The following is a 57,671-nucleotide window of genomic DNA, read 5'->3' on the forward strand; positions in this document are numbered from 1 at the left end:
CACTGCACGACGAACTGGCGGCAGACGCTACGGATGCCCTTCGGATTGTCCTTACGGAAGTAGGCGATGGTATTGAAGTCGGGCGTCAGACGCCCGACGAGCCACATCAGCTCCAGGTTGCGCTGCGCTCGGCACCGAGCGTTGTTGACCAGCAGCAACGGTTTGGGCGGCGTCCTTCCCCGCTGCCGAAATCTGCCAACCAACGTCAAAAACCCTTTACTTCACAGGTCTTTCGCAAGAGCCAAGATCACCGGCAGCAACCGACGAGCAGGCAGCGTACCCGGAGACAGCGAGCCCACTGCCTCCTCGTCGGCCGGAGCGGCCATTCCGCTACCAAGCAGCGTATGGCAGGTTTACATTTTCAAGCTGACGATCTTGCCTGAATACGAAAAGCGGGGACGATTCAGTTTTTTTGATGTCCGCGTGATTAACGTTCCGTCTCCCACAGAAAGTCGGACTTGTCCAACAGGCCACCAAAGCCGGCCTCTGTTAGACTGATGACGATTTTGAACGACTTTCAGGCTACAAGCTGAGCGCCATCACCATGAATTCCGAACCGTGGGTCACTGCCATCGATGTCGCCCGCCATCTGGGCGTCGTGAAAGACACCGTCTACCGCTGGCGCGAGCGCAAAGGCCTGCCCGCGCACAAGATCGGCCGGCTGTGGAAATTCCAGCTGTCCGAGGTCGATGAATGGGTGCGTACGGGTGGCGCGGATGAAGATTCAAGCAACCCCGTGCAGCAAGAACAATAAGGGAGATCAGCTGAGATGATTTTCAGCGAAGACGCACGGGTCAAAATTCCGTGCATCCTGCATCTGGTCCGGCTTGGCTACAGTTACCACTCGCTCAAGAATGCCGTTTGGGACGAAGAAACCAATATCTTCCCCACGCTTTTCAATGAAGCCATTGCCCGCATCAACCCTGATTTGAATGCGGAAGACGTCACCCGATTGCTGGCCGACGTCCAACTACTGCTGGACAACGAAGACCTCGGCAACGCCTTCTATGACCGGCTTACCGAGCGTTCCGGCGTCCGCCTGATCGACTTCGAGAATTTCGACAACAACAGCTTTCACGTCGTTACCGAACTGACCTGCAAGAACGGTGACGATGAGTTCCGGCCCGACATCACCTTGCTCATCAACGGCATGCCGCTGGCCTTTATCGAGGTCAAGAAGCCCAACAATCGCGAAGGCGTGCTGGCCGAGCGCAACCGCATCATCACGCGCAGCCGCAATCCAAAATTCCGGCGCTTCATCAACATCGCGCAGTTGATGGTCTTCTCCAACAACATGGAGTACGACGACGGCTCGCCGCAGCCCATCGAAGGCGCGTTTTATGCCAGCCCATCCTATGACTCGCCCGTCTTCAACTATTTCCGCGAAGAAGAAACGCTGGACCTCAGTCAGCTTTTGGCGGAGGAAGATGACACCCTCGAAAACGAAGTGCTGCGCGATAACAACCTCAACGTCATCAAGCACAGCCCCGAGTTTCTGAGTAACAAATCGCCAGATACGCCAACCAACCGCATCTGCACCTCCCTGTTCAGTCGTGAGCGGCTGTCCTTCCTGCTGCGCTTTGCGCTCGTCTATGTGAACGAGAGCGACGGCCTGCACAAACATGTGATGCGCTACCCCCAACTCTTTGCCACCAAGGCCATCAAGAAGAAACTCGATGCCGGGGTGAACAAGGGCATCATCTGGCATACCCAGGGCAGCGGCAAGACCGCACTGGCGTATTACAACACCCGATTCCTCACTGATTACTTCCAGCGCCAGGAGGTGATTCCGAAGTTTTACTTCATCGTCGACCGGCTTGATCTGGCTACGCAGGCGCAGCGTGAATTTTCCTGTCGCGGTCTGGTGGTACATACCATCGACAGCCGCGAAGCCTTTGCCCGCGACATTAAAACCACGCAGGTGCTGCACAACCACAGCGGCAAGCCGGAAATCACCGTAGTTAATATCCAGAAATTTCAGGACGACCCGGATGTGGTGCGCACCGAGGATTACGACTTCAGCATCCAGCGCGTCTACTTTCTTGATGAAGTGCACCGCAGCTACAACCCGCAGGGCAGCTTTCTGGCCAACCTCAGCCAGTCCGACCGCAACGCCATCAAGATCGGTCTCACCGGCACGCCGCTGCTGGGTGACGATTACAACTCGCGCGCCCTGTTTGGCGACTACATCCACAAGTATTACTACAACGCCTCCATTGCCGATGGTTACACCCTGCGCCTGATCCGCGAGGAGATCGCCACCAACTACAAAATCTCGCTGCAAGAGGCGCTCGCCGCCGTCCAGTTGCAGCAAGGCGATATCGACCGCAAGCTGATCTACTCGCACCCGCAATTTGTCGAGCCCATGCTCGATTACATCGTGAGTGATTTCGAGAAAAGCCGCAGCGCGCTGGGCGATGCCAGCATCGGCGGCATGGTAATCTGCGACAGCGCCGATCAAGCCAAACAGATGTTCGACATCTTCAATACGGTCTATGCCGCCCGGCCATCACCCGCATATGCCGCTCAGGACTCCGCGCAAACCGTGATCGCCGCGGCGCAGCCTGACAGCTACGCCGCCCGCACCCTGCTGAAAAACCGCGTCAGGAACGCCGCGCTGATCCTGCACGACATCGGCAGCAAGGACGAGCGCAAGCAATGGGTAGAAGACTTCAAGGCCGGCAAGATCGATCTCCTGTTTGTCTACAACATGCTGCTCACCGGCTTTGACGCCAAGCGCCTGAAAAAACTCTACCTGGGCCGTGTCATCAAAGCGCATAACCTGCTGCAGGCACTCACCCGCGTCAACCGCACCTACAAGGATTTCCGCTACGGCTACGTGGTGGACTTTGCCGACATCCGCAAGGAATTCGACAAGACCAATAGAGACTACTTTGACGAATTGCAATCCGAGCTGGGCGACGAGATCGAGCACTACTCCAACCTGTTCAAATCGGCCGAAGAAATCAAGCAAGAAATCGAAGCCATCAAGGACATCCTGTTCCGCTTCAATATCGAAAACGCCGAAGAGTTTTCAAAACAACTCAGCCAGATTCAAGATCGTGCCACCGTGCTGGCACTCAAAAAAGCGCTCGCCGATGCCCGCAATCTCTACAACCTGATCCGCCTGCAAGGCGACTACGAGCAACTGCAGCAGCTCGATTTCCACAAGCTGGGTCAGCTCTACCGCGAAACCTGCAACCACCTCGATCTGCTCAACCTGAAAGAAACCATCGAATCGGCCACCGACACCAGCAATCTGCTCAATGTCGCCCTGGAAGAGGTGATCTTCAAATTTGCCAAGATCAGGGAAGAAGAGCTGGTCCTGGCCGACCAGCTAAAAAACACCCTGCGCCAGACGCGCGAAGCCCTGGCGGACAATTTCGACCAGCAAGACCCCAAATTCGTCACCCTGCGCGAAGAGCTGAAACGGCTGTTCAAGAAAAAGAAACTCAGCGAAGTCAGCCAGGAAGAGATGACCGCCAACATCGGCGCGCTCAATGCGATTCACGACAAAGTCAAAGAGCTGAACCGCCAGAACAACCTGCTGCGCGCCAAATACCAGGGCGATGCCAAATACACGCGCATTCACAAGCGCCTGCATGAGCGCGGCGCGTTCTCGGAAATCGAGCGCCGCCTGTTTGAAGCCCTCAATGGCGTCAAGCAGCAGGCCGACGAACAGGTGCTGCAAAACACCCAACTGCTCAATAACGAAAGCTATTTCGAGCGGATGATGCAGCCCATCGTCATCGGCGAGTTCTCCACCCGCCAGCACATCAAACTCACCCCCGACGCCAGCCGCAGCATCAACCAGCTGGTGGTGGCCGAATACATGCATGAATTTTCCGCAGGCGCCCGCTTGGGCGGCAGTCGTAACACTGGAGCACACCCTTGGTAAGCCAGCAATTTGAACAACGCACCCGCGAGCTGATCGACAGCCTCAAGGCCATCTGTGCCGCTTATGGCCTGGGCAACGATGGCAACGAATTCAAGATCATCACCCAGGTTTTCCTCTACAAGTTTCTCAACGACAAGTTCGCCTTTGAGGCCAAGAAGATCCAGCCGGCACTCGCCAAGGCTGCGAGTTGGGAGGCAGCCATCGCGGCCATGAGTGCCGACGACATGGAAATGCTGCAAATGCAGATGGGGCCGGATACCGCCCGCCTGAAGCCCGAGCATTTCATCGCCCACCTGTGGAGCCGCCAAACCGCGCCCGAATTCGCCAAACTGTTTGACGACACCCTGCGCGACATTGCCATCACCAACAACGACATCTTCGCCGTCAAAACCGACGGCGGCGCCAAGATCACGCTGTTTGACCGGGTCAGCGAATTCATCACCGACCCGTCAAAGCGCGATGCCTTTTGCCGCGCCATTATCAACAAGCTGGGCGACTTCAGCTTTGAGCGCATCTTTAACGAAAAATACGATTTCTACGCCGCGCTGTTTGAATACCTGATCAAGGACTACAACAAGGACAGCGGCGGCAAATACGCCGAGTACTACACCCCGCACGCCGTCGCCAAGATCATGGCCGCCATCCTCGTGCCGGAAGTTGTGCGCGGCAAAATCAGCAATGTGAGCTGCTATGACCCCTCGGCCGGTTCCGGCACATTGCTGATGAACATCGCCCACGCCATCGGCGAGCAGCGCTGCAGCATCTACTCGCAGGACATCTCGCAAAAATCTTCCAGCCTGCTGCGCCTGAACCTGATCCTGAACAACCTGGTGCATTCCATCCCCAACATCATCCAGGGCAACACCATGCTCCACCCCTATCACCGGGAGGCACAGGGACAGGGACAAAAAAACGCGCTCAAGAAGTTCGACTACATCGTCAGCAATCCGCCGTTCAAGATGGACTTCAGCGATTTCCGCAATGAGCTGGACAGCAAAGAGCACCGCGAACGCTTCTTTGCCGGGGTGCCCAATATCCCGAAGCAGGCCGTGGACAAAATGGCCATCTACCAGCTCTTCCTGCAGCACATCATCTATTCGCTCAAGCCCGGCGGCAAAGCGGCCGTGGTCGTACCGACCGGCTTCATCACCGCGCAAAGCGGCATCGACAAAGGCATCCGCCAGCATCTGGTGGACAACAAAATGCTCGCTGGCGTCGTCTCCATGCCCAGCAACATCTTCGCCACCACCGGCACAAATGTCTCCATTTTGTTCGTCGACCGCAGCAATCAGCAGAACGTGGTGCTAATCGATGCCTCCAGCCTCGGCACCAAGGTCAAGGACGGCAAGAACCAGAAAACCCTGCTCTCCGAAGCCGAAGAAGACCGCATCATCGCTACCTTCAATGCAAAAGAGGCCGTAGAGGATTTCTCGGTGGTGGTCAGTTACGCTGACATCGCCGCCAAGAATTACAGCCTGAGCGCCGGGCAGTATTTTGACGTAAAGATCGAATACAGCGACCTGACCCCGGCGCAGTTTGCCGAAAAGATGCAGGGCTTTACCTATAGGCTGGATGGGCTGTTTAGGGAATCGGCGGGACTGGAGCGGGAGATCAAGAAGCAGTTGGCGGGATTGCGGTATGAGTAATGCCGCATCCAAACGCCTTGGTGATCTGATAAATCTCAAGCGTGGCTACGATCTTCCAGAAAATCAGCGCCGACCAGGCCCCTATCCAGTGATTAGCTCAGCTGGAATAACTGGCTATCACGACGAATACATGGTTGAGGGCACGGGTGTCGTAACAGGGCGATACGGCACGCTCGGGGAAATGTATTACGTTGATGGCAAATACTGGCCACACAATACTGCGCTTTATGTCACCACCTTCAAGGGTAATGACCCCAAGTACATCTACTACCTTCTGACCTGTCTTGGTCGAATTCGTACTTCGGACAAAAGCGCCGTTCCCGGCGTCAATCGGAACGAGTTGCATGAAATGGCGATACCGGTCGTTACCGACAAAAATCAGCAGCAAAGAATCGCCGCCGTCCTCTCAGCCCTCGACGCCAAGATCGACTCCAATAACCGCATCAACGCCGAGCTGGAGGCGATGGCAAAGACGCTGTACGACTACTGGTTCGTGCAGTTCGACTTCCCCGACGCCAACGGCAAGCCCTATAAATCCTCCGGCGGCAAGATGGTCTACAACGCCACGCTGAAACGGGAGATTCCGGCGGGGTGGCGTGCCGGCTTGGCGTCCGATTTATTTGACTTTAATCCGTCCCTGTCACTGCCATTGGGCACTGAAGCGAGTTATATCGATATGGCCGCATTGCCAGTAACCGGCTTCATGACTGAAGCACCTGAGTGCAAGGCATTTGCCGGTGGTATGAAATTTCAGAATGGAGACGTTGTAGTTGCACGAATAACGCCCTGTTTGGAAAATGGGAAAACAGCGCTGATTTCTCTGCTGAAGGACAATGAAGTTGGTTTTGGTTCGACAGAATTCATTGTGATACGAGGCAAGAGCAAAACGCTTAGCGCATTTGCTGCCCAGTTGAGCAGATCGACATCTTTCAGGCAGTTTGCCATTTCCAACATGACAGGAACCTCTGGAAGAAAGCGCATCGACGCAAACACGCTAGAAACTTTCTCCATGCCGTTGCCACAAGAAGAGATTTTGTTGAAGTACGAGCAAATGGTTAGCGCTTGCTTTAAAAGGATGACGATCAATGCCAAAGAAAACCAACAACTCGCCCAACTCCGCGACTGGCTTCTCCCCCTGCTGATGAACGGCCAGGTCACGGTAGCGTGAAGGAGACCCGCATGAGCGATCAACCCAGCCTCCCGCAAACCCTGCTCGCCGCGCTGCGCGAGCTGATCGCACAGGGCCGCCAACGTGCCTTGCGGGCTGTGGACATGGTGCAGGTGCAGACCTGCTGGGAAATCGGCCGGCACATCGTCGAATTCGAACAGGGCGGCGAGCATCGTGCTGCCTACGGCAAAAAGCTGCTGTCCGGTCTGGCGGAAAACCTGACCCGCGAATTTGGCAAAGGCTTTGATGCCTCGAATTTGCGTTACATGCGGCTGTTTTATCAGGCCTTCCCGATGTGTGACGCACTGCGTCACGAATTGAGCTGGACTCACTACCGCACGCTATTGCGCGTCGAGAGCGCCGACGCCCGGCTGTGGTACATGAACGAAGCCGCCGCGCAAAACTGGAGTTCCCGCGCCTTGGAACGCCAGATCGGCACCTTGTATTACGAACGCCTGCTGCTGAGCGAAGACAAGCCGGCGCTGGCTGCCGAAGCCGATGCCAAGCTGCAAGCCCTGAAACAAGCACCGCGCGAATTCATCCGTGACCCGGTGATGCTGGAATTCCTCGGCTTCCCGGGTAGCGGCAAGCTGCTGGAGTCGACGCTGGAACAGGCCTTGATGGATAAATTGCAGGCTTTCCTGCTGGAACTGGGCAAGGGCTTTGCCTTTGTCGCCCGTCAGCAACGCATCAGCACCGAAAGCAAGGATTTCTACATTGATCTGGTGTTCTACAACTACCTGCTCAAGTGTTTTGTGCTGATCGACCTGAAAACCCATGAGCTGACGCATCAGGACATCGGGCAGATGGATATGTATGTCCGCATGTACGACGAGCTCAAACGCGGCCCGGATGACAACCCGACCGTCGGCATCCTGCTCTGCGAGTACAAGGATCACTCCGTGGTGCGCTACTCGGTGCTACACGAGAGCGAGCAGTTGTTCGCCAGCAAATATCGCCTGATCCTGCCCAGTGAAGAAGAGCTGCGCTGCGAGATCGAACGCGAGCGGGCGATCCTGGACGAAGCCCAAGACACTGCACAGAACATTCCGGGAAAAGGGCTGGCATGAGCAAGAGCGCACCGCCAAGGGTTTCCAGGCGCAGTGCGGTTTCGAGCATCCGCTCCTCGGCAGCCGAAGGAGTTGGGGCAATACCGGGACGAGATCATGCAGCGCGCGCGAAGTCTTGCTCGAGATGTACGTTACTTGAGGCTCCGAGAGTATTCACGGAGGCGAGGGATCCGAGGTGAATTTGGCAGATACCGATAGCGATTCAATGGCACGTAAGCGGTACATTGCCGTCGAAGTCTAGCCAGATCCCCAAGGTCAACTCCGACTTGCACGCGTCGACTGTCCGGAAGGTTTTCGAGCGAAGCAAGCGCTCCAATGGCAGCGCTGCCGAAACGTCCGCGGCAGCAGGTGGTCCGCGGCGGTCTCTGCACAGCCGTCCACTGACGTCCGCGGCAGTTCCTAGTCAGCGCCTCACGCCAACGCGGGAGAAGCCGTCCCGTCGAGGGTACCAACGGTTGCAAGATGCGAGAGCGAGGTGAAACCAGGACGAGGGCTTCCGCCCGCGCCCTGGTTTCCTCAGACCGCCAGCCTCTTGGCCAGCGCCACCTCGATGCTGTCGCCGGTCTGATTGAGGACGTCGAGGCCCGTCTCCGGCATGTCGCCCGACGTCGATTGCGCCACCGCGATCTTCTGCGCCATCAATGTGAGACAGTCCATTTGCGCCGATTCCGCGTATCCGAAGAAGTGCACGGCCACGTCGTTCCGCTGCCCGATGCGCCATGAACGGCGCGAGGCCTGCTGCAGGGTATAGCAGTTGTAGCCCGACTGCATGTAGGCGATGGTAGGAAAGTCGAGCAGATCCAGCCCGGTTTTCACGAGTTCCGGGTTCGAGATGAGCACGTCGATGCCGCGTTCGACCTGGTCGGCCACCCAGTCCTCGCGGCGGGCCGCTTCGACGCTTGCGCGCAGCACGGCCACCTTGAAGCCGGCACGTTCGAGCTGGGCCCGGAGGCGACTCGTGGTGTCTCGGGTCCCGGTGTAGATGGAGTACGCGAGCACCTTGCGGCCCCTGCCCTTCTCATGACGGCAAAGTTCGATCAGCGCCGCTTCCTTCGGGCTCACGTCCCCGTCGCCGAAGACTGCGGTCTGATACGCAAGCTGGGCGCCAGTTCGAGGATGCCTGACGAGTTCGTCGCGGAAGCAGCAGTCGGGCCACGCCAGCAGCACCTGGAGCACCACACCGAGCAGCGTCGCGTCACCGCAACGCAGCGCCTGGCGCAACTCGGCCGTGAGGACCGTCGCGAGCTTCGTGTAGCCCTCGCGCTGGTCCTCCGTCATTGCCACCGATTCGAACACCTCGCGATACGGGGGCAGCACGTCGCCGCCGATGTCCTTAAGCTTCAGGAAGACCGTGCAGGGCAGCACGTACCGCATGATGCCCTTCGGGCCGAAGCCGGGGGCTTTGGCCGTTCGATGGCTGATCGTCTTGCCCTTCGCAGTCCGATGGGAGCGGCTTTCGGCCTCCCGGTAGATGTCCTTCACGACACCGTGGTCGCGCATGAAGGCCATTCCTGCCGGGCCCAGGCTGCGACGCACGTTCGGGCGATAGCCGTCGTCGATCATCGCCCTCGGATTGAGACGCCAGAGGAGATAGAACAGATCCTCGGCGTAGCCGCCCATCAGCGTGCCGGTCAGCAGCAGCGTCTTGCTGCACTTGGCGGCCAGGACGCCCATAGCTTGTCCCTGTGCGCTTCCGGCGTTCTTGTACTCATGCCCCTCGTCGACCACCAGCAGCCCGAAGTAGCCTTGGGGCAAGTACCGTTTGACGAATTCCGTCGCCTGGTAGTCGCCCTGGCCGAAGCCGATCTCCATGGCGGCCATGGCGCGCTCCATGCGTGCGGCCTGGCGGTCGGAGAAGACGAGCTCCCCCTCCTCGTCCATCAGGTTGATGAACTCGTGCACGTTGTCCGCCAGCATGGCGCCGAGCATCTCCTCGCCAAATCGTCGGACCAGGTTGTCAGCGGTCTTCACGCCGATGGTCGGCAGCTGCTGCAAAGCGTCCATGACGAGCTCGCGATGCGAGCGCTGCGGCTTGCCCTTGCGGGTCAATGTCCACAGGCGCCCGCTGCAATGAGGGCAAGCGCTTCGATTCTCGTCGAGCACGACCTTCGCCCGCGCCGCCGACATTGGCAGCTCGGAGTCGTTGGTCCTGTCCGTCAGCCATTGCCCGCAGTCTGGACACGCGGCGTAGGCGGCAACGTGGCGCGCGCCGAGCTCGTCCCGACAAACCGTCCTACGTACGTTGAACGCGGGCCGCCAATGAAAGCCCATGCGCATCCGCACGCGCCCAAGCACGAAAAACTCCGGCACTGCGGGCACCGTGCGCATCGCGCGCAGTGTGAGCAGCTTCTGCAAGGTATCCGGCCCGTTGAGTATCCAGACTCGAGCATCCGGCACGGTCAGCATGATTTCCCTGCGCCACTTGTACACCAAGTGAGGCGGAGACAGTACAAGGGTGCGGCGGAAGCCCGCCTCGTGCATCACGACGGCCGCGGCGATCGCCATCATGGTCTTGCCAGTTCCCATCTCGGCATTGAGGATCGCCGCCGGGTCGCCGGTGTCGAGCAGCAAGCGAGTCAAGGCTTGGACGGCATCGCGCTGCGCCGGAAAGGGCTTCCGGCGCAGCCGATCCATCAACTCATCGCGCCGCGGATCGGCTGCGCCGTCGTAGACGGGAGGATTCTGGCGTCGAACGGCGTCCAGCAGGCTGGCGCCGAAGTCGTCGACGAACTCCGCCAGCGACAGCTGGGCAGCTTCCGGAAGGACGAGCGCCGACGCGAAGTCGGCATGTGCGAGTTGCATGGAGGTCTCCTCGAGAAGGCGGAGACCGAACCCATGCGGGTACGTGTCCCCGCATGGGTTTGATGTGGAAGAACGGGGCGATAGCCGAAGGCGGACGTATTCGCCCCGAACGCTTTTGCCTCAGTACTCTTCGGGCAGCAGCAAGGTCGTGACGCTGCGGTCCGCTTCAGTGATGACCCACAACGTATTGGTGCCGTAGCCTGCGCTCGGCCGCGCCGGGTCGATCGGATACGCGGCGAATATGCGGCTGTCGCCCAACCGCACGGCCTCGTCGTTCTGCTCGGGTTCGGAGCTCACACCCCAATCGCCTCGTAGGTAGGCGCCGAGGCAGCGGTCGACGAGATCCGGATAGCGCTCAAGGAGCCGCTCGACCCCTGCCGTCATCACCACGCGACCGAGCTTGAACAAGGGCTTGGACAGTGCCCGCGCGGGCGGCAATGCTTCGGCGATCGCCTGGATTTGTCCCGCGGCGTCAGCAGGCAGGTCGTCCGCCTCGAGCGTCAACACACCCTGCTTGACGGCCATCGAAACGATGTCCTGGAACCGCTCCTCCAGCGTGACGCGAATGCCGCCGACCTTGCCGAGCGGTGGATACCTGAAGCGGCTCAGTGGCATGCAGAGCCGATCGCCCAGACCGTCGAGCAGCGGATCGCGCCAGTGATCGAGGAGCGGCAGCGGGCTGAGGTCCCGGATCAGGGCCCACAGTTGGGAGCGCGGCACCTCGCGCTCATCACTCACCAGCCAGGCGGCTCCCCCCGGCCGGTCGAGTTGCACCAGAACCGGGTCGTAGAGCCACGTGTGTGTCAGTGGTCCGAATAGGTTCCGGTCAGGGAAACGACCTGTGAACTTCTGGAGCCGCTCCGGCTCCGGGACGAAGACCGTGTGTCGCGCTCCCTCATCGGCCAGGGTGAAGGTGGCCTCCCCCGCCTGGAGCAGGCCGCCCTGATCGCAAGGCACGGAGAAGGCGGACATGAACTGCAGCACGGAGGTGTCGCGTCCGTACAAGGACAGCAGCAACAGTTCGCCATTTTCACCGCGGACGCAGGCATCCGCGTACAGATCGGAGAAACCCTCGATCGACAACATGATGGGTGCCTCCCTTCATTGGACGCCAATCGCCCATGGCGATCGGTTTTCGGGTAGGGAGGCGAACCGGACGCGGGACAAGCGCCTGGCGTCCACGCCCGCGAGCGTGGCTTCGAGGTTGGTGAAATCGATGTTTTCCATGGCAAAGCTCCTCATGAAATGGGGAGATGCCGCGCCCCAGCGGGGAAGCGGATCTTCCCGATGGGGGTGGATGAAGGACGAATGCCCCGGGCCCCGAAGGGCCGTCGCTGTTTCAGGGGCTGACAGCGCGCGGCGTCGACGCGATGGCGTCGCCGGAAAACTACGTCTGGCAAACTGGCTGAGGCACTGCCCCGCGAGCGGGTAGCCACACCCGTCCGTTGTAACTCACGCAGGCGACCTGCTGGCCGCAACCGTCGAGGACTTGTCCGCCCACCCAATTACCGCCGCCGACTTGGTGCTCGACGATGAAGCGGCGGACAACACGGCTCGCGTCTCCAAGGGATGCCACCGGCGCCAGGCGATTCCGGACGCCGAGAAGTGTTTGCGCGGGGTCCTGACCGAGGTCCGGGTTACCCGCCGTCATTAAGGCGACGCGAAGTGGCTGACGTTGCGCAAGCTCGTACTCGTCCGCCACACGGTCGAAGTTTCGCAATGTGTGCATGATGCGCTCCTGAATGTCCCGTCGGTCGCCGCACCCACCGGGCGTGCAACCCGACGGGTGATGAGAGAGGACAATGGAATCGCGGCAGCACGGCCGCCCGAGGAGAAACTACGAATCGCTGATGCGCCGGACCGGAAGCAAGAGCAACTCGCCCTGCGCCAGCGCCGACATCAGCACCTTGTCGCTCGGCACACGCACCGACCGCGCGATCGCATCGAAGAACGGCGACTGATCGGTGAGATGGTCTGACAGAAGGCGCGCCAGGTCGGTCAGCACGTGGAGGACGGCCTCGCCGGAAGTGTCGAAGTCATGCGTGTCCTGCAGTCGCTCCGCAACGTGCGTGAGGAGCGCGGCGCCCATCGGAAACAGGGCCTCCGGCCAATCGATTCCGCCATCGGTCCCGATCTGGATCTCCATCTGGTCGGCACCCGCTTCGGGAAGCAGTACGCACAAGCGATTCAGGGTACTTGCGAGCGCGTGGTTGAAGTTGGCCCGAAGCACTCGGAGGGTCGACCAGAACGTCTCCACCTCGGCGGGCGCCCGGCACAACAGCGGCCAGACGACCTCCGTCCGCGCGAGCGGACCCGGGTGGCACAGCAGCGTGGTCTGAAGATACTCAAGGCAGCCCGCCCGCCACTCGCGATCCGTCGTCGAGCCGTTGCGGCCCGCGCGCGACAGTGCGGACACGTCACGGTGTCGCACGAGCACCCACATATCGATTTCCTGCCGCATCTCGTTCTCCCAAAGAATGATAGATGCCTGGAAGACAACACAAAGGCGAGCTCGCCCCCGAAGAGGGAGCCCGTTCGGGTTGCAGTGGTGGTGGTCAAAGCGCCGGCGCCGAGGCCAGCAATGCGAGGCGGAGCGGCGCTCCGCAAGACCCACATGCAGTGCGTTTGCCCTGCCCTATTGGATCGTGACGATGGACCCGAACCCGGGCCCTGGGGTGAAGTCGATCCCGCGTATCACGGGCACGAACCGATCGGTAAGAATGACGGTTTCACTGACGGTCCCATCCGGGCCCTCCGAAAGCTCGACGGAGCGGACCTTATCCTTGTACGTGTCGCCCTTGATCAACAGGGTGCGACCGTTGCCGGCGGTCACGATTCCGTGAGCATGACCGGCCGCCAGCGCCAAAGCCAGGTGCCACCGCCCCATTGCAGTCAAGGGCGGACGGTGGGCGCCTTTCGTAACACCGAAGTGAGTCCGGAACAGCGGCCAGAGACTATGCGCATGCAGTCGCGCCACCTCGGCCGCGAGTTGGGCGGCGTCGATGCGGACCGCGTGAAAGCGGCCCTCCCCACCTGCAATCTCCGGAACGGCGTACGGCTCGTCGGTCCAGCACTCGGGCAATACCTGATCGAATGCTTCGCCCTTACCGGCAGCGATGAGCGCCGACACGGTGCGCGATTCCGGCCGATCCGAACGGCGTCGAACGCCGAACACCACGCACTGCTTGAACTGCTGCTCCGGGGCCATGTGGAAGCGAATGCGCTCGAAGTTGCGCGCGAGAAGGCCTGCGAACTCCGCGTCGAGCACGTAGTAGGGCACGATGAGAACGAGGACGCCTCCGAACGCAAGGGTTTGAAAGGTCCGCCGGAAGAAGATCTTCTCGAGTCGGTCCGGCCCTTTGTCGCCGGTCTGCGCCCGGTCCGCCACCGCGTCGCCATAGGGCGGATTCAGAAACAAGAGACCAATGGACCCGGGTGTTACGACGACGTCCTGGATGTCGGCATGAATCGCAAGGTCCAGGACGGATTTCGCATGCCAGGCGCGCTCGGCATCGAACTCGACGCCGAATGCCTGAACGGCGGCACCGCATCCAGTCAGCGCTTCCCTGACTTGGTGGAGCGCAGCGCCTTCGCCGCAGCACGGATCCAGGATCCGTAGCGCATTGCCTGCTACATCGAGGGCGGCGACAATCCGCTCGAGCGTCGCTTGGTCGGTCGGGTAGTAGCCGTTCTTCACGAAATTGCGCGCCAGGCGCGGGAATATCAGGGCCATGGAACCTCCTCGGAGTCGGCGGGACGCATTGACCCTCGACGGGCCGATCGCGACCCGCTGGTTGTGGATGATGTCCCGGAGCGAGATGCTCGGTCCTGTTGCAGGGACTGACAGGCTGATGAATCTGGCAACACGCGCCACCGGCCGATAGCCGGACGGCCGCAAACGGATTTCCATCGTCGGTCTGCCTGCAGCAGGCCGACGATGGGAACCCGCTGGTTCCGCTTGGATGGGATTTGAACGATACCTTCGTCACACCCGCGGGCCTCAAGACGCGTTGCCCTGAGACCCCGTGGCTCGGATGCGAGGCACCCCAGTGGAAGGCGTGGGCGCCGATGAAAGGGCGCGCGGGGAAACCGCCGACGCAAATGCCGCAACACATCGGGCGTGTTGCTGCCCAGTTGTCGATGGAGCCCTAGCAGGCTTTCCGAATCACGCGCGTAGCCTGACGCACTGACCCGATTCGGAAAGCCCGCGCGCGGGCTGGCGGCCGGAGTCGGCCGCGGGGATTGTTCTACGATGCGTCCGCCTTCGCGGCCAGGTAGGCCCGATACCGATCGGATTCCTCCGGATACCAGACCTGCTCTTCCGGCACAAAGCCGTATTGGAGTCCGGACTTCAGCCGATTGCGCTGCTCCCGGAAGCGCCGGCGGTCATCGATCGTCGGATCGAGCTTCACCGGTTGGCGCGCCGCGACCAGCCCGTGGAGCTCGTCGCCGAAGAGCGCGAGATCGGGCGATTCGTCCGGATCCGTGGTGGGCAATGCCGGCGGAGCCGCGCCCTCCTGTCCTCGTTCGGGCGCACCGCTTCCCTCCAACTCGCCATTCCCAGCACCCGGACGCGCAGTCTGCGCCAAGACCTCGTCAGCGGGATCGGGTTCCATCGGGGCCTCGGGCAAACTCCTTTCCGTGCCGCTTTGAACGTGCAGATCGGCGAGTCGGGCGCGGATCTCCAACACGAGCCGACCGTTGCTGGCATAGGACCAGGGGAAGATGCGCTGAATGATATAGCGCCCCGTGTAGCTCCCTTCCTCGAACTGATCGAGGATCGGGTCCTTGACACGAAACTCGCCGATATCGGTCAGCAGATCGCCGACACAGAACGGACCATTGGCCCCCTTGATGCGCTTGATGTTCAGCGTGCCTTCGACAGTGATGCTCACGATCTCGATCTCCGAATGCGGTATCGGAGGCCCGCCCACCGAGGGGGACGAACGCCCCCGATGGGTGGTTGAAAATCGGACACCGAACGGGTCGAACCATCGGTGCGTGCGGTACAGGAGGGCCACCAACATGGTTGGTGGCCCCGGCTTTGAAAGAGGCACCGGTATTCCGGACCGGTACGGGATCGAAGCGGACAGGCAAGGCCCGACCGAGGACCCCAGGCCTGACGGCCGTCCCAGTTACAGGGGCTGACTGGGCGCACCACGCACGTTTTTTGCCGAAACGTGCAAAACGGGTGGAAACCCACGAAAGGCTCCGAGCTTGGAACGGCTGATTGGGTGATCACCCGCTGGTGCCGGTGCGCTCCAGGTGAGCGCTTTCGGCCGCTGGCTGAACATCCGTTGTCTTCGGGCGTTCGTAGACCGTTTGGCCGTCCACCTTGACGTGCGTCAGCAGTAGCAGCCGGCCCTTGATGATGACTCGCGGTTCCTTGCCGGGCGCACCGGTTTCGGAATCCTTGACGTCGGCATAGTAGAGATGTGGGTAGATGTCACCCACGCGGAATGACACAAAGACCTTGCGGTCGTTCTGGACATCCTGCTTGAAGCGTTCAACGAGCTCGGCACACTCGGCACCGACCACTCTGAGGTCAAAGTACGTGTACGCCGGTTCCGTGACGGACCCGTGAACAGCGTTGATTGCGCATGCGAGAAAGGGCTCGGCTCGACGGCCACCACCGCGCGGCTTCACCCACCGGACCCGGCCCAAATAGCCGCATCCCTTGGTATGCAGGTCGAAATGCTCCTTCTCGGGAGCGGTCTTGGAAGCAACTTGCGTGGATTCGGACATGACAGTCTCCAGACGAAAAAAATCGGGAGACCACACATCCCATGATCGGGAAGTGAATCTTCCCGATCGGGTGGGTGATACAAACGAAACCCCGGACCTGACGGTCGTTCCGGTTACAGGGGCTGACCGGACACAGTACAACGGCCGCATGGCCGAATACTCGTGACGATTCTACGCCAAGTGCCCGCGCCGTCAACGGGGCAACGCCATCGAGCCAATGGCAGCATGCCACCGCCTCAGGAACAAGCACCAGCCGAGTTGCGCCCGGACAGTGACGCGACGACTCGAGCGCACCTTCAGCCTGACCAAACCGCCTTGCATTTCTTCGCTTGATCAGCGACATTCCCGCGAGGGGACGGATCTCATCCGCCCGACAGCAACCCTTCGCATACGATCGCGACCAGCCTGCTCGGCTGCACGACCTCTCGCATCTGCAACAGCACGCTAATGCGCCGGATTTGATGCCGCCCGCGCGTGTTTGATGCCCCAGACAGGGGGCTGGTGCCTACGGCGGTCCCATGCTGTGGCGCCCCCAACGTCTGGAAGGCCCGCCGCGCCAGTTGTTCTCCCCGATAGTGCTCCTCCGCTTGCCGCGCTTCACACGACTTGGCGCCATCCACACTGCAATCACATGACATTCCCCTGGGCATGGAGGTAAGGGTTATGAACGTCGTGCACATCAACACCCATCCGGCCCGTCTGCGACCGGGCGAGATGGCGATCCACCGCGAGCACGGATGGGTCGAGATCCTCGAACGCGCCGGAACACTGCTACGAATACGATGGATCGACCACTCATTAGTAGCCCCCGACGCCCTCGAACCCGACGAGATCGACGGCGAACTCCTGACCGTCTGGGAGGACTGGGTCGGGTGCGACAGCTTGAAGCCGATGCCAAGACCGTCAATCCGCGGCGAATCGGTGGCTCGAATGCCCGTTGACCTTGCGGCCCGACGAGCTCCAAGGGGGGCGCCAGCGACATGAGAAGTCTGCGAAACCGGACTCGCCAGGGCCACAAGCAGCGCCCCACCCCACCGCTGACCGGGCTCACCTCGATCGGGGTCATGGGCGCTTGATTCATACCGTACCGTAACCTATCGTACGTAACGTATCGTACTGGAGACGCGATATGCCTCGGGAAGCCAGCATCACGTACGCGCAGGTGGCGGCCATCGCCGATGGGATCAAGGCCGCCGGCGGGAAGCCCACCCCACGCCAAATCCGCGAGCGTCACGGCAGCGGCAGCCTCGGCACCATCCATAAGCTGTTCCAACGATGGGAAGGCAACCAGCCGCCATCCATCGAAGCAGGTTCAGCCCTCCCCCCTGCGCTGCAACGGACGATTCTCGACTTCGTGACGCAGGAACGGGCAACGGCTCGGGCCGACCTCGACGCCAAACTGTCCGACATGCAAGCGGCCGCCGACGAGCTCGCCGCCGAGAACGAGCGCCAGAGCGGCCACATCGAGACGCTGGAAAGCGCCCTGCAGACGTCTCAGGAAGAGAAGGCAGCGCTCGCCGGAAAAATCGAGCAGATGGAGACCGATCTCTCCGCCGCAAGAGACGAAGCCGCCCGTGAGCGCCACGCAGCCGAGGCCACCCGCACCGAGTTAGCCAAGGCACATGTCCGACTCGACACTATCCCCGTCCTCGAAAAGGACAACGAGCGGCTACGAAGTGCGGTAGACGCCGAGCGCGACGCTCGCACCAATGCCGAACGTCTGGCCGCGATCGCAGAGGCGAAGGCCGCAGGCCTCAGCGAGCGTCTGGCGGATAGCCAAGCCCGCCACACGCGTGAAGTGGCGAACCTCGACAGCCAGCTACAGGACCAAAAGCAGCGAAACACGAACCTCGAGGCTGATCTGTCGGAGATGCGCAAGGAGTCCCGCGACCTGGCCGCTCGCCTCGCTCAGGCGACAGGCGAGCTGGAAGCGCTGCGCACTCAGAACGCCGGCCATCTGGATGTCATCAAGGGCTTCACCGCGCAAGGCACCGTAACGGGCGCGTCGTAAAGGTCCAAGCGGCCGACGCTGACGTTGTCGTGCGCACGGGGGCCACTCCTTTGCCGGCAACCGTCGACGGAGAACCTGACCTGGCAATCGACACATTGTGAAGCGGCCCCTTGACGAGCCGGCGTATGGCGCCTACGAATATATTCAGCGTCCGGTCAGCCCCTGTAACCGGAACGACCTTCGGGTCCGGGGTCAGCCTCAAGATTCATGTCCATCTCGGTGGGATACGCCTCTCCGTAATTTTTCGAAGAGAGACCGATGTTCTCGTACTACCCCCCGCCTTCCGGCTCCCTCCCCGAGCGCCTCTCCTGCGGCCCTCCCTATCCTGAGGCCCTTCAGGTACCCACTTACATCAAGGATCGCGCCACGAAGGTGGGCGACACCGCGGCAGCATCCCGTCTTGGGTAATTCCGGGACTTGCCAAACGACGATCGTGTCGGTATTTTTCTCTCGTCTCAAAAGCGCTGCGCACGCCTTGAGACGTGGCGGGGACGCCTCGCTCTCTCGCTTCGCGCGACTCAATCGCTCATTTCCTTGCTCGTCAAGCGGCGCTTTTCGCCGCTCTGACTTCGTCTCGTCCTGATTCCCCGCCTTGCGACCGCTGCAATCGCCGTCGGCCGGCCTTGGCATGCATCGACTATTCGGACAACGAACGCCAGCAAGGAGAAACAGATGAAACATGAATCCCAGGCGGCGCACGCCATGCGCCGAACCGGCGGCCCGATCGGTGCCGATCAGAACCTTGGAGGAGACACAGTACCGGGCCAAGTAAACATCGAGGACATCGCCCACGTCCTCGCGAGCACGTGCTGCTTCGCGGGCCGTGCGCACACCTTCTATTCGGTCGCGCAGCACGACTATCTAGCGAGCACCATCGTGCCGCCCGATGACGCCCTGGCGGCGCTTCTCCTCCACGCCGGAGATGCGCTCAGGAAACTGCTCGCCGCCTGCCTCAATGCAGAGAGCCAGACGACCGCGGACATTCTGGCCGACCTCGGCGCCCCGCCCTACCTGCCGCCATCGGTCAAGTACGCGGACCTCGTACTCCGCGCCACCGAACGACGCGATCTCGATCCGCCCTATGAAGACGCATGGACCGGTACGACACAGTCCTCACCGCTGGCCCGGCCGATTCAGGCGCTAGCACCTATCGTGGCGAAGCACCTATTCATCGATCGCTACTACGAGCTCCGACCACAGGAGGACCGAAGAGCGTTCCCTACTGCGGACAGTGCCTCATGAAACAGCATGCCTTCGGTGTCGTTCCGGACACTGTGAGTGAGACTTGCCCCTTCCTGACGCTAGGCGGTCTTACGGGCGCAGCCGACGGCTTCGCCATGACCGCTCTGTGTATCACCGGCCTGCTCGGGAAGATTGCCTATGTCGGCCGAGTCGATGCCTGCCGGTCTTCTCGTCAAGACTTCCAGCGCGAAAACAACACCGGAGGTAGCCGGATCAAGGACGACCCATACTCCGTCGCAGACGCCGCCAAGCGGTAAGACTGCGCTGGAGGACGCGACCGAGGCGAAGCTACTGCCTGCGTCAAAAGAGGCATGACATGTTCCTGACCAAGGACGAACTCCGCAACCTCACCGGCTACCAGAAGCCGTCACTGCAAAAGCGTTGGCTCACGGATCGTGGCTGGCCATACGAGGAGAACGCAGCTGGCGATCCAAAAGTCCTGCGCTCAATCGTCGAGAAGCGCATGGGCGGTTCAACTGCATCTACCCATCGCAGACAAGGCCCCGATCTCGGAGCTATTCTGTAATGATGGGACGCCCGCGCAAAATTGATCTCAACCTGCCGCCCCGCATGTATCTCAAAGGGCGGTCGTATTGGTACGCCGCTAAGGGCGGCTGGATCAATCTCGGCCGCGACCTGTCGATCGCGCGCACGAAGTGGGCGGAGCTGGAGAACACGAACGCCCCCAAGGAAACGATGTCGGGCGTCATCGGTCGATACCTGCGCGAAGTCGTCCCGCAGAAGGCCGCGAGCACGCAGGCGGGGAATAAACTGGAAGCCTCCACTCTGACGAAGGTGTTCGGACAGATGAAGCCCGCCGACATCACCCCAGCCGACGTGTGGGACTTCATGCAGGTGCGCGGCCAGAAGTCGAAGGTGCGAGCCAATCGCGAACGCTCCCTTCTGCAGGACGTCATGCGGCACGCCATCATGTGGGGCCATTGCCGCGACAATCCAGTGCGCGAGGTGAAGCCGTTCAAGGAAATGCCGCGCACGCGCTACGTCACCGACGTGGAATTCGACGCCGTGAAGAAGGTTGCGCCTCCCCTCGTCGCGGCAATGATGGATCTCGCGCGCCTCACCGGACAGCGCCGCGGCGATCTCCTTGCTCTACGCCGCGATGCGATTACCGCAGAGGGCCTCCTGATCACGCAAGGCAAGACCGCACGGAGTCGCCCGGTGCAAATCTGCATCGGCTGGACGCCTGCACTACGTGCTGCGGTCGATGCGCTGAAGGACCTCGAACGCCCCATTGCGAGCACGCGGCTCGTGACGAGCCGCGACGGATCGCCGATGACGGTCGAAGGCTGGAAGACGGCGTGGCAGCGAACGATGGACAAGGCCACCGCGCCTGGACCGAACGGCGAGCCGCCGATCCTTGCCGAGCGGTTCCACTTCCACGACCTGCGCGCGAAGACGGTAACAGAATTGAAGGAAGCGGGCCGGGATGCGCGCACCCTTTCCGGCCATGCGTCCGATGCAATGATCGAAAAGGTCTATGACCGGCGCAGGGTAAAGAAAGCGACTCCGCTGGAATAAATCAGCGGGGAGTTTTGAAAAAACGCGGGAGTATTGAAAACGGCACCCCGAAGGGTGCCGTATCTCTTTGATTTTGGGGCGACATACCGGGATCGAACCGGTGACAACTGGAGCCACAATCCAGTGCTCTACCAACTGAGCTAATGCCGCCACTTTCAGACTGCAGAAATTCTACAGTCAAAAACCTTTACTGGCCTGCCCGACAGGAATCGAACCTGTAACCCCCGGCTTAGAAGGCCGGTGCTCTATCCAGTTGAGCTACGGGCAGATCCCGCGGGCATCGGGGTTAGCTGGTCGGGGTGGAGGGATTCGAACCCCCGACATCTTGCTCCCAAAGCAAGCGCGCTACCGGACTGCGCTACACCCCGAGAGCCGCGAATAATACACACTCATTCCCGATGCGTCAAACGTAAGATCGAAAAAATTCAATCCCCGCCAAAAACCATCGAATAAGGCGGAGAGCTGCGTCTTTTCTTGCCCGCTCGATCGGTTTCTGATATTAGTTCGCTTCTTTCAATTACCAACCGGAAGTCGAAGTCATGCCGGACGATACACTGCAGAAACAGTTCCCGCCGTACGTCCCCGAAAAGGGCGAGGAATACATGAGCGAGAAGCAGATGGCCCACTTCCGCGACATGCTGGAATCGGTAAAACGGGAGCTGGCTGGCGATATCGAGCGCACCGTTCATACAATGCAGGACGAGGCCACCGCATTCGCCGACCCCAATGATCGTGCCAGCCAGGAGTCGGACATTGCGCTTGAATTGCGCAACCGCGACCGCGAGCGCAAGCTGATCAAGAAGATCGACGAGGCCATTGGCCGCATCAATGCCGGCGAATATGGCTATTGCGACAGCTGTGGCGTGGAGATCGGCCTCAAGCGGCTGGAAGCGCGCCCCACGGCGACGCTGTGCATCGACTGCAAGACCCTGGAGGAAATGCGCGAGCGCCAGGTCGCAAAATAATAGTGCCACCTCCGGCGCGCCTTTCGAGCAGCCAGACGCAGGATAAAAAAAGGGACGCCGTGGCGTCCCTTTTCATTTGGTCCGGCCGGATTATTCGGCCGGCTGATCCAACAGCGCCTTCATGCTCAGGCGGATCTTGCCACGCTCGTCAGTCTCGAGGACTTTGACGCGCACGGCCTGACCTTCCTTGACGTAGTCGGCGACGTTGTTGACGCGCTCGTTCGCGATCTGCGACACGTGCAGCAGTCCGTCGCGACCCGGCATGATGTTCACGATCGCGCCGAAATCGAGCAGGCGGATAACGGTACCGTTGTACACCTTGCCAACCTCGACCTCGGCCGTGATGGCGTCGATCTTTTCCTTCGCGAGCTGAGCACCTTCGGCGCTGACCGACGAGATGGTCAAGCTGCCGTCGTCCTCGATCTCGATCACCGTGCCGGTCTCCTCCTGCAGCGCACGGATCACCGCACCGCCCTTGCCGATCACGTCGCGGATCTTCTCCGGGTTAATCTTCATCGTGATCATGCGCGGAGCGAACTCCGACACTTCACCGCGATGCGAGGCGAGCGACTGCTTCATGATGCCGAGGATGTGCATGCGGCCCTCGCCCGCCTGCGCGAGCGCAACCTGCATGATTTCCTTCGTGATGCCCTGGATCTTGATATCCATCTGCAGCGCCGTGACGCCCCTCTCGGTGCCCGCGACCTTGAAGTCCATGTCGCCAAGATGGTCCTCGTCGCCGAGGATGTCGGTCAGGACGGCGAAACGGTTGCCTTCCTTGATCAGGCCCATCGCAATGCCGGCCACGTGTTCCTTCATCGGCACGCCGGCGTCCATCAGCGCGAGCGAGCCGCCGCACACCGAAGCCATCGAGCTCGAGCCATTGGACTCGGTGATTTCCGACACGACGCGGACCGTGTAGCTGAAGTCTTGGGGTGCCGGCAGCGCCGCGATCAGCGCGCGCTTCGCCAGACGGCCGTGACCGACTTCGCGACGCTTCGTCACGCCCATGCGGCCGGTTTCGCCGGTCGAGAACGGCGGGAAGTTATAGTGCAGCATGAAGCTCTCGCGGTATTCGCCCGCAATCGCGTCGATGATCTGTTCGTCGCGCCCGGTACCCAGCGTCGCGACAACGAGAGCCTGGGTTTCGCCACGAGTGAACAGCGCCGAACCGTGCGTGCGGGGCAGCACGCCAACGCGGATCTCGATCGGGCGAACGGTGCGGGTGTCGCGGCCGTCGATACGCGGCTCGCCAGCCAGGATGCGGCTGCGCACGATGCCTGCCTCGAGCTCATGGAAGATGTCCTTGAGCTCGTTACCGGTCGGCGCTGCTTCCAACTCCGCGGTGATCGTAGCGATCGTATTCTTGCGGATCTCGTTCACGCGCTCGGTACGGGCCTGCTTGCTGGTGATGCGGAACGCATCCTCGAGCTGGGCGCCCGCGAGTTCCTTGACGCGGTTGATGAGCGCCTCGTTCTTGGCGGGGGGCTGCCAGTTCCACTCGGGCTTGCCAGCGACCTCGACGAGTTCGTTGATCGCGCGGATCGCCGCCTGCATCTGCTGGTGGCCGAACACCACCGAACCGAGCATCACTTCTTCCGAGAGTTCCTGCGCCTCGGATTCGACCATCAGAACCGCCGCCTCGGTACCGGCAACGACGAGGTTCAGCTGGCTGGTCTTGAGCTGCTCGACAGTCGGGTTGAGGATGTACTCGCCGTTGGCATAACCGACGCGGCAGGCCCCGATCGGGCCGTTGAACGGCACGCCCGAGATTGCCAGCGCGGCGGATGCGCCGATCATCGCCGGAATGTCGGAATCGATTTCCGGGTTGAGCGACAGCACCGTGACGATAACCTGGACTTCATTGTAGAAGCCGTCCGGGAACAGCGGGCGGATCGGGCGATCGATCAGGCGGCTGGTCAGCGTTTCCTTCTCGGTCGGACGCCCTTCACGCTTGAAGAAACCGCCCGGAATGCGGCCGGCCGCGTAGAACTTCTCGACGTAGTCGACGGTGAGGGGGAAGAAGTCCTGCCCGGTTTTGGCTTCCTTGGCGGCAACGACGGTGGCGAGGACCACGGTGTCGTCCATGTCCACGATGACGGCACCACCTGCCTGACGAGCAATCTCGCCGGTCTCGATGGTGACGGTATGCGCGCCGTATGCGAATGTTTTTTTAATGGCGGTAGGCAAGTTGGATATCCTTTAGGTGAATGTAAGCAGCAGACTACAACTGCGAAGCTGTCTCGGTCACGCAACCCTAACAGCAAAAACAAAGCCGGTGCGACCCCGCGGGATCTGCACCGGCTTGTTCGCTTACCTTGTCTTTTGCGACGTTGTCAGACGCGACACGGTCAGCGATTTACTTGCGCAGGCCCAGACGCTCGATCAGGCTGCGATAGCTGTCGGCATTCGTGCCCTTCAGGTAGTCGAGCAGCTTGCGACGCTGACTAACCATCTTGAGCAGGCCGCGACGCGAGTGATGATCCTTCGCGTTGGCCTTGAAGTGGCCGGTAAGCCCGTTGATGCGGGCGGTGAGCAGAGCGACCTGCACTTCCGGCGAACCGGTGTCGCCTTGTGCGCGCTGGAAGTCCGTGACGATCTGCGCCTTGGATGCGGTATCGAGAGCCATGTGGGTGTTTACTCTTTTCGTTTTCTGCCAATCAGAAGCGTGGGATTATACCCAACGCACCATGAAAAACTCAATGATTATCAAGACTGCGGTGCTGCCGTACCCGTTGCAACGAGGCGTTTGGGCAACAGGCGGCCGTCATCGCCCAGTTCCCCCAGGCCCAGAAAGCGCCCTTCGCCGTAAACTCTGACAAGACCCCGCTCGCGGCCCTCGTAAACCAACGCACGCCCCTGCAGCAAACCGCCCGCCTGCAAGGTGGAGAGCATGACCTCGGGAAGGTGCGACACCAGCGCATCGGCGGGTGCGAGCAAGCGTTCCCGGTCGTCAGCCGGCACGGCTTCGAGTTCTGCGAGCGTCACCGTGCCCGACCCGGCTGCGAACGGGCCGATGCGCGTGCGTCGCAGCGCCGAGAGATGCGCCCCGCAACCGAGAATCCGACCGAGATCGATCGCAATCGTCCGGATGTAGGTGCCCTTGCTGCATGCAACCCGGATACGAAAGGTTTCCCCACCGAATTCCAGCAACTCAAGCGCGTGAATCGTGACGCGGCGCGGCATCAGCTCGACTTCGATGCCGGCGCGCGCATATTCGTACAGGGGCTTGCCGTCGCGCTTGAGTGCCGAGTACATCGGCGGGATCTGCTCGATCTCGCCGGTTAGGCGCTCCAGCGCGGTACGGACGCCGTTTTCCGCGACCGACACCGGCGCTTCGGCGATCGGACGCCCTTCGGCATCACCGGTATCCGTCTCGATGCCCAGATGAACCGTCGCCTCGTATTCCTTGTCGGCGTCGAGGAGCATCTGCGAGAACTTCGTCGCCTCCCCGAAGGTCAGCGGCAACAGCCCCGTCGCCATCGGATCGAGCGTACCGGTGTGCCCGGCCTTGGCCGCGTTGAGCAGGCGGCGCGCCGTCTGCAGCGCCGCGTTTGACGTGATGCCCTGCGGCTTGTCGAGCAGCAGGACGCCGTCCAGCACGCGGCGCTGGTGCCTGAATTGTTTCTGCGCTTTCAAGACTGCTCAGCTTTCCGGCTCGTCCTTGTGGCGCGCATCATCCTCGCGCACCACCTGGTCGATCAGTTGCGACATGCGGCTGCCGCGCTCGACGGACGGGTCGTAATGGAAATGCAGTTCGGGCAGCGTGTGGATGCGCACACGCTTTCCGAGCTCCCGGCGCAGGAAGCCGCTCGCGCGGCGCAGTCCGGTGAGAATTTCGTCGAGCCCCTCCTCGCCGCGCATCGAGGTGAAGAACACCTTGGCGTGCGCGTAATCGGGGGTGATCTCAACATCGGTCAACGTGATGAACCCCACACGGGGATCCTTCACTTCCAGCCGGATCAGCTCGGCCAGTTCGCGGCGGACCTGCTCCGCCACGCGCTGGCTGCGGGAATACTCCTTGGGCATCTCTTAAAGCGTCCGGGCGATTTCCTGGATTTCGAACACTTCGAGCTGATCGCCTTCCTGGACATCGTTGTAATTCTTCACCGACAAGCCGCATTCGAAGCCGAACTTGACCTCCTTGACGTCGTCCTTGAAGCGCTTGAGCGATTCCAACTCGCCCGTGTGGACGACGACGTTGCCACGCAGCACGCGGATCTGCGCACCACGCTTGACGTTGCCCTCGAGCACGTAGCAGCCCGCGACAGTGCCGATCTTGGGAACGCGGAACACTTGGCGGACTTCGACGAGGCCCAGCTGATTCTCGCGCCTTTCCGGCGACAGCAGACCCGACAGCGCGGCCCTGACGTCATCCACGGCATCGTAGATGATGTTGTAGTAGCGGATGTCCACGCCGAACGTTTCGGCCAACTTGCGTGCACCGGCATCGGCACGCGTATTGAAGCCGATGATGACCGCGCCCGAAGCCTGCGCCAGGTTGACGTCGGACTCGGAGATCGCGCCGACCGCGGAGTGGATCGCATTGACGCGGACCTCGTCCGTGGACAGCTTGTTGAGCGACTGCACGAGGGCTTCCTGCGAACCTTGCACGTCGGCCTTGATGATGAGCGGCAGGGACTTGACCTCGCCCTCGGCCATCTGTTCGAACATGCTCTCGAGCTTGGCCGCCTGCTGCTTGGCCAGCTTCACCTCACGGAACTTGCCTTGGCGGAACAATGCGATTTCGCGCGCCTTCTTCTCGTCGGCGAGGACGATCGCCTCGTCGCCGGCAGCCGGCACATCCGAAAGACCGAGGATCTCGACCGGAATGGACGGGCCCGCCTCGTCGATCGCCTTGCCGTTCTCGTCCAGCATCGCGCGGATGCGGCCAAAAGTGGCGCCCACCAGCATGACGTCGCCTTTGCGCAGGGTGCCGGACTGGACCAGCAGCGACGCGACCGGGCCACGCCCCTTGTCAAGGCGCGCCTCGATGATGAGGCCCTTGGCCGGCGTATCGACGGGCGCCGTCAGCTCGAGCACCTCGGCCTGCAGCAGAATGGATTCGAGCAGGTTGTCGATCCCCACGCCGGTCTTCGCCGAGACGTTGATGAACATGACCTCGCCGCCGTATTCCTCGGGCACAACCCCCTCGACGATCAGTTCCTGCTTGACGCGATCCGGGTTGGCTTCGTGCTTGTCGATCTTGTTCACCGCAACGACGATCGGCACCCCCGCGGCCTTCGCGTGATGGATCGCCTCCCGCGTCTGGGGCATCACGCCGTCGTCGGCAGCGACCACCAGGATGACGATATCGGTCGCCTTCGCGCCTCGGGCACGCATGGCGGTAAATGCCTCGTGACCCGGGGTATCGAGGAAGGTGAGCATGCCGCGCGGCGTCTCGACGTGATATGCGCCGATGTGCTGCGTAATGCCTCCGGCTTCACCCGAGGCGACCTTCGCGCGCCGGATGTAGTCGAGCAGCGAGGTCTTGCCGTGGTCGACGTGGCCCATGACGGTCACGACCGGCGCACGCGATTCCACCGTGGCATCGGCCTGGGTGGCAGTATCCTCAAGGAAGGCATCCGGGTCGTCGAGCTTTGCGGCGAACGCCTTATGGCCCATCTCCTCGACCAGGATCATCGCGGTTTCCTGATCCAGCACCTGGTTGATGGTGACCATCGAGCCCATCTTCATCAGGGCCTTGATCACTTCGGCAGCCTTCACCGCCATCTTGTGGGCGAGATCGGCCACGGTGATGGTTTCGGGCACGTGGATTTCGCGCACCACCGGCTCGGTCGGCATCTGGAAGGCCTTGTGATCATCCTGCTGCCCCCGGCCCCGGCCGCCGCCGCGAGCGCCGCGCCACGAACCGGTCGTGGCACCGACTTCACCGCGGGTCTTCAGGCCGCGACGTTTTGCGCTGTCGCCTGCGCCAGCTTCCGCAACGCCACCCCGCGCACCACGCTTGGCGTCCTTGCCGACCGACTTGTCCTCGCTCTTGGCCGGACGGTGCAGCGTACCGGAGGGCGCCTTGGCGGCCTCACGGATTTCGGGCTTGGCTGCTTCCGCGCGCTTCTCGGCTTCCGCCCGGACGCGCGCTTCTTCTTCAGCGCGGCGGGACTCGGCGGCCGCTCGCGCCGCGGCTTCGCGCTCCTGCTTGGCCTTCAGATCGGCCATCTGGCGCGAGCGCAATTCCTCGTGCCTGCGGGCTTCGCGTTCGCGGGAGGCACGCTCTTCGTCGCTGAGAATGGAGACCCGCTGACGCTGCGCGGACGCCGGCGCCGAGGGTGCATCTTCGACCGCTTCGGCGGCGGGCTCCTCGGCGGCGGCTTCGATGACCGGTTCGGGTTCGGGCTCGGGCTCAGGCTGGGGTTCTGGCTCCGGAATGGATTCGACGACCGGCTCCGGCTCTACCTCGACGACGGCCGGGATCTCTACCGCGGGAGCCTCGGGAACGGCTTCAGCCACGGGCTCGACGACCGCTTCGATTGCGGCAGCCAGCGTTTCCTCGACTGAGGGCATCTCGCCGGCACCGGACTCTCCACCGATCTCGTCGCGCTTGACGAACACACGCTTCTTGCGCACCTCGACCTGAACGGTACGGGCGCGACCGGACGAGTCGGTTGCGCGGATCTCGGACGTCTCCTTGCGGGTCAGCGTGATCTTGCCCTTGGGCTGGCTGTCACCGTGCGAACGACGCAGATACTCGAGCAACCGCGCCTTGTCATGCTCGGTCAGCAACTGGTCGGGGCTGGTCTTCTCAACACCGGCTTTCTGCAACTGCTCGAGCAGTACCGCTGCCGGCATTCTTAGTTCGCCGGCGAACTGGTTTACGCTCATTTGTTCCATCAGTCAGTGTCCCCCCTCATTCTTCGAACCAATGCGCGCGCGCGATCGAAATCAGCGTGCTGGCACGTTCTTGTTCGATTCCGGCGATTTCGACCAGCTCATCGACTGCGAGATCGGCCAGATCGTCGCGGGTGCGTACGCCATGCTCGGCCAGCTTGGCAGCGAGCGGCTTGTCCATCCCGTCGAGATTGATCAGATCGTCGGAAACATTTTCCAGCTGCTCCTCGGTCACGATGGCCTCGGTAAGCAGGACGTTGCGCGCACGGTTGCGCAGCTCATTGACCGTCTCTTCATCGAAGGCTTCGATTTCGAGCATTTCGGCGAGCGGCACGTACGCAATTTCCTCAAGCGACGAAAAACCTTCGTCGATCAGGATGTCGGCGAGTTCCTCGTCGACATCGAGCTTGTCCATGAAGAGCTGGCGCAGGCTCTGGCGCTCCTGCCCGGACTTCTGCGCAGACTCCTCTTCGCTCATCAGGTTGATCGTCCAGCCCGTGAGCTCGGACGCGAGCTTGACGTTCTGGCCGTTGCGACCGATCGCGATCGCGAGATTATTGTCGTCGACGACGACGTCCATGCTGTGGCTGTCCTCATCCACGACGATGGACACGACCTCCGCCGGCTGCAGCGCGGAGATCACGAACTGGGCGGGATCCTGCGACCACACGATGATGTCGATCTGCTCGCCTGCAATCTCGTTGCGCACCGCGGTGACGCGCGAGCCGCGCAGACCGACGCAGGTGCCGATCGGATCGATGCGCGCGTCGTTCGACTGCACGGCGATTTTCGCACGCAGGCCGGGGTCACGGGCACAAGCCTTGATTGCAAGGAGGCCATCCTCGATTTCCGGCACTTCGAGTTCGAACAGCTTGCCGAGAAATTCCGCAGCCGTGCGCGACAGGATCAACTGGGGGCCACGAGCTCCACGGTCGATGCGCAGCAGGAAAGCCTTGACGCGGTCGCCGACGCGCAGGTTCTCGCGCGGGATCATCTGATCACGCGGAATCATGGCTTCGAGGCGACCCACTTCGATGATCGCGTTGCCGCGCTCCATGCGCTTGATAGTGCCTGAAACGAGATGTTCCTTGCGATCGAGGAAGTCGTTGAGCACCTGCTCGCGCTCGGCGTCGCGAATGCGCTGCAGGATCACCTGCTTGGCCGCCTGGGCACCGATACGACCGAAATCGATCGCCTCGAGCGGCTCCTCGATGTATTCGCCGACCTGGATGCCGGACTCGACTTCGCGGGCATCGATGATGCCCATCTCGGCCTCGTCGTTGACGACCTCTTCGTCCGGCAGCACGACCCAGCGGCGAAAGGATTCGTAATCACCGGTCTCGCGGTCGATCGTCACGCGCACATCGGCTTCGTCATTGATGCGTTTTTTCGTCGCGGAGGCGAGCGCCGTTTCCAGGGCACCGAACACGATGTCCTTGGCTACATTCTTTTCGCGCGCCAGCGCATCGACAAGCAGCAAAATCTCGCGGCTCATTAATCAAAATCTCCAACTCGAATTCAAAATCTGGGCACGAGACGCGCCTTCTCGACTTCTTCGAAGGGAAGGGCGACTTCGCCCTTCTCGGTGCTCAGATGCACCACACCTTCGGCAAAGCCCGTGAGCACGCCGGCGAAATTCCGTTGATTGCCGATCGGCATGCGCAGGCGAACCTGCACGTCGCTACCGACGAAGCGCTCGAAGTCGGCTACCTTCTTGAGCGGCCGGTCGAGGCCGGGCGAGGAAACCTCGAGGCGGTCGTAGTCCACGTTCTCGACTTCGAAAACGCGCGTCAACTGGTTGCTGACCGTTGCGCAGTCATCGACATCCACACCGCGCTCGATATCGATGAACACGCGCATCAACCGCCCCTTTGGGGAAGTCTCGAAATCCACCAGTTCGAAACCGAGGCCGGTGACCACCTGCTCGACCAGACGTTCGACGTCCATTTCCACGCCCACAAATAAAAAATGGGCATAACGCCCATCTTTGTTGATTCCAACCCACAAAACGATGCCGGCACGAAGCCGGTATCAAAGCTTTGCAATTATAACAGCCCCATTGAAAACAGGCAATTGCGAAGCAGGCCACGCGACCCGCCTCTCAGTCAGGCACGCCCGCGTGGCGTGGTGCGGTGCAGCCGCACCTGGCGCTCCTTCTCGGCGGTTCGTGCCGAAACCTGGCGCTGCGGCTGCGGGACTCCGGTGAGCTTGTACACTTCTTCCTCGGGCATTTCCATCCACATGCCGCGCTTGAGCCGGGGCGACAGCGTCACCGGCCCGTAGCGCACGCGCATCAGGCGGCTGACCGTCAGTCCGACTGCCTCGAACATGCGCCGCACCTCGCGATTGCGCCCTTCGGACAGTGTGACCTTGTACCAGTGGTTGGCGCCCTCTCCGCCCTGGTTGGTCAGTTCCGTGAAGCGGGCAAGCCCGTCCTCGAGCTGTATGCCGGCCTTGAGCGACTCGATCTGCTCGTCGGTGAGTTCGCCGAGCAGGCGTACCGCATATTCGCGCTCCAATTCGTAACGCGGATGCATGAGACGGTTGGCGAGTGAGCCATCGTTGGTGAACAGCAGCAGGCCGGAGGTGTTGAAATCGAGCCGGCCGACGGCGATCCAGCGCCCCTTGCGCAGCAGCGGCAGGCGTTCGAAGACAGTCGGCCGCCCGTCCGGATCTTCGCGCGAAACGATCTCGCCTTCGGGCTTGTGGTAGATCAGCACGCGCGGCGCACGCGTGGTGAACCTCACGGAAACGAGTCTGCCATTGACCTTGACGCGGTCCCCGGGACCGATCTTCTGGCCCAGTTCCGCAGGTTCGCCATTGACGGTGATGCGCCCGGCGACGACCCATTCCTCGATCTCGCGCCGCGAGCCGACCCCCAGCCGGGCGAGGACTTTCTGCAGCCGTTCCGGTTCGTGCTCTTCCCGCGGCGCTCCACGCCCCGCAGCCTGCCCCCGCCGGGGCGGATGTTCGCGCTGCTGCTCCGCGGGCATTCCGACAGCGTCGGGCAGACGGGCGCCGCGCGCGCGGGCGGACTGCGGCCCGCCGGCGGGCTCAGCCTTCTTCTTCGTTGGCGGCCGGAGCGGCCGATTGGATTTCTTTGGTGTCGACAAGGTCCATGATCCTTTCAATTTCGGTTAGCGCGGGCAACTCGGTAAGGCTTCGCAGGCCGAGGTCGTCGAGAAACCGCCGTGTCGTCGCGAACAGGGCCGGACGCCCCGGGGTGTCGCGATGACCGACGATATCTATCCATCCCCGCGACTCGAGCGTCTTCAGCACGTTCGGGGATACGGCCACGCCGCGGATATCCTCGATGTCGCCGCGCGTGACGGGCTGACGATAGGCGATGATCGCGAGCGTTTCCAGTACGGCGCGCGAATACTTTGGCGGCTTTTCTTCCTTGAGCCGATCAAGGAAGACCTGATACTCGGGTCGCGTCTGGAAACGCCACCCGGAGGCGATCTGCACCAGCTCGACGCCCCGCCCCGTCCAGTCGCCGCGCAGCTCGTCGAGCAGGCGCCGGACGAGATCCGCCCCGGGATCGGGATCGAACAGGCGCCGGACATCCGCGACCTGCAACGGTGCGCATGCCGCCAGCAGCGCCGTCTCGATCACGCGCTTGAAGTCTTCAGGCGTCGTTGGCTGCATCGGCGAGTTTCACGTAGATCGGCGCGAAGGGCTCGTTCTGGGCGACCTGCACGAGCTTTTCCTTCACGAGTTCGAGCACAGCGAGAAAGCTCACGACCACGCTGGCCGGACCGCGCGCGGAGTCGAACAGGGAGTCGAAGACGACGAAGCTGCCATCCGCCAGCTTACGCAAGATCGTCGTCATGTGCTCGCGCACCGACAATTCGTCGCGCTTCACCTGGTGATGCTGCGTGAGACGGGCGTTCTTCATGATCTTGAGCCAAGCGAACTGCAGATCGTGCAGGCTGACGTCAGGCAGGCGCTCGACGACCTTCTCGGCCACGAAGATGCTAACCCACTCGTGATCGCGTTCGATCCGCGGCAAAGCGTCGATCCGCGCTGCCGCCATCTTCATCTGCTCGTATTCGAGCAGCCGGCGCACGAGTTCGGCGCGCGGATCGAGCGACTCGTCCTCGCGCTCGCGCGGCGGACGCGGCAGCAGCATGCGCGACTTGATCTCCAGCAGCGTCGCGGCCATCAGCAGGTAGTCGGCCGCAAGCTCCAGATTGTGCCGGCGCATCGCCTCGACGTAGCCGAGGTACTGCCCCGTGAGCGGCGCCATCGGAATGTCGAGGATGTTGAGGTTGGCCTTGCGGATCAGGTAGAGCAGCAGGTCGAGCGGCCCCTCGAAGGCGTCGAGAAAGACTTCGAGTGCGTCGGGCGGGATGTAGAGATCCTTGGGCAGCTCGAGGAGCGGCTCACCGTACAGGCGAGCGAAGACCTCGACCGGGACAGGCGTCTCGGCCGGGGCCAGTGCGAGCGGCAGGTTCATACCGCATTCATCCTGCGAGCCTTTGCCGGCGCGTCAGCGATACGAGAGGCCCATCGCCTCGCGCACGTCGCGCATCGTCTCTTCGGCCAGCACGCTCGCCCGTTCGCAGCCGTCGGCCACGATGCGCCGCATCGATGCGGGATCCTGGATATAGCGCTGGGCGCGCTCGTGCATGACGACCTGTTCCTTGAGAACGCCGTCGATGACCGGTTGCTTGCACTCGATGCAGCCGATGCCGGCGCTGCGACAGCCCTTCTGGACCCAGCTGCGGGTGTCGTCGTCGGAATAGATGACGTGGAACTGCCACACCGGGCATTTGTCCGGATCGCCCGGATCGGTGCGGCGGACACGCGCCGGGTCGGTCTGCATGGTGCGGATCTTCTTCGTGACCGTAGCAGGATCCTCGCGCAGGAAGATGGTATTGCCGTAACTCTTCGACATCTTCTGGCCGTCCAGGCCGGGCATGCGGGCCGCCTCGGTGAGGAGCGCGCCCGGCTCCACCAAAATCATCTTGCCGCTGCCTTCGAGGTAGCCGTGCAGACGCTCGAGATCGACATGTCCCACGCTGCCGGCGTCGCGCAGGATGAGCCGCGCCTGCGCGAGGGCCTCGGCGTCGCCCTCCTGCTGGTAGCGCTTGCGCAGCTCGTCGAACAGCTTGCCGGTCTTGCCGCCCAGCCTCTTCACGGCATCCCTCGCCTTATCCTCGAAGCCGGGCTCACGCCCGAAGAGGTGGTTGAAGCGGCGGGCGATCTCGCGCGTGAACTCGATGTGCGGCACCTGGTCCTCACCGACCGGGACCTTGTCGGCACGGTACAGGAGGATGTCCGCCGACATTAGAAGCGGGTAACCGAGGAAGCCGTAGGTCGCGAGGTCCTTGTGAGCGAGCTTCTCCTGCTGGTCCTTGTAGGTCGGAACCCGTTCGAGCCAGCCGACCGGCGAAATCATCGACAGCAGCAGGTGCAGTTCGGCGTGCTGGGGCAGCTTGGACTGTATGAAGATCGTCGCTTTCTCGGGATCGACGCCGGCCGCGAGCCAGTCGACGAGCATGTCCCACACGCTGTCGGCGATGACCTCGGGGCTGTCATAAACCGTGGTAAGCGCGTGCCAGTCGGCGACGAAGAACAGGCAGGGATATTCTTCCTGCAGCTTGACCCAGTTCTTGAGCACACCGTGGTAGTGGCCGAGATGAAGCCGCCCGGTCGGGCGCATGCCAGAGAGAACGCGTTCTGCGTACATGATTTAGAACCCGAAAAGCATCGCGAGAAGTGTCTGGAAGAGTGCGATCAGCGGCCACAGGATGTGACCGAGGATGCCGGTAAAAAGGAGCACGAGAAGAATCGGAAAACCGTAGGGCTCGATGCGCGAGAACTTCCATGCCAACCGGTGCGGCAGCAGGCTGACGGCGATGCGACCTCCGTCGAGCGGCGGGATCGGCAGGAGATTGAGCAGCATCAGCACCGAATTGATCTGGATGCCGGCCATGCCCATCTCGCGCATCGGCTCCGCGTAGGTGCCGTGCGGATCGGACATGCCGAACTTCAGCAGCAGGGCCCAGCCGAGGGCCATGAGGAAATTCATGAACGGACCCGCCGCAGCAACCCACAGCATGTCCGCCTTCGGCCGGCGCAGGCGGTTGAAGTTGACGGGCACGGGCTTGGCCCAGCCGAACAGCATTCCGCCGCCGCCCAGCAGCGAACTGAGCGCGAGAATGGCGCCCGGCACGAGCACGGTTCCCACCGGGTCGATGTGCTTGAACGGGTTGAGCGTGATACGCCCTTCCTGCTCCGCGGTGGGATCGCCGAAATGCCGCGCCACATAGCCGTGCGCAGCCTCGTGCAGCGTGATGGCAAGCAGCACCGGCAAAGCCCAGATGGCAAGGGTGGAGATCAGCGAATCCATGAAGTCAGGGGGGCAAAACGTTGCATTCTAGCAGAGCGGGCAAATCCCCTCCGCCCCCACGCGCGGTCCGCCCGTGCGCTCAGTCGACTTCGAATCCGAACGGCGCCAGGTCCCCGCGGCCCGCGCGGATCAGCACCGGGGCGCCCGACGTGAGGTCGATCACGGTCGTCGCCTCGGGACCACAATAGCCGGCCTCGATGACCAGTTCGACCTGCTTCTCGAGGCGGTCGCGGATTTCCTCCGGGTCGGTCAGGGGAAAGTCGTCGTCCGGCAGCAGGAGCGTCGAGGTGAGGATGGGTTCGTCGAGCTCCTGCAACAGCGCGGCCACCACGGGATGCTCGGGAACGCGCAGGCCGATGGTCTTGCGCTTCGGATGCAGCACTCGCCGGGGCAATTCCTTGGAGCCCTCGAGGATGAAGGTATACGGGCCGGGCGTGACGGCCTTCAGCAGACGATACTGGGCGTTATCGACCTTCGCGTACTTCGCGATCTCCGAGAGGTCGCGGCACATCAGCGTGAAGTTGTGACGTTCATCCACGCCGCGCAGCCGCCGGATCCGCTGCAGCAGGTCGGGGTCGCCAGTGATGCCGCCGAGCGCATAGGCCGAATCGGTCGGAAATGCCACGAGCCCGCCGGCGCGCATGATCTCGGCCGCCTGGCGGATCAGCCGTGGCTGGGGTAATTCGGGGTGAAGTGAAAAGAACTGGGCCATGAATGCTTCCGGGTCAGGAGTGCAGGTCGGCGGCCGGCGCAGCAGCGCGGAGTCGCGACCACACGGGAACGAGGTCGGGCGGCAGTGGATCGCAGCGCCCGAGATCGACGGGGCTCTCGCTGCTGCCGTGGAAATCGGAGGCACGCGAGGCTAGCAGCCCGCGGCGGCGCGCGACGCTTGCGAAGCGCTGCACATCGGACGCCGCATGGGCGCCGGAAACGACCTCCAGCGCGCCGCCGCCGCAGGCGACGAAGTCGTCGAAGAGCGCCTCCATGTCGCTTGCGGAAAGACGGTAGCGCCCCGGGTGAGCAATCACCGCGATACCCCCCGCCGCGCGGATCCAGCCGACCGCATCCTCGAGCCGCGCCCAGACATGGGGAACGAACCCGGGCTTGCCGCGGGCCAGGTAGTAGCGAAACACCGTCGCGACATCGGGAATCAGTCCGGTCGCAACGATGTGACGCGCGAAATGTGCGCGGCCGACCATCGCCGGATTGCGCGCAAACCGGCGCGCGCCTTCGAGCACGCCATGCAGTCCGACGGCATCAAGCGCGTCGCTCATCGCCTGTGCGCGCTGCTCGCGCCCGCTGCGCACCTGCACCAGGCCCTCGAGCAGCAGCGCATTGCGGTGGTCTATCCCGAGACCGACGACATGGATCGTCTCGTCGCGAAAAGTCACCGAAATCTCCACCCCCGGCACCAGGACGATGCCGCACTTGCGGGCGGTCGCCTCCGCCTCGTCGATCCCGCCGACCTCGTCGTGATCGGTGAGCGCAAGCAGTTCGACGCCATTGGCCGCCGCACGCCGCACCACCTCGGCGGGCGTCAGCCAGCCGTCGGAAACGGTCGAGTGGCAGTGAAGATCGGCATTCAGGAGCATTGTCGGGGGGAGCCTGCGGCGCTATCCCGGCGGGAAACCGGGATTGATGTTTTTTTATGATAGCAAACCGCAGGGCCGCCCCGGCCGTTGCCAGTCCCTCCCCTTGGTGCTATCGTCCGCCCGTCGCGCGGGGGAGCTTACTGGCAAGGGAATCGCCGATGGCAATGCTCCGGAGATCGCGCATGCAAGTAGACCGAATGCCGGCCCGGCGAACGACGCGAGCATGTGGAGCGCTTGCAGCGGCCGGCGCATCGACTGGCTTGCAGTCTCGACAACCGATTCCGCGTTTCGGCAGGAGTCCCCCGTTCCCATGCAGACGCCTGTTCACTCCGCCCGATCCGTCACCCTTCTCACGCCGCCCGATGGTCCCCGCAAGGGGAACACGCTGCGGCAATGGGCGAGCGGTGCCGGCGGTCCGCCTGCCTGAGGCCGACCTTCCGATTTTTCCCGACGCAACACTGCATCCGGACCGAGAGCCCGGCATACGAACCTTCCATCACTGGAGCCCGCCATGAGCAACATTCCCGCAAATCTGAAGTACACCGCGTCGCACGAGTGGATCCGCGTCGAAGCCGACGGCACGCTGACCGTGGGGGTGACCGATCACGCCCAGGAAGCGCTGGGTGACGTGGTCTACCTTGAGCTGCCCGAGGCGGGCCGCAGCCTTGCTGCGGGTGAAACGTGCGCGGTGATCGAGTCGGTCAAGGCGGCATCGGACATCTACGCTCCGGTATCGGGCGAGGTCGTCGAATCCAACCAGGCGGCCGTCGATGCGCCCGAGTCGGTGAATGCCGACGCCTACGCGACCTGGCTGTTCAAAATCAGGCCCGATGCTGGAGCAGATATCGGCAAGCTGCTCGACGCCGCCGGCTACGAAGCCGTCGCCAACGCCTGATCCCGCCGCACGCACCTCCCTTCCGGGCCGACGAAGCGCGGCCCGGTACACCAGTCGAGTTTTCTTCATGTCGAACACCCCTGCCTCCTCCTCCGTGCGCGCACCCCTGTCCCGGCTCGAGCAGCGCGACGCCTTCATCGCCCGCCACATCGGGCCGAATCCCGCCGAGGTCGCGAAGATGCTCGCGGCTATTGGCGTGCCGACACTGGACGCGCTGATCGACCAGACCGTCCCTGCCGCGATTCGGCTGCCCGCGCCGCTGCCCCTGGGCGCGGCAAAGCCGGAGCACGAGGCGCTGGCCGAACTGCGTGCGATCGCGCAGAAGAACGTCGTGAAGAAATCGCTGATCGGCATGGGCTATTACGGCACCCACACGCCGGCGGTGATCCTGCGCAACGTCATGGAGAACCCCGGCTGGTATACCGCCTACACCCCCTATCAGGCCGAAATCTCCCAGGGCCGCCTGGAGGCGCTGCTGAACTACCAGCAGATGGTGATCGACCTCACCGGACTGGAACTCGCGAACGCGTCGCTGCTCGATGAAGCCACGGCGGCTGCCGAGGCGATGACGATGGCGCGGCGGGTGAGCAAATCGAAGGCGAATGCCTTCTTCGTCGACGAGGCCTGCTTCCCGCAAACCATCGATGTCGTGCGCACCCGCGCGACGTATTTCGGCTTCGAACTGGTGTTCGGCCCGGCCGCCCGCGCGGCCGAGCACGAAGTATTCGGCGCGCTGCTGCAGTATCCGAACGAGCGCGGCGAAATCGCCGACCTCGGCGACACGATCGCGGCACTGAAGGCAAAGGGCGCGGTGACCGCCGTCGCATCCGACCTGATGGCGCTGGTGCTGCTCAAGTCCCCCGCTTCGATGGGCGCCGACATCGCGCTCGGCTCGGCCCAGCGTTTCGGCGTACCGATGGGCTTCGGCGGCCCGCACGCCGCCTTCTTCGCCACGCGCGAAGCCAATGTGCGCGCGATGCCGGGCCGCATCATCGGCGTATCGAAGGACACGCGCGGCAAGACGGCACTGCGCATGACGCTGCAGACCCGCGAGCAGCATATCCGCCGCGAGAAGGCGAACTCGAACATCTGTACCTCGCAGGTACTGCTCGCGAACATGGCCGGGTTCTACGCGGTGTATCACGGCCCGGAAGGACTGCGCACGATCGCGGCGCGCGTCCACCGCCTTGCCGCGATCCTCGCCGAAGGGCTGCGCCGGGCCGGATTCCCGGTGCCGACGACGGCCTTCTTCGACACACTGCAGGTCGAAACCAGCGCGCGGACTGGCGAGATCGCCGCCGCGTGCGACGCCGCGGGCTTCAACCTGCGCAAGGTCTCGGACAACATGCTCGGCATCTCGGTCGATGAAACGACGACGGCTGCCGACATCGCTGCAGTGCTGCAGTGCTTCGGCGCGAGCGCCGACATCGCCGCGCTCGACGCCGTGGTCGCCGCCAATGGGGGCGCCATCCCGCCGGCGCTGCTGCGCGACGATGCGATCCTGAAGCACCCGGTGTTCAACACGCACCACACCGAACACCAGATGCTGCGCTACCTGAAGAAGCTGCAGAACCGCGATCTCGCCCTCGACCACTCGATGATCTCGCTCGGCAGCTGCACGATGAAGCTCAATGCGACGAGCGAGATGATCCCCGTGACCTGGCCGGAATTCGCAAACATGCATCCGTTCGCGCCGCGCGAGGAGGCGGCCGGCTGCCTCGAGATGATCGAGGGACTGGCGGACTACCTCAAGGCGGTCACCGGCTTCCCCGCGATCTGCATGCAGCCGAACTCGGGCGCCCAGGGCGAGTATGCCGGTCTCGTGGCAATCGCCCGCTATCACGCCAGCCGCGGCGAAGCACATCGCAACGTGTGCCTGATCCCGAAATCGGCGCACGGCACGAACCCCGCGACAGCGCAGATGTGCGGCATGGAAGTGGTGGTGGTCGCGTGCGACGACAAAGGCAACGTGGAGGTCGCCGACCTGCGGGCGAAAGCCGCGCAGCATGCCGAGCGACTTGCCGCGCTGATGATCACCTACCCCTCGACCCACGGCGTATTCGAGGAGGCGATCCGCGAGATCTGCGCCATCGTGCATGAGCACGGCGGCCAGGTTTACATGGACGGCGCCAACCTCAACGCCCAGGTCGGGCTGACCTCGCCGGCGCACATCGGCGCGGACGTCAGCCACATGAACCTGCACAAGACCTTCTGCATCCCGCACGGCGGAGGCGGACCGGGCATGGGGCCGATCGGCCTCGCAGCGCATCTTGCCCCCTTCATGGCCGATCACGTCGTTGCCGCGACCGGCGGCGAGGACCGCCCGAACAAGGGCCAGGGCGCGGTCAGCGCTGCGCCCTTCGGCTCGGCGAGCATCCTCCCGATCTCGTGGATGTACATCGCGATGATGGGCGGAGAAGGTCTCCGGCAGGCCACGCAGGCGGCGATCCTCAACGCCAACTACGTCGCCAGCCGGCTCGCCGACCATTACCCGGTGCTGTACACGGGCTCGCAGGGGCGCGTCGCGCACGAGTGCATCCTGGACGTCCGCCCAATCAAGGCGGCGACGGGAATCAGCGAGGTGGATATCGCCAAGCGCCTGATGGACTACGGCTTCCACGCACCGACGATGTCCTTCCCGGTGGCCGGCACGATCATGGTCGAGCCCACCGAGTCGGAAGACCTGGGCGAGCTGGACCGTTTCGTCGACGCGATGATTTCCATCCGCAACGAGATCCGCGAGATCGAGGCCGGTCGCTGGGCCGCCGAGGACAACCCGCTCAAGAACGCGCCGCACACCCAGGCCGACTTCCTCGGCGACTGGACGCGCAGCTACACCCGCGAACAGGCGGTCTTCCCCCTGGCCTGGGTCGCCGAGAACAAATTCTGGCCCAGCGTCAATCGCATCGACGACGTGTACGGAGACCGCAATTTGTTCTGCGCCTGCGTACCGATGGAAGACTACGCAGGCTAAAATCGCGCCGCTTCTCGCCCACGGAAGCCACGCCACACCGGCGTGGCTTTTTTTCGACCATCACGATCCGACCCCGAACGCATTTCCATGCCCAAGCACATCCCGTCGCCGCCGAATGACCGCAACTGGCTCGGCCTGCTCGTCGCAAGCCTGGTCGTCCTGCTGGTTCTGGGCATCGTGCTCGTGCAGCAGACCCGGCCGGTGCCGATGCATGACCTCAAGCTCGCGGATGGCGAACGGCTGAAGTGCGTCTCCTACGCCCCTTACCGGCTTCCGGGCCAGACGCCCTTCGACGAAAAGCTCATGATCTCGCGCGAGCAAATCGCAGCTGACCTCGTCGCGCTGGCGAAGATCACCGAGTGCGTGCGCATCTATTCGGTAGACCAGGGTCTCGACCAGGTGCCGGCGGTGGCGCGCGAGGTGGGCCTCAAGGTGCTGCTCGGCGCCTGGGTCAATGCCGATCCCCAGCGCAACTTGAAGCAGCTCGACCACGCGATCGCGATCGCCAACGATTACGCCGATGTCGTCCGCGTACTGATCGTCGGCAACGAGGTGCTGCTGCGCCGCGAGCGGACCGAGTCCGAGATGCGCGAACTGATCGAGTATGCGCGCGCCCGCGCGAAGGTGCCGGTGACGTATGCGGACGTCTGGGAATTCTGGCTCCAGCATCCGAAGCTCGCAGAGTCGGTCGATTGGGTCACGGTTCACATTCTCCCATTCTGGGAAGACCACCCGGTCGCGATCGACCGCGCCGTCGCCCACGTCGCCGAGGTGTTCGACGAGGTCCGCGGACACTTCGACAAGCCGCTGATGATCGGCGAAACCGGCTGGCCCAGCGCCGGACGGCAGCGCCAGGGCTCGGAGCCCTCCCAGGTCAATCAGGCGCGCTACATCCGCGAGTTCGTGCATGTCGCGCACGAGAAGGGCTGGAACTACAACCTCATCGAAGCCATCGACCAGCCGTGGAAGCGACGACTCGAAGGCACGGTCGGCGGCTACTGGGGCATGCTCGGCACCGACCTGACCCCCAAGTTCCCCCTCGCCGGCCCCGTCACCGAACGTTCGGGAGTCGGCGCCCCGCTGGCCGGCGCTGCGCTGGGTGCTGCCCTGTGTCTGCTATTGACGCTCGGCACGAAAGGGAGCGCACTGCGCCGCGCCGCACTGGGCGCAACCGGCGCCGTCGCCGGGCTCGCCGCGGTCCTCGGATGGGAACATGCGCAGCTCGCCTGGCGCGACCCTTTCGAATGGTGGCTGCTCGGTGGCATCGGTGCCCTGAGCCTGATGACGGCCCTGACCGCTTCGCGCTGGTCGGGCGCAGCGCCCATCGCCCCGGCGAGCGAGGCCTGGGCCGCCGTTCGCGCGGGCTGCGTGACCGGCCACGCGGCCGGACAGTGGCTCGGACTGTTGCGAGGATTCCTGCTGTTCGCCGCCGCGGTCGCGGCCCTGCTGCTTTTCGCCGACCCGCGCTACCGCGACTTCCCGGTGTTCCTGTACCTCGTCCCTGCCCTCGTATTCGGCGTCACCGGATGGTGGACGGCGACCCGTTTCGGCGTCGAGGAAAAGGTGTGCAGCCTCGTGATCGCCGCGTGCGTCGTCGGCCGCTGGTTACCGGAGCCCCTCAACCCGCAGGCCATCGCGTGGCTCGCGACCGGCCTGATCCTCGCCGCGCCGTGCCTGCGCACCATCGTGCGCAAGGACCAGTAGCGACAACAAGGCACCGACGGCAGCGTAATCGAAACTGTAGAGCACGAGCCCCGCGATCCCGGTGAGCCATCCGCCCCAAGCGACGGACCGCCGGCGCGACACGAAGGCGAGCACGCCCAGCATCAGGCTCGTCCACCCGAGCCGCTGCTGCATGAACATCTGAACGAGCGCCCATTTGGCGAGACACAGCCCCTCCGGGCCGTCGGCGAGTTGCGGCTTGCAGTCGGCCGGGAACACGCCCGCCTCGAGGACTGCGTAGCGCAACAGCAGGACCGCAGCCAGCACGATCGAACTCACCCAAACCAGTCGCCCGACGGCACCGAACCACCGCATTTCGTTTCCTGACAACGCCGTTATTCCTTATTAATCAATACCCCCGAAACGGGGCGGTAATGTGTTGCAAATTAACCCACATTCTCTTTGCTAAGCGGAAGAAAAACCGCATAAACTCCGCGGCCAACAGCTGTACGGGCCCGTATGTGCGAATTCTGGCATAGCCTGAAGTATTCTATTGCACCGCAAGGCCCGGTGCCTGGCCCGCCGGGCGCCGGTGCCGCGGTGTTTGATGCAGTCCTCGAGGGACATTGATCCTGATGAAAAATGCGGCTTCGCTGATTTACCGAATTGTCGTAGCTCTGATACTTGCCGGAATCGTCGCCGGCGCGCAGTACCTGATCGCAGAACGCTGGAACCGCGGCACCGCATTCGTCGGCGCCGCCAACAGCATCCACGGATACGCCTACAGTCCCTTCCAGCGCGACCAGAATCCGCTGCAAGGCACCTATCCGAGCGAAGCCGAGATCGGGGCCGACCTCGATCTGCTCTCCCAGTCCGCCGAACACATCCGCACCTACGGCAGCCTGGAAAATCCCTCCATGGTTCCGCTCGCGCTCAATCGCAAACTGACCGTGATGGCCGGCGCGTGGATCGGCCCCGACGAGGAAAACAACGCGAAGGAAGTCGACGCGGTCATCGAATCGGCGCGCAAGTATACGCACGTCAACAGGGTCATCATCGGCAACGAAGTCCTGTTGCGCGGCGACCTCACCGTCAAGGAACTCGCCGTTCACCTCGACAAGGCGCGCAAGGCGCTGCGGCGAGCCAAGAAGCCGGTGTCGACGGCCGAGCCCTGGCACGTCTGGCTGAAGAATCCCGAGCTTGCCGACAGCGTCGATTTCCTCACCGTGCATCTCCTGCCCTACCACGAGGGAGTGCCGGTCGAGAATGCCGTCGATTACGCCCTCATGCGCTATGACGAGCTCGTAAAGCGCTTCCCCAAGAAGAAGATCGTCATCGGCGAAATCGGCTGGCCCAGCCGCGGGCCGGTCATGGACAGCCTCGGTGGTGGCGACACCAAGGGGATCGCCTCGGCCGAAAACCAGGCGCGCTTCATCCGCGAGTTCCTTGCGCATCCGCGTTCGGCCACGCTCGACTACTACATCATGGAAGCGATCGACCAGCCATGGAAGATCGAGATCGAAGGCTGGGCCGGCGCGTATTGGGGCATGTTCAATGCCGACCGTCACGCGAAATTTGCGCTCGACGGCCTCGTCGTGAAGGATGTGCGCTGGCACGAGAAGGCGCGCACCGCGGGCTTGATCGCTTTCCTGCCGATGTTCCTGATCGCGTTCTTGCTGCGCGACTGGAGCGTGCTGGGACGCCTATGGCTGGCCGCACTGGTGCAGGCCTGTGCGACGACGCTCGTCATCGGCATCAACGTGCCGGCCGACTACTACCTCACCCAGCGCGACCTCATTGGCCTTGCGATGCTGATCGGCGCAACGATGCTGACGATCGCGGTGCTACTGTCCCACGGTTTCGAGTTCGGCGAGGTGCTGTTCAAGCGCAAGTGGAACCGCCGCTTCCTGCCCCTACCTCCGCACGATGCGGACAGGGAACCCTTCGTCTCGATCCACCTCGCCTGCTGCAACGAACCGCCGGAGATGGTCATCGCGACCATCGACAGCCTCGCGGCGATGAAGTACCAGAACTTCGAGGTCCTCGTCCTCGACAACAACACCAAGGACGAGGCGCTGTGGAAGCCGCTGGAGAAGCGCTGTTCGGAACTGGGGCCGCGCTTCCGCTTCTACCATCTGGATAACTGGCCCGGTTTCAAGGCCGGTGCGCTGAACTTCGGCCTGCGCCAGACCGACCCGCGCGCCGAAGTCGTCGGCGTCGTCGATGCGGACTACGTCGTGTCGCCCGACTGGCTGTCGTGCCTGATCCCGCACTTCGACGTCCCGGACGTCGCCGTCGTCCAGGCGCCGCAAGCGCACCGCGACTGGGAGACCCATCCCTTCCGACGCATGTGCAACTGGGAATTCGACGGTTTCTTCCGCATCGGCATGCACCACCGCAACGAGCGCAATGCGCTGATCCAGCACGGCACGATGACGCTCGTGCGCCGGCTCGCGCTCGACGACGTCGGCGGTTGGTCGGAATGGTGCATCTGCGAGGACACCGAACTGGGTCTGCGTCTGATCGAAAAGGGTTACGACACTCGCTACGTCGACCACATTCTCGGCCGCGGCCTGACGCCGGCGGACTTCCCGGCGATCAAGAGCCAGCGCTTCCGCTGGGCCTTCGGCGCGATGCAGATCCTCAAGCACCACCTGCCCGCGATGATCGGCCCAAGCCGACTCAACCTCGCCCAGCGCTACCACTTCCTCACCGGCTGGTTCGCGTGGCTCGGCGACGCGCTGCAGCTCGTGTTCGCGTTCGCCAGTCTGGCATGGACAGTCGGCATCCTGTTCTACCCCAAGGCCTTCGGCCTGCCCGTGACCTCGCTGGCGCTGCCCATCCTCGCCTTCATGGCGTTCAAGGCCGGTCTGGGCCCGATCCTGTACCGGCGCACGATGGATGCGCCATGGAAGGACATCCTCGGCGCCTCGGTGCTGTCGGTCGGCCTCGCCCATGCGATCGCGCGCGGTGTGTTCGCGGGTCTCATCAAGCGGCACGGCGAATTCGTGCGCACGCCCAAGGGGTGGAAGGACAAGGGCACCCTCGCCTTCTTCTCGCCGCTGCGCGAGGAAATCGGCCTGCTGCTCGCGCTGGTGCTGGGCGCCGTCGTGCTGGTGCTGCAGCGCGGTTACGACGACCTTGAGGTGCAGCTGTGGGTCGGCATCCTCGGGCTGCAATGCGTGCCCTACCTCGCCTCCATCGCCTGCCAGGTCGCCTCCTACATGCCCGAGGCGGAGCCGGGGACACCGTTGGCGACCGGTCACGGCGGCACGGCCGGACAGGCCGGCTGAGCCGGTCGATACCGAGTCGCACAGGGCGCCGCGAGGCGCCCTTTTCACGTCCGCGGACGACCTTGGGGCCGATCGGCCCCGGAAGATCAGGGGATGTAGGCGAGCGGAATCTCGTCGCTGGTGCGTGCGCCGGCAGTCATCTCGCGACACAGGGCAATGAAGGCGCGCATGCCCGGCGTCGTGAACTTCTGACGGTGCCAGAGAAAATGGAAGGAGCGCTGCAGGTCCAGTTCGGGCGTATCGACGGGCACCAGACTGCCGCGCCGGAACGCCTCCCGCAGCGCGAGGCGCGAAATGCAGCCGATCCCCAGCCCGGACTCCACCGCCCGCTTGATCGCCTCCGTATGCTCCAGCTCCAGGCGCACGTCGATGCGCGCCGCGATGTGGCGCGTGGCCTGATCGAAGGTCTCGCGCGTGCCGGAACCGATTTCGCGCAGGATCCACGGCTGCCGGGTGAGTTCGTCGAGGCTCGCCCGGCGCCCGCTCGCCAGAGAGTGCGAGGGTGAGCAGAACACCACCAACTCATCTTCCAGCCAGGGCACGGCTTCGAGGTCGGGATGATGGCAACTGCCCTCGATCATGCCCATGTCGAGCTCGAAGCCCGCGATCTGCTGGACGATGGTTGCCGTGTTGTGCACGCTCAGGTGGATGCGGCTCTCGGGATGGCGCTGCAGGAAGGTGGCCACGATGAGCGTGCCGAGATAGTTGCCGATCGTGAGCGTCGCGCCGATCTTCAGGCTGCCGAAGCCCATGCCGCCCTGCAGCAGGTCCTCGATATCCTCTGCGCGCGCGATCAGCTCGACCGCGCGCGGCAGCAGGCGCTGACCGAGCTCGTTCAGGCGCAGCGACTTGCCGACACGATCGAAAAGGCGCACATCGAACTGGCGTTCGAATTCGCCGAGACTGCTGCTCGCGGCGGACTGCGACATCGAGAGTTGCTCGGCGGCCTTCGACACCGTGCCCGCGCGTGCCGTTGCAACGAAGATTTCCAGCTGCCTGAGGGTGTGCCTCATATCGATTTCTCAGATATTCATTATTTGAATTATCCACTCATCAGATTAAAAGGAGTAACTAGAATCGCACCATCTGAAACCGGAGCGGAGCAAGACCCGAGATGAGCAACCTGGCGACCGAGCGCGTCCTGAGCGTGCACCACTGGAACGATTCCCTCTTCAGCTTTCGTACCACCCGCGACCGCGCGCTGCGGTTCACGAACGGCCAGTTCGTGATGATCGGGCTCGAAGTCGAAGGCCGTCCGCTGACCCGTGCATACAGCATCGCGAGCCCGAACCACGAGGAGCACCTCGAATTTTTCAGCATCAAGGTGCCCAACGGTCCGCTGACCTCACGTCTCCAGCACCTGAGGGAAGGCGATCCGATCGTCGTCAGCAAGAAGCCCACCGGCACCCTGGTTTTGCACGACCTCAAGCCGGGCAAGCACCTCTACTTGCTCTCGACCGGCACCGGGCTGGCTCCCTTCATGAGCGTGATCCAGGATCCCGAAACCTACGAGCGCTTCGAGCGCGTCGTTCTCATCCATGGGGTGCGCACCGTGTCTGAGCTGGCATATCGGGATTTCATCACCGAGGAATTGCCGCAACACGAATTCTTTGGGGAATTCGTGCGCGACAAACTCATTTACTACCCGACGGTCACGCGCGAACCCTTCGAGAACCAGGGGCGCCTCACCGACCTCATCAACAGCGGCAAGCTGTTCCGCGACATCGGACTGCCCGAGCTGGATCCCGCCGTCGACCGCGCCATGATCTGTGGCAGCCCCGCGATGCTCAAGGATTGCTGCACCTTGCTCGATTCGCGCGGCTTCCACATTTCGAAGCACATCGGCGAGCCGGGCGACTACGTGATCGAACGCGCATTCGTCGAGAAGTGAGGTCGAGCAGGGAGCGGGCGTCCGGCGCAGGGCGCCGGATGACTGGCGGTTACGAGAGGCTACAAGGACAGCATGCACAAGCGTGCCATGCAGGAGTACACTTCCACGTACTCGCAGCAAGCCGGATCGAAGCATGGAACTCCCTCGCCGGACGGTCGTGTCCCCTGTGCACGCCGCCGCACGTTTGTCCCTCCCCCTGTTGACGGCGCTATTGGCAATGGCGCCCGGAGTCGCCCATCCTGCACCGCCCCCGGGGCACCCATCGCCGGGCGCCGCGCTGCAGCTGATCCGGCCCGGCGCGGAACAGTCCGCGGCCTTGCGCCGCACCGGTGTTGCACTCGATTCGATCGACGCCAACGAGTACACCTACATCGAGGTCGATGAGGCCGGAAAGAGCTACTGGATCGCGACCGCGCGGATGAAAATCATGCGCGGCGACATGGTCCAGTTCGACGAGGGCGTGACCATGGAGCAGTTCTACAGCAAGCTGCTCAAGCGCACCTTCCAGTCGGTGATGTTCGTCGACGCCGTTTCGACCACCTCCGGCAAACGATGACCGTGGCGGCTCAGGTCGTCGAAATCCGCATGCCGAAGTTCCCCGAATGCTGGGACAGCTGCGGAAACTGCCGCACCGAGGATGTCTTCGTGCAAAGCGTGCTGGTGCGGGCCGGCGAATCCATCGGCTACGACGAACCGCTGATCGTCCTCGAAACCGGCAAGACCGCGATGGACATCCCGTCGCCCCGAGCCGGCACCATTGTCGAGGTCAAGGTCGATGAAGGCGACCTGATCGACGAGGGCGACCTGATCGCGCTGGTCGCCGTCGGTTAGCGCGCGTCCGGTCGTACCCCAGCGCTAACGCACGCGGCATGCGCGATTGCGCCCGCCGAGTTTCGCCCGGTACATGGCCTCGTCGGCACGACACATCAGCTCGTGATCGTCGTTGCCGTCCTCGGGATAGAGAGCAATGCCGATACTCGACGAGATGCGCACTTCGCGCCCCTCCAGCACGAACGGCTTTTCGAGCGCACTGCGGATCTTCTCCGCAACGATCTCGGCGTCCTTGTCGGCGCCGATTTCGGGCAGCAGCACGACGAATTCGTCCCCACCCCGCCGTCCCAGCGCATCCGACGACCTGATCGAGCCCTGCATGCGCCGAACCGCCTCGCACAGCAGCAAGTCGCCGACATGGTGCCCCAGTTCGTCGTTGACCTGCTTGAAGTGGTCGAGGTCGATGAACAGCAGTGCAAACCGGTGCCCCGAGCGCCGTGCCTGGACGAGCGCGTATCCCAATAGTTCGCCGAACATGAGCCGATTCACGGCACCGGTCAGGATGTCGTGCGTGGCCATGTGCGCAATGCGCCGCTCGGCCTCCTTGCGCTCGGTGATGTCCGACAGGAGCGCGATGACGCCCTTCATCTGGCCCCAGCCGTCGTTGAGCGGCGCCAGCGAGGCGAGGACGGTGAGCTGCCGGCCGTCGCCGCGCGTCAATCGCACCTCGTAGCGCTTGCTTTCCCCTTCACCAAGGCGGGCCAGTATGACTTCGCGACGTTCGCCTCCGCCATCGGCCCATAACTCGTCCAGCGATTGTCCAAGCAATCGCGATTCCTCCCGCCCGACGAGCGCAACGAATCCGGGATTGACGAAGGTCAGCCTGAAATCCGCATCGGTCGCCGCTATGCCGTCGTGGGCAAGATTCACGAGCGCGCTGTACTTCGCCTCGCTCCGTCGCAATGATGCCGTGGTCCGCGCCAGTCGCGCCGCCCGCTCGCGGGTAATCACGAAGAACAGGGCCGTTACGACGAGCAGGACGCCGACCAGCACGACCGACACGAATTCCGCTTGGCGGATGTCATGTTCGGCATCGAACGACGGCAGGGCCTCGAGGCGGATGATCCACTCGACCCCGCCGAGCGTCGCGCGCTCGGTACTGCCCCGCCCCGACCCGGATTCCGGCATTCCGGGATGACTGTCGTAAAGCAGGGCTTCCGGTGTGTGGATACGGTCGTACACCTGCATGCGGATCTGCCCGGAATGCTGGTCCAGCATCTGGCGCATCAGGCTGGCCATCCGGAACGGCAGGTAAACCCACCCCCTGAGCGCGGCCCAGCGTTCGGCCTCCGTTGCGACCGGCATCCCGTCGCCGAACAACGGCATGTAGAGCAGAACGCCCGCCTGCACATCCGTTTCCGTTTCCTGGACGAGAATGGTCTTTCCGCTCAGGGCCGCTTCGCCGGACCGCACGGCCCGATCCATCGCCTCGCGCCTGACCGGTTCGGAATACATGTCGTAGCCGATCGCGCGTGCGTTGCGCCAGTCGGCCGGTTCCAGCACGACGATACTGCTCAGGAACTCCCTCTGCCCCTCGGGCCACACCCTGTAGTCGCTGCTGGCGAATTCGCGCATGGCCCGCGTGTGTGCCTCGAGTTGGCCCGGCAATATCCATTGGGCAAATCCGATTCCCTGCACACCCGGAAAGTCTTCCTGGAAAGACAGCCGCTGCAGGTAGGTCCGCCACACGGCAAGATCGAGGTCGTCGCTTGAGCGCAGAAACGCCTGCCCGCCACGCAACAGCATGCGATAGGAGAGGAACCGCTCGCTGACCTTCAGGACCACTTCGGCGGAATGGCTCGCCACATGCGCGTACACCTGCTCTTCGTGACGTTCGCCGAGGTGGCGCCAGACGACGAAAGCCGCAGCGATCGCACAGGAGAGTGCAACTGCGATGAATGCCACCCCTACGGGCGACCAACTGCGCGTCGGTGCGGTACTGGCACCCTGATCCTGGGCATCGTGCATTTCGCGATCCGTCGGGGGCTGAGGCACGCAACAGCAACGCACCCCATGTGGCCATCATGTAACAAAATGATAGAGACCACATCGGCCGGCGACGCGGGATTCCTTCTCACTTCCGCGACAGCGCAAGCACCGGCGGGCTTGAGGTATCCTTTGCGCACTTCATCATATCGGTTCGACCGAAACAAAAAAGCGACCCAATGGCCCAATACGTAATGTCGATGCTCAGAGTGAGCAAAGTCGTGCCGCCCAAGCGGCAGATCATCAAGGATATTTCCCTGTCGTTCTTCCCCGGCGCAAAGATCGGCCTGCTCGGCCTGAACGGATCGGGCAAGTCCACGGTGCTGCGCATCATGGCCGGCGCCGACAAGGAATACGAGGGCGAAGTGCAGCACCTTGCGGGCATCCGCATCGGCTATTTGCAGCAGGAACCGCAGCTCGACGCCGCCAAGACCGTCAAGGAAGAGGTCGAGTCCGGCCTGGGCGAGATCGTCGAGGCGCGCGTGAGACTCGAACAGATCTACGCGGCCTACGCCGAACCCGATGCGGATTTCGACAAGCTCGCCGAGGAACAGGCGAAATACGAGAACATCCTCGCCGCAGCCGGCTCCGATATCGAGAACCAGATGGAGATCGCCGCCGATGCGCTGCGCCTGCCGGCGTGGGACGCCCTCGTCGGCAATCTCTCCGGTGGCGAGAAGCGCCGCGTGGCGCTGTGCAAGCTGCTCCTGTCCAAGCCCGACATGCTGCTGCTGGACGAACCGACGAACCACCTCGACGCCGAATCGGTGGAGTGGCTGGAGCAGTTCCTGACGCGCTTCCCCGGCACGGTCGTCGCGGTCACGCACGACCGCTACTTCCTCGACAACGCGGCCGAGTGGATTCTCGAACTCGACCGCGGCCACGGCATCCCGTGGAAAGGCAACTATTCCTCTTGGCTGGAACAGAAGGAAGGACGCCTCGAGCAGGAGCAGAAGCAGATCGACGCCCACATGAGGGCGATGAAGACCGAGCTTGAATGGGCGCGCTCGAACCCGAAGGCCCGCCAGGCGAAGTCCAAGGCCCGCCTTGCACGCTACGAGGAGATGGCCACCGTCGAGTACCAGAAGCGCAACGAGACCCAGGAAATCTTCATCCCGCCTGGCGAGCGTCTTGGCGACAAGGTCATCGAATTCAACGGGGTGACCAAGGCCTTCGGCGACAAGCTGCTGATGGACAAGGTCAACTTCAGCATTCCGCCTGGCGCGATCGTCGGTGTGATCGGCCCCAACGGCGCCGGCAAGTCGACGCTGTTCAAGATGATCGAGGGCCGCGACCAGCCCGATACGGGCGACATCACGATCGGCTCGACGGTGAAGCTCGCGGCGGTCGACCAGTCGCGCGAGGGACTGGCGAACGACAAGACGGTGTTCGAGGCCATCTCGGACGGCGCCGACGTACTGACCGTGGGCCGCTTCGAGATGCCCAGTCGCGCCTACATCGGCCGCTTCAACTTCAAGGGCGGCGATCAGCAGAAGCTCGTCGGCAACCTGTCCGGGGGCGAGCGCGGCCGCCTTCATCTGGCCAAGACGCTGATTTCCGGGGGCAACGTGCTGCTGCTCGACGAACCGTCGAACGACCTCGACGTCGAGACGCTGCGTGCGCTGGAAGACGCGCTGCTCGAGTTCGCCGGCTGCGCGCTGATCATCAGCCACGACCGGTGGTTCCTCGACCGCATCTGCACGCACATCCTCGCGGCGGAAGGCGACTCCCAGTGGACTTTCTTCGCGGGCAACTACCAGGAATACGAGGAAGACAAGAGGAAGCGGCTGGGCGAGGAAGGCGCGAAGCCGAAGCGCATCCGCTACAAGCCGATCACCCGCTGACTGGAATGACCGGCGGCTGGCGCGTGCCGCCGCCCGCCTTGCGATGAGCGCGTTTTACGCTATCCTCGATGACGCGCTCATCGCCCCAACCGACAGGAGAAGTCCATGTACAAGAGCCTCCAGCGAATCCTCGCCGTGAGTGCTGCGCTGTTCGCCCTTGTGCCGGCGGCCCCGGCACAGGCGCAAGCCCCCATGGTGAAGACCCAGGTTCCGGGCTACTACCGGACCATGGTCGGACAGTTCGAGGTCACCGCACTGTATGACGGCGCAATCGAACTCGATACCAAGCTGCTCAAGAACGCCGAACCGGAAGACCTCAACCGGATGCTGGCGCGCAATTTCGTCGGCAACCCGAAGATGCAGACCGCGGTGAATGCCTACCTGATCAACACCGGCGGCAACCTGATCCTGGTTGACGCCGGTGCGGCCAAGCTCTTCGGCCCCACCCTCGGCTTCGTCGTCGACAATCTCAAGGCCGCCGGCTACGACCCCGCGCAGGTCGACACCGTCATCCTGACCCACATGCACCCCGACCACATCGGCGGGCTCGGCGATCCGGCGGCTCCGCCGGCCTTCCCGAACGCGAACGTGTACGTGTCGGTGCTCGACAACGACTTCTGGCTTTCGCAGCAGGCCTCCGCCGCGGCCAAGCCCGAGATGCAGGATTTCTTCAGGATGGCACGCGATATCGCCGCCCCCTACCAGGCACGCGGCAAGTGGCGCACCTTCGCGGACGGCACCGAGATTGCGGCCGGCGTTCGCGCGGTCAAGGCCTACGGCCACACGCCGGGGCACAGCGCGATCTCCGTCGAGTCGTCCGGCCAGAAGCTGCTGATCTGGGGCGACATCGTGCACTCGCATGCGGTCCAGTTCGCGCTGCCGGGCGTCTCGATCGAGTTCGACTTCGATCAGAACCAGGCGATCGCAACCCGCCGCAGCCTCATGTACTCGCTGGCCGCGAGCAAGACCCTGGTCGCCGGCATGCATCTGCCCTTCCCCGGCATCGGCCATGTTCGCGCGGACGGCAAGGGCGTGTACGCCTGGGTGCCGCTCGAGTTTTCGCCGCTCCCCAAGCCGGCGCAGTGATCAGCGTTCCGGCCAGAAACGCTCCATCAGCGGCTTGACGCTGATCCCGTGACACAGGATCGAAAGGGTGACGACGATCAGTGTCATGTGGATCAGCTCGAGCGCCAGCTTTTCCGGCAGGCCGTGCTGGATCGCGTACATCAGGTAGTACAGCGATCCGATCCCGCGCACGCCGAACCAGCCGGCAAGCGCCTTGGCGTTCCCGGGCGTGCGCGTGCCTGCGAGCCCGACAAACACGCTGAGCGGACGTGCGACGAGGAACAGGAATAGCGCCAGCGACACCGCGCGCCAGCTCCATGAGTCGACGAACAGGGTGCCGCCGATCAACAGGATGAGCACCACCTCCGAAATGCGTTCGAGGTGCTCCTTGAACACCAGCGAACCCTCGCTCACCGTCGCCGCCGGGACACCCTCGCCCCCGTCTCCACCGTCGCTCGCCAGCAGCCGATCGGGCACATCCGGGCCCGCTCCCGCCAGCTTGCGCTCGGTCTGACGCAGCGCGACCGCGGCAAAGAACACCGCCAGGAAACCCCATGCGCTGATCAGCAGGCTGACGCCATACACCAGGGCGATCAGGCCCAGCCCGAGGAAGTCGTCAAGCAGCCCGTGCCCGGGCCGATTGCTGCGCAGGCGATGCGCCATGTGGGCGAGCCCGGCACCGGAAACCGCACCCAGCACGATGCCGGCGAGCGTTGCCCACACGACGTCCACCAGCAGCCAACGCGTGCCCAGCTCGCCCAACTCGTGCAGACCCAGCAGTCCGAGCCCGAGCATGACGAAGGGAAACGCGCTGCCATCGTTCATGCCGGCCTCGCAGGTCAGCGTGAAGCGCAAGCGGTCGCGGTCGCCCGGATGGCGGATCTGGACGTCGGTCGCAAGCACCGGATCGGTCGGCGCAACGATCGCCCCGAGCAGGATCGCGGCCCCCAGCGGCAGCCCCAGCGCGTAGTGGGAAAACGCGGTCACCAGCAGGACCGTGACCGCCATCGACACGAACGCGAGGAGAATGGGCGTGCGCCACCGCGCCAGGCTGACCGGAACGGGCATCTTGACGCCCGCCGCATACAGCGAGATCAGCGCGGCCGCCTCGGTGAGGATCTCGAGAAGCGCGGACTCCTTGAGCGGATTGAAGTGGAAGAGGTTCAGCACCGTCGGCCCGACCAGCATGCCGACCGCCAGGTAGATGATCGCGCTCGTGACCGGCAATCGCTTGAGGACCGACGAAGTCAGGCCCATCGCGAGCAAAAGGCCGCCCACCAGCAGGAACCACTGCGCGTTAGTCATTGCGTAATCCGTGAATGCGGGAAGGCGCCGCTGGCGATCCCTTCCCTCGATATCGAACGCCTCCCGCCCCGAAGCAGGCGGGACGATACCTGTCGATGACAGGCTGGCGCGGCCGAAGCCCGGCTTCGCACGGACCGCCTGCGCCATATGGTGCCCAAGAAGGGACTCGAACCCCCACGCCTCGCGGCGCCAGAACCTAAATCTGGTGCGTCTACCAATTCCGCCACTTGGGCCCCGCCGTGCCCGCAAAGCGGGCTGCCGCCATTGCAGCGGCGCGCGCATTATACACGGCCTCACATCCGCAGGCGTTCGGCGTAGCCGGTCATCTCGAGGTAGCCGCGACCGATTTCGCGGCCCGATTCGAACAGCCGCACGGCACCCTCCCAATACACGGCACCGGTCGAGCGGCGGCTGTCGAGCTCCTGGTCGTCCATCAGCGGGCGCAGCTCCAGCCGACGGCCGTCGATGTCGATGAGCCACTCGACGGCGTACTCGGCGCCCGTGCGGGGCGAGCGCCAGCGCCGCTGGGGCGTGAAGGCGACCTGCCCGGGGCGCAGGACGCGGGTTTCGCCTCCCGCGGCGCGAAGCGTGCCGGCAGACCACAGGGCCGCGCCGCGCTCGTCGCGCATGCGGAAGGCCATCAGCGAGCCGCCGTCGTGGAGGTTGATGCCGATCCAGTCCCAGCCGCGCGCGCCCTCGGGCAGCAGTTCGCTGGACCACTCGTGGTCCAGCCAGGCCCGGCCCGTCACCGGGACGGTCGCTCCATCCACACGCAGCGAACCGCTGACCGCGAGCTGCGGGCGGCTGTAGTAATGGCTCGCGTGCTTCGGGTCGGCGGCCTTCTGGCTGAAGCCGTGGTCGCCGTTGAGGACGGGCGGGCCAGACGGGTCGAAACGCAGATCGAAGGCGAAGGATCCGGCATCGACGCGGCTGCGATAGTGATCCTGCGTCCATGCGAGCTGCCAGTCGCGGATCCATACCCGCGTCGCGCCGATATCGGCGCCGGCAAGCGGATCGAGCGCGCGTTCGCTGCGTTCGGCGTGAAGGAGGCGCCCGGCGGCGGGATCGGCGATCGCCGCATGGGCGAGCACGAGCTGGCGCGGTGCGAAACGGCTCGGGTTGTCTTCCCCGATCCCCGTGCGGACGCGGAAGAAGGTGACCTGGAAGCCACGGTCGACGCCCCGTTCGTCGGTGATCCACCCGGTGACGTACCACCATTCGGTACGGAAGTCCGGATGGGCGCCGCCATCCGTGGGAAAGCGCAGCACCGTCCCGGGCAGCACGGGCGGATACTCGGGACCAGCCTTCGCCGCTGGCGCAGCAAGCGCGCCGCACACGGCGAACGCAAGGACACGCCAGATCCACCCGCAGCCCATCACCAGTCCTCCCGCACCGCCAGCACGGCCGAACCGCGCATCGCCCGATAGCCGGACACGCGCGCCGCGAGCCCCGCGAGCGCGATCACGATGCCGGCGAAAGTCAGCAGCCCGCCGAACGGAACGTGCAGATCCATACTCCAGTGGAAACTCTGGCGATTGACGACTTCGATCAGGACGAACGCGACCGCCATTCCCGCGACCAGGCCGAGCGCGGTGCCTGCCGCCGCCGTGAGCACGCCCTCGAGCGTGATCAGCCGGCCGACCTCGCGGCGCGTCATCCCCAGATGGCGCAGCATGCCGAATTCCTTGCGCCGCGCGATCGCCAACACCGCAAAGCTGGTGCTGACGCCGAACAGACCGATGAGCACGGCGACCGCTTCCATCGCGTAGGTGACCAGGAAGGTGCGGTCGAAGATCGCCAGACTCCGGGCGCGAATCTCTCCGGGGCTCGCGATCGTCACCGCGTTCTCGCCGAGGATGTCGCGGACCGCCGCGGCGACCGTGTCGAAAGGAGCGCCCGCGGCGAGAAAGACGCCGACGTCGTTCGCGACGAGGTCGCCGGTCGCCGCGCGGTAGTCCGCCAGCTCGATCGCGACCGCGCCCTGCTGTCGCGCGTAGTCGCGCCACACGCCGGCGACGCGGAAGGCCACCGGATTTCCGCCCAGCGGCAGGACGAGGCGGTCGCCGGCCCCGAGCGCGAAGAGGTCGGCCATCGCCTCCGATACCCACGCAGGCCTCTCCCCCGCGGCGGGAGGCACCGACAGGCCGACCAGCGGGAGCAGCCGTCCGCCGTCCAGCGGACGCGCGATCAGGGTCACCGGGAGGTGCCGGTCGTCGAGGCGCAGGGTGTCGAAGCGCACCGGCATGGTTCGCGACACGCCCGGAAGGGCTGCGATTCGCTCAAGCGCGCCAGGATCGAGGGAGCCGCTGGCCCCCTGCGGGGAGGCGCTGACGTAGAGATCGGCGGGCAGCACGGCAGTGAGCCAGCGATCGACCGAGTCGCGGAAGGACGCGACCATGATCGCCATCGCGACGGCGAGCGCGACGCTCGCGACGACCCCGGCGCCGGCGACGACGCCCTGCCCGGGCGCAGCCGCGAGCCGGGCGTTCGCCAGCCTCCACAAGGCCCCGCGCGGACGGGACGCGACGCTTGTAACGCCCCGCACGAGCATCGGCAACACCAGCACGGCGCCGACCAGGATGAGGGCGACGGCGAGGTAGCCGAATACGGGGACACCGCCGAGCGGCGGCAGCAGGCACAGCACCGCGGCGCCCGCCAGGCAGGCTGCGGCGCTACGCGGGCGCGGATGGAAGCGGAACATGCTGGCCTCGTCGCCGGACTTGAGCGCGCGGGCCGGCAGCATGTGCCGGGCCTCACGCGCCGGCAGCCATGCCCCCGCGAGCCCGGCGAAAACGCCCAGCAGGAGATAGGCGCCGCTCGCGGGCAGGTCGAAGCGCAGCGCGGGGGTCACGCCGCTGAAGTAGCCCGCGCCGAGATCGCCACCGGCGACATCGAAGGCGACGGCGGCAAAGCCGTGCCCGAGGGCGATCCCGAGCAGCCCGCCAGCGAGCCCGACCACGGCGCCTTCGACGAGCAGTCCACGCATCAGCGCCCCGCGCTCCAGCCCCAGCGCGCGCAGGAAGGCGAATTCCTGCCGACG

The 57,671-nt window shown here is 63.6% G+C and carries 48 protein-coding genes, 4 tRNA genes and 1 pseudogene (2 of these 53 cut by a window edge); 21 read left to right on the forward strand and 32 right to left on the reverse strand.

All coding sequences use genetic code 11. From position 1 onward, the window contains the following. A pseudogene (locus AzCIB_RS12835) lies at positions 1-128 on the reverse strand (transposase) (its annotated part extends 115 nt beyond the left edge of the window); the annotation flags it as partial. 416 nt (positions 129-544) lie between these two features. Here AzCIB_RS12835 and AzCIB_RS12840 point away from each other — a divergent pair. The 5 genes from AzCIB_RS12840 to AzCIB_RS12860 are packed head-to-tail and all read left to right on the forward strand — an operon-like array spanning position 545 to position 7,782. Then, complete coding sequence (locus AzCIB_RS12840) at positions 545-754, forward strand: helix-turn-helix domain-containing protein (protein ID WP_050416254.1); 210 nt, start codon at positions 545-547, stop codon at positions 752-754. Between the two features lie 15 nt (positions 755-769). Continuing rightward, the gene (locus AzCIB_RS12845) at positions 770-3,898 is read left to right on the forward strand and encodes a type I restriction endonuclease subunit R (protein ID WP_050416255.1); all 3,129 of its coding nucleotides are present in this window, start codon (positions 770-772) and stop codon (positions 3,896-3,898) included. Next, entirely contained in the window at positions 3,892-5,544 is a 1,653-nt protein-coding gene (locus AzCIB_RS12850; protein ID WP_050416256.1) for an HsdM family class I SAM-dependent methyltransferase, read from the forward strand. The genes AzCIB_RS12845 and AzCIB_RS12850 overlap by 7 nt, the downstream gene beginning before the upstream one ends. Next, a complete protein-coding gene (locus AzCIB_RS12855; RefSeq protein WP_050416257.1) occupies positions 5,537-6,712 on the forward strand; it encodes a restriction endonuclease subunit S in 1,176 nt (391 codons plus the stop codon). Before AzCIB_RS12850 ends, AzCIB_RS12855 begins: the two co-directional genes overlap by 8 nt. Before the next feature lie 11 nt (positions 6,713-6,723). Continuing rightward, positions 6,724-7,782, forward strand: a complete 1,059-nt coding sequence (locus AzCIB_RS12860; RefSeq protein WP_050416258.1) for a PDDEXK nuclease domain-containing protein — start codon at positions 6,724-6,726, stop codon at positions 7,780-7,782. A 516-nt stretch (positions 7,783-8,298) separates the two neighbouring features. On the opposite strand, the gene AzCIB_RS12865 is transcribed toward AzCIB_RS12860, so the two are convergent. The 7 genes from AzCIB_RS12865 to AzCIB_RS12895 form a co-directional block, all read right to left on the reverse strand. Further along, positions 8,299-10,584 (reverse strand): DEAD/DEAH box helicase, encoded by a 2,286-nt coding sequence (locus AzCIB_RS12865; protein WP_050416259.1) that lies wholly within the window; start codon positions 10,582-10,584, stop codon positions 8,299-8,301. A 120-nt stretch (positions 10,585-10,704) separates the two neighbouring features. Next, positions 10,705-11,670, reverse strand: a complete 966-nt coding sequence (locus AzCIB_RS24460) for an aliphatic sulfonate ABC transporter substrate-binding protein (protein WP_050416260.1) — start codon at positions 11,668-11,670, stop codon at positions 10,705-10,707. Between the two features lie 15 nt (positions 11,671-11,685). Beyond that, the gene (locus AzCIB_RS24895; RefSeq protein WP_286130862.1) at positions 11,686-11,811 is read right to left on the reverse strand and encodes a hypothetical protein; all 126 of its coding nucleotides are present in this window, start codon (positions 11,809-11,811) and stop codon (positions 11,686-11,688) included. A 610-nt stretch (positions 11,812-12,421) separates the two neighbouring features. Continuing rightward, positions 12,422-13,045 (reverse strand): hypothetical protein, encoded by a 624-nt coding sequence (locus AzCIB_RS12880; protein WP_050416262.1) that lies wholly within the window; start codon positions 13,043-13,045, stop codon positions 12,422-12,424. Positions 13,046-13,219: 174 nt separating this feature from the next. Then, positions 13,220-14,317 carry a DUF6094 domain-containing protein gene (locus AzCIB_RS12885; protein WP_050416263.1) on the reverse strand — a complete coding sequence of 366 codons (1,098 nt, stop codon included), beginning with the start codon at positions 14,315-14,317 and terminating at the stop codon, positions 13,220-13,222. Positions 14,318-14,831: 514 nt separating this feature from the next. Further along, positions 14,832-15,479 (reverse strand): DUF3275 family protein, encoded by a 648-nt coding sequence (locus tag AzCIB_RS12890; RefSeq protein ID WP_050416264.1) that lies wholly within the window; start codon positions 15,477-15,479, stop codon positions 14,832-14,834. A gap of 343 nt (positions 15,480-15,822) precedes the next feature. Continuing rightward, positions 15,823-16,329 (reverse strand): DUF3577 domain-containing protein, encoded by a 507-nt coding sequence (locus AzCIB_RS12895; protein ID WP_050416265.1) that lies wholly within the window; start codon positions 16,327-16,329, stop codon positions 15,823-15,825. A 663-nt stretch (positions 16,330-16,992) separates the two neighbouring features. On the opposite strand from AzCIB_RS12895, the gene AzCIB_RS12900 reads away from it, so the two are divergent. From AzCIB_RS12900 to AzCIB_RS12920, 6 genes are all read left to right on the forward strand, one after another. Then, positions 16,993-17,313: a hypothetical protein gene (locus AzCIB_RS12900; RefSeq protein WP_050416266.1), complete on the forward strand. Its 321-nt coding sequence runs from the start codon at positions 16,993-16,995 to the stop codon at positions 17,311-17,313. Between the two features lie 145 nt (positions 17,314-17,458). Continuing rightward, positions 17,459-18,340 (forward strand): DNA-binding protein, encoded by an 882-nt coding sequence (locus tag AzCIB_RS12905; RefSeq protein ID WP_050416267.1) that lies wholly within the window; start codon positions 17,459-17,461, stop codon positions 18,338-18,340. A gap of 672 nt (positions 18,341-19,012) precedes the next feature. After that, positions 19,013-19,582 carry a hypothetical protein gene (locus AzCIB_RS12910; RefSeq protein WP_050416268.1) on the forward strand — a complete coding sequence of 190 codons (570 nt, stop codon included), beginning with the start codon at positions 19,013-19,015 and terminating at the stop codon, positions 19,580-19,582. Further along, positions 19,579-19,839: a hypothetical protein gene (locus AzCIB_RS12915; RefSeq protein ID WP_050416269.1), complete on the forward strand. Its 261-nt coding sequence runs from the start codon at positions 19,579-19,581 to the stop codon at positions 19,837-19,839. Before AzCIB_RS12910 ends, AzCIB_RS12915 begins: the two co-directional genes overlap by 4 nt. A 59-nt stretch (positions 19,840-19,898) precedes the next feature. Then, positions 19,899-20,108: a DUF4224 domain-containing protein gene (locus AzCIB_RS23845; RefSeq protein WP_083447017.1), complete on the forward strand. Its 210-nt coding sequence runs from the start codon at positions 19,899-19,901 to the stop codon at positions 20,106-20,108. Beyond that, positions 20,108-21,121: a tyrosine-type recombinase/integrase gene (locus tag AzCIB_RS12920; protein WP_050416270.1), complete on the forward strand. Its 1,014-nt coding sequence runs from the start codon at positions 20,108-20,110 to the stop codon at positions 21,119-21,121. Before AzCIB_RS23845 ends, AzCIB_RS12920 begins: the two co-directional genes overlap by 1 nt. Before the next feature lie 74 nt (positions 21,122-21,195). Here AzCIB_RS12920 and AzCIB_RS12925 read toward each other — a convergent pair. The 3 genes from AzCIB_RS12925 to AzCIB_RS12935 form a co-directional block, all read right to left on the reverse strand. Beyond that, a tRNA-His gene (locus tag AzCIB_RS12925) sits at positions 21,196-21,271 on the reverse strand. Positions 21,272-21,312: 41 nt separating this feature from the next. After that, positions 21,313-21,389 (reverse strand) — tRNA-Arg (locus AzCIB_RS12930). Positions 21,390-21,412: 23 nt separating this feature from the next. Further along, positions 21,413-21,489, reverse strand: a tRNA-Pro gene (locus AzCIB_RS12935). Between the two features lie 171 nt (positions 21,490-21,660). On the opposite strand from AzCIB_RS12935, the gene dksA reads away from it, so the two are divergent. Further along, positions 21,661-22,086: an RNA polymerase-binding protein DksA gene (dksA, locus tag AzCIB_RS12940; RefSeq protein WP_050416271.1), complete on the forward strand. Its 426-nt coding sequence runs from the start codon at positions 21,661-21,663 to the stop codon at positions 22,084-22,086. Positions 22,087-22,176: 90 nt separating this feature from the next. Here the strand turns inward: dksA and pnp are convergent, their stop codons facing one another. The 14 genes from pnp to AzCIB_RS13010 all read right to left on the reverse strand — a co-directional run bounded on the left by pnp (position 22,177) and on the right by AzCIB_RS13010 (position 36,885). Beyond that, positions 22,177-24,276 (reverse strand): polyribonucleotide nucleotidyltransferase, encoded by a 2,100-nt coding sequence (gene pnp / locus AzCIB_RS12945; RefSeq protein WP_050416272.1) that lies wholly within the window; start codon positions 24,274-24,276, stop codon positions 22,177-22,179. Positions 24,277-24,445: 169 nt separating this feature from the next. Further along, entirely contained in the window at positions 24,446-24,715 is a 270-nt protein-coding gene (rpsO, locus tag AzCIB_RS12950) for a 30S ribosomal protein S15 (protein ID WP_050416273.1), read from the reverse strand. An 80-nt stretch (positions 24,716-24,795) separates the two neighbouring features. Beyond that, positions 24,796-25,725 (reverse strand): tRNA pseudouridine(55) synthase TruB, encoded by a 930-nt coding sequence (gene truB, locus AzCIB_RS12955; RefSeq protein ID WP_050416274.1) that lies wholly within the window; start codon positions 25,723-25,725, stop codon positions 24,796-24,798. A 6-nt stretch (positions 25,726-25,731) separates the two neighbouring features. Next, positions 25,732-26,115, reverse strand: coding sequence for a 30S ribosome-binding factor RbfA (gene rbfA, locus AzCIB_RS12960; RefSeq protein WP_050416275.1), 384 nt, complete (start codon positions 26,113-26,115; stop codon positions 25,732-25,734). Between the two features lie 3 nt (positions 26,116-26,118). Then, complete coding sequence (infB, locus tag AzCIB_RS12965) at positions 26,119-28,938, reverse strand: translation initiation factor IF-2 (RefSeq protein WP_050416276.1); 2,820 nt, start codon at positions 28,936-28,938, stop codon at positions 26,119-26,121. A 16-nt stretch (positions 28,939-28,954) separates the two neighbouring features. After that, positions 28,955-30,430 (reverse strand): transcription termination factor NusA, encoded by a 1,476-nt coding sequence (gene nusA / locus AzCIB_RS12970; RefSeq protein WP_050416277.1) that lies wholly within the window; start codon positions 30,428-30,430, stop codon positions 28,955-28,957. A 23-nt stretch (positions 30,431-30,453) separates the two neighbouring features. Then, the gene (rimP, locus tag AzCIB_RS12975) at positions 30,454-30,882 is read right to left on the reverse strand and encodes a ribosome maturation factor RimP (RefSeq protein WP_050418362.1); all 429 of its coding nucleotides are present in this window, start codon (positions 30,880-30,882) and stop codon (positions 30,454-30,456) included. A 158-nt stretch (positions 30,883-31,040) separates the two neighbouring features. After that, the gene (gene rluB, locus AzCIB_RS12980; RefSeq protein WP_232299218.1) at positions 31,041-31,928 is read right to left on the reverse strand and encodes a 23S rRNA pseudouridine(2605) synthase RluB; all 888 of its coding nucleotides are present in this window, start codon (positions 31,926-31,928) and stop codon (positions 31,041-31,043) included. 61 nt (positions 31,929-31,989) lie between these two features. After that, positions 31,990-32,583, reverse strand: coding sequence for an SMC-Scp complex subunit ScpB (gene scpB, locus AzCIB_RS12985; protein ID WP_050416279.1), 594 nt, complete (start codon positions 32,581-32,583; stop codon positions 31,990-31,992). After that, positions 32,564-33,394 carry a segregation and condensation protein A gene (locus tag AzCIB_RS12990; RefSeq protein WP_050416280.1) on the reverse strand — a complete coding sequence of 277 codons (831 nt, stop codon included), beginning with the start codon at positions 33,392-33,394 and terminating at the stop codon, positions 32,564-32,566. Before AzCIB_RS12990 ends, scpB begins: the two co-directional genes overlap by 20 nt. Positions 33,395-33,427: 33 nt before the next feature. Then, the gene (locus tag AzCIB_RS12995) at positions 33,428-34,630 is read right to left on the reverse strand and encodes a tryptophan--tRNA ligase (protein ID WP_050416281.1); all 1,203 of its coding nucleotides are present in this window, start codon (positions 34,628-34,630) and stop codon (positions 33,428-33,430) included. Between the two features lie 3 nt (positions 34,631-34,633). After that, the gene (locus AzCIB_RS13000; protein WP_050416282.1) at positions 34,634-35,293 is read right to left on the reverse strand and encodes a site-2 protease family protein; all 660 of its coding nucleotides are present in this window, start codon (positions 35,291-35,293) and stop codon (positions 34,634-34,636) included. A 79-nt stretch (positions 35,294-35,372) separates the two neighbouring features. Beyond that, positions 35,373-36,005 (reverse strand): L-threonylcarbamoyladenylate synthase, encoded by a 633-nt coding sequence (locus AzCIB_RS13005; RefSeq protein WP_050416283.1) that lies wholly within the window; start codon positions 36,003-36,005, stop codon positions 35,373-35,375. A 13-nt stretch (positions 36,006-36,018) separates the two neighbouring features. Beyond that, entirely contained in the window at positions 36,019-36,885 is an 867-nt protein-coding gene (locus AzCIB_RS13010; RefSeq protein WP_050416284.1) for a 3',5'-nucleoside bisphosphate phosphatase, read from the reverse strand. A 511-nt stretch (positions 36,886-37,396) separates the two neighbouring features. On the opposite strand from AzCIB_RS13010, the gene gcvH reads away from it, so the two are divergent. The 3 genes from gcvH to AzCIB_RS13025 all read left to right on the forward strand — a co-directional run bounded on the left by gcvH (position 37,397) and on the right by AzCIB_RS13025 (position 42,458). Continuing rightward, positions 37,397-37,780: a glycine cleavage system protein GcvH gene (gene gcvH, locus AzCIB_RS13015; protein WP_050416285.1), complete on the forward strand. Its 384-nt coding sequence runs from the start codon at positions 37,397-37,399 to the stop codon at positions 37,778-37,780. A 67-nt stretch (positions 37,781-37,847) separates the two neighbouring features. Then, a complete protein-coding gene (gene gcvP / locus AzCIB_RS13020) occupies positions 37,848-40,754 on the forward strand; it encodes an aminomethyl-transferring glycine dehydrogenase (protein ID WP_050416286.1) in 2,907 nt (968 codons plus the stop codon). 87 nt (positions 40,755-40,841) lie between these two features. Beyond that, positions 40,842-42,458, forward strand: coding sequence for a glycoside hydrolase family 17 protein (locus AzCIB_RS13025; protein ID WP_083447018.1), 1,617 nt, complete (start codon positions 40,842-40,844; stop codon positions 42,456-42,458). Here the strand turns inward: AzCIB_RS13025 and AzCIB_RS23850 are convergent. Beyond that, positions 42,360-42,791, reverse strand: a complete 432-nt coding sequence (locus AzCIB_RS23850) for a hypothetical protein (RefSeq protein WP_232299219.1) — start codon at positions 42,789-42,791, stop codon at positions 42,360-42,362. The genes AzCIB_RS13025 and AzCIB_RS23850 overlap by 99 nt on opposite strands. A 260-nt stretch (positions 42,792-43,051) precedes the next feature. Between AzCIB_RS23850 and AzCIB_RS13030 the strand changes: the two genes are divergently transcribed. Further along, positions 43,052-45,709 carry a glycosyltransferase family 2 protein gene (locus AzCIB_RS13030; RefSeq protein WP_050418364.1) on the forward strand — a complete coding sequence of 886 codons (2,658 nt, stop codon included), beginning with the start codon at positions 43,052-43,054 and terminating at the stop codon, positions 45,707-45,709. Positions 45,710-45,795: 86 nt separating this feature from the next. Here the strand turns inward: AzCIB_RS13030 and AzCIB_RS13035 are convergent, their stop codons facing one another. Then, complete coding sequence (locus AzCIB_RS13035) at positions 45,796-46,722, reverse strand: LysR family transcriptional regulator (protein ID WP_050416287.1); 927 nt, start codon at positions 46,720-46,722, stop codon at positions 45,796-45,798. Between the two features lie 101 nt (positions 46,723-46,823). Here AzCIB_RS13035 and AzCIB_RS13040 point away from each other — a divergent pair, with 101 nt between their 5' ends. The 3 genes from AzCIB_RS13040 (at position 46,824) to AzCIB_RS13050 (ending at position 48,431) form a co-directional block, all read left to right on the forward strand. Then, on the forward strand, positions 46,824-47,600 hold the full coding sequence (locus AzCIB_RS13040; RefSeq protein ID WP_050416288.1) for a ferredoxin--NADP reductase: 777 nt from the start codon (positions 46,824-46,826) through the stop codon (positions 47,598-47,600). 133 nt (positions 47,601-47,733) lie between these two features. Then, a complete protein-coding gene (locus tag AzCIB_RS13045; RefSeq protein WP_157058497.1) occupies positions 47,734-48,156 on the forward strand; it encodes a hypothetical protein in 423 nt (140 codons plus the stop codon). A gap of 29 nt (positions 48,157-48,185) precedes the next feature. Beyond that, a complete protein-coding gene (locus tag AzCIB_RS13050) occupies positions 48,186-48,431 on the forward strand; it encodes a biotin/lipoyl-containing protein (protein ID WP_232299220.1) in 246 nt (81 codons plus the stop codon). A gap of 24 nt (positions 48,432-48,455) precedes the next feature. Here the strand turns inward: AzCIB_RS13050 and AzCIB_RS13055 are convergent, their stop codons facing one another. Continuing rightward, positions 48,456-50,399, reverse strand: a complete 1,944-nt coding sequence (locus AzCIB_RS13055) for a CHASE domain-containing protein (protein WP_050416291.1) — start codon at positions 50,397-50,399, stop codon at positions 48,456-48,458. Between the two features lie 197 nt (positions 50,400-50,596). On the opposite strand from AzCIB_RS13055, the gene ettA reads away from it, so the two are divergent. Together ettA and AzCIB_RS13065 are read left to right on the forward strand one after the other, a co-directional pair. After that, positions 50,597-52,261: an energy-dependent translational throttle protein EttA gene (ettA, locus tag AzCIB_RS13060; RefSeq protein ID WP_050416292.1), complete on the forward strand. Its 1,665-nt coding sequence runs from the start codon at positions 50,597-50,599 to the stop codon at positions 52,259-52,261. Between the two features lie 105 nt (positions 52,262-52,366). Continuing rightward, positions 52,367-53,347 (forward strand): MBL fold metallo-hydrolase, encoded by a 981-nt coding sequence (locus AzCIB_RS13065; protein ID WP_050416293.1) that lies wholly within the window; start codon positions 52,367-52,369, stop codon positions 53,345-53,347. On the opposite strand, the gene AzCIB_RS13070 is transcribed toward AzCIB_RS13065, so the two are convergent. The 4 genes from AzCIB_RS13070 to AzCIB_RS13085 form a co-directional block, all read right to left on the reverse strand. Beyond that, positions 53,348-54,631, reverse strand: coding sequence for a cation:proton antiporter (locus tag AzCIB_RS13070; protein ID WP_050418365.1), 1,284 nt, complete (start codon positions 54,629-54,631; stop codon positions 53,348-53,350). Between the two features lie 148 nt (positions 54,632-54,779). Beyond that, a tRNA-Leu gene (locus tag AzCIB_RS13075) sits at positions 54,780-54,864 on the reverse strand. 60 nt (positions 54,865-54,924) lie between these two features. Further along, on the reverse strand, positions 54,925-56,007 hold the full coding sequence (locus AzCIB_RS13080) for a lipocalin-like domain-containing protein (RefSeq protein ID WP_050416294.1): 1,083 nt from the start codon (positions 56,005-56,007) through the stop codon (positions 54,925-54,927). Further along, a protein-coding gene (locus AzCIB_RS13085) for an FtsX-like permease family protein (RefSeq protein WP_050416295.1) crosses the window boundary here: on the reverse strand, positions 56,007-57,671 show its 3' portion. It continues 843 nt past the right edge of the window; only the last 1,665 of its 2,508 coding nucleotides appear in the window; its start codon lies off the right edge, out of view — the gene reads right to left on this strand; it ends in the stop codon at positions 56,007-56,009. Before AzCIB_RS13085 ends, AzCIB_RS13080 begins: the two co-directional genes overlap by 1 nt.

It is taken from the genome of Azoarcus sp. CIB (assembly GCF_001190925.1).
In the GTDB taxonomy this organism is placed as follows: Bacteria; Pseudomonadota; Gammaproteobacteria; order Burkholderiales; family Rhodocyclaceae; genus Aromatoleum.

Excerpts from the sequence above, each read along its gene's own strand:
- AzCIB_RS12920 (WP_050416270.1), top strand. The coding sequence starts at position 20,108 with ATGATGGGACGCCCGCGCAAAATTGATCTCAACCTGCCGCCCCGCATG.
- AzCIB_RS12840 (WP_050416254.1), top strand. The coding sequence starts at position 545 with ATGAATTCCGAACCGTGGGTCACTGCCATCGATGTCGCCCGCCATCTG.
- rluB (WP_232299218.1), bottom strand. The coding sequence starts at position 31,928 with ATGCCCGCGGAGCAGCAGCGCGAACATCCGCCCCGGCGGGGGCAGGCT.
- AzCIB_RS13030 (WP_050418364.1), top strand. The coding sequence starts at position 43,052 with ATGAAAAATGCGGCTTCGCTGATTTACCGAATTGTCGTAGCTCTGATA.
- AzCIB_RS24895 (WP_286130862.1), bottom strand. The coding sequence starts at position 11,811 with ATGGAAAACATCGATTTCACCAACCTCGAAGCCACGCTCGCGGGCGTG.
- AzCIB_RS24460 (WP_050416260.1), bottom strand. The coding sequence starts at position 11,670 with ATGTTGTCGATCGAGGGTTTCTCCGATCTGTACGCGGATGCCTGCGTC.
- infB (WP_050416276.1), bottom strand. The coding sequence starts at position 28,938 with ATGGAACAAATGAGCGTAAACCAGTTCGCCGGCGAACTAAGAATGCCG.
- AzCIB_RS12900 (WP_050416266.1), top strand. The coding sequence starts at position 16,993 with ATGAACGTCGTGCACATCAACACCCATCCGGCCCGTCTGCGACCGGGC.
- scpB (WP_050416279.1), bottom strand. The coding sequence starts at position 32,583 with ATGCAGCCAACGACGCCTGAAGACTTCAAGCGCGTGATCGAGACGGCG.
- nusA (WP_050416277.1), bottom strand. The coding sequence starts at position 30,430 with ATGAGCCGCGAGATTTTGCTGCTTGTCGATGCGCTGGCGCGCGAAAAG.
- AzCIB_RS12905 (WP_050416267.1), top strand. The coding sequence starts at position 17,459 with ATGCCTCGGGAAGCCAGCATCACGTACGCGCAGGTGGCGGCCATCGCC.
- gcvP (WP_050416286.1), top strand. The coding sequence starts at position 37,848 with ATGTCGAACACCCCTGCCTCCTCCTCCGTGCGCGCACCCCTGTCCCGG.
- AzCIB_RS13065 (WP_050416293.1), top strand. The coding sequence starts at position 52,367 with ATGTACAAGAGCCTCCAGCGAATCCTCGCCGTGAGTGCTGCGCTGTTC.
- AzCIB_RS13045 (WP_157058497.1), top strand. The coding sequence starts at position 47,734 with ATGGAACTCCCTCGCCGGACGGTCGTGTCCCCTGTGCACGCCGCCGCA.
- AzCIB_RS23845 (WP_083447017.1), top strand. The coding sequence starts at position 19,899 with ATGTTCCTGACCAAGGACGAACTCCGCAACCTCACCGGCTACCAGAAG.
- AzCIB_RS12910 (WP_050416268.1), top strand. The coding sequence starts at position 19,013 with ATGAAACATGAATCCCAGGCGGCGCACGCCATGCGCCGAACCGGCGGC.
- AzCIB_RS13070 (WP_050418365.1), bottom strand. The coding sequence starts at position 54,631 with ATGACTAACGCGCAGTGGTTCCTGCTGGTGGGCGGCCTTTTGCTCGCG.
- AzCIB_RS13080 (WP_050416294.1), bottom strand. The coding sequence starts at position 56,007 with ATGGGCTGCGGGTGGATCTGGCGTGTCCTTGCGTTCGCCGTGTGCGGC.
- AzCIB_RS13005 (WP_050416283.1), bottom strand. The coding sequence starts at position 36,005 with ATGGCCCAGTTCTTTTCACTTCACCCCGAATTACCCCAGCCACGGCTG.
- AzCIB_RS12990 (WP_050416280.1), bottom strand. The coding sequence starts at position 33,394 with ATGAACCTGCCGCTCGCACTGGCCCCGGCCGAGACGCCTGTCCCGGTC.
- AzCIB_RS13010 (WP_050416284.1), bottom strand. The coding sequence starts at position 36,885 with ATGCTCCTGAATGCCGATCTTCACTGCCACTCGACCGTTTCCGACGGC.
- AzCIB_RS12865 (WP_050416259.1), bottom strand. The coding sequence starts at position 10,584 with ATGCAACTCGCACATGCCGACTTCGCGTCGGCGCTCGTCCTTCCGGAA.
- gcvH (WP_050416285.1), top strand. The coding sequence starts at position 37,397 with ATGAGCAACATTCCCGCAAATCTGAAGTACACCGCGTCGCACGAGTGG.
- AzCIB_RS13055 (WP_050416291.1), bottom strand. The coding sequence starts at position 50,399 with ATGCACGATGCCCAGGATCAGGGTGCCAGTACCGCACCGACGCGCAGT.
- dksA (WP_050416271.1), top strand. The coding sequence starts at position 21,661 with ATGCCGGACGATACACTGCAGAAACAGTTCCCGCCGTACGTCCCCGAA.
- AzCIB_RS12915 (WP_050416269.1), top strand. The coding sequence starts at position 19,579 with ATGAAACAGCATGCCTTCGGTGTCGTTCCGGACACTGTGAGTGAGACT.
- AzCIB_RS23850 (WP_232299219.1), bottom strand. The coding sequence starts at position 42,791 with ATGCGGTGGTTCGGTGCCGTCGGGCGACTGGTTTGGGTGAGTTCGATC.
- rimP (WP_050418362.1), bottom strand. The coding sequence starts at position 30,882 with ATGGACGTCGAACGTCTGGTCGAGCAGGTGGTCACCGGCCTCGGTTTC.
- AzCIB_RS12860 (WP_050416258.1), top strand. The coding sequence starts at position 6,724 with ATGAGCGATCAACCCAGCCTCCCGCAAACCCTGCTCGCCGCGCTGCGC.
- ettA (WP_050416292.1), top strand. The coding sequence starts at position 50,597 with ATGGCCCAATACGTAATGTCGATGCTCAGAGTGAGCAAAGTCGTGCCG.
- AzCIB_RS13000 (WP_050416282.1), bottom strand. The coding sequence starts at position 35,293 with ATGGATTCGCTGATCTCCACCCTTGCCATCTGGGCTTTGCCGGTGCTG.
- AzCIB_RS12855 (WP_050416257.1), top strand. The coding sequence starts at position 5,537 with ATGAGTAATGCCGCATCCAAACGCCTTGGTGATCTGATAAATCTCAAG.
- AzCIB_RS13050 (WP_232299220.1), top strand. The coding sequence starts at position 48,186 with ATGCCGAAGTTCCCCGAATGCTGGGACAGCTGCGGAAACTGCCGCACC.
- AzCIB_RS12895 (WP_050416265.1), bottom strand. The coding sequence starts at position 16,329 with ATGTCCGAATCCACGCAAGTTGCTTCCAAGACCGCTCCCGAGAAGGAG.
- AzCIB_RS12845 (WP_050416255.1), top strand. The coding sequence starts at position 770 with ATGATTTTCAGCGAAGACGCACGGGTCAAAATTCCGTGCATCCTGCAT.
- AzCIB_RS13025 (WP_083447018.1), top strand. The coding sequence starts at position 40,842 with ATGCCCAAGCACATCCCGTCGCCGCCGAATGACCGCAACTGGCTCGGC.
- AzCIB_RS13040 (WP_050416288.1), top strand. The coding sequence starts at position 46,824 with ATGAGCAACCTGGCGACCGAGCGCGTCCTGAGCGTGCACCACTGGAAC.
- rbfA (WP_050416275.1), bottom strand. The coding sequence starts at position 26,115 with ATGCCCAAGGAGTATTCCCGCAGCCAGCGCGTGGCGGAGCAGGTCCGC.
- AzCIB_RS13035 (WP_050416287.1), bottom strand. The coding sequence starts at position 46,722 with ATGAGGCACACCCTCAGGCAGCTGGAAATCTTCGTTGCAACGGCACGC.
- AzCIB_RS12885 (WP_050416263.1), bottom strand. The coding sequence starts at position 14,317 with ATGGCCCTGATATTCCCGCGCCTGGCGCGCAATTTCGTGAAGAACGGC.
- AzCIB_RS12995 (WP_050416281.1), bottom strand. The coding sequence starts at position 34,630 with ATGTACGCAGAACGCGTTCTCTCTGGCATGCGCCCGACCGGGCGGCTT.
- rpsO (WP_050416273.1), bottom strand. The coding sequence starts at position 24,715 with ATGGCTCTCGATACCGCATCCAAGGCGCAGATCGTCACGGACTTCCAG.
- AzCIB_RS12880 (WP_050416262.1), bottom strand. The coding sequence starts at position 13,045 with ATGCGGCAGGAAATCGATATGTGGGTGCTCGTGCGACACCGTGACGTG.